This window comes from Methylobacterium aerolatum (genome assembly GCF_022179085.1).
Classification (GTDB): domain Bacteria; phylum Pseudomonadota; class Alphaproteobacteria; order Rhizobiales; family Beijerinckiaceae; genus Methylobacterium; species Methylobacterium aerolatum.
The window spans coordinates 1-54,399 of record NZ_BPQE01000005.1 but is presented as its reverse complement, the minus strand read 5'-3'; the positions used below and the strand labels follow the sequence as shown (position 1 = coordinate 54,399).

Annotated in this window: 60 protein-coding genes and 2 pseudogenes (1 of these 62 only partly in view); 28 read left to right on the top strand and 34 right to left on the bottom strand. The window is 69.5% G+C overall.

Annotated features, from left to right (window positions below; all coding sequences use genetic code 11):
- The 7 genes from MFF06_RS04230 to MFF06_RS04200 all read left to right on the top strand — a co-directional run.
- Nucleotides 1-550: the final stretch of a cytochrome c oxidase subunit I gene (locus MFF06_RS04230; RefSeq protein ID WP_238201764.1), read on the top strand. 1,127 nt of this gene lie to the left of the window's left edge; 550 of the gene's 1,677 nt are visible here — the last part of the coding sequence; its start codon lies off the left edge, out of view; the stop codon is at nt 548-550.
- Nucleotides 547-1,212: a cytochrome c oxidase subunit 3 gene (locus MFF06_RS04225; RefSeq protein ID WP_238201763.1), complete on the top strand. Its 666-nt coding sequence runs from the start codon at nt 547-549 to the stop codon at nt 1,210-1,212. Before MFF06_RS04230 ends, MFF06_RS04225 begins: the two co-directional genes overlap by 4 nt.
- A gap of 2 nt (nt 1,213-1,214) precedes the next feature.
- Entirely contained in the window at nt 1,215-1,526 is a 312-nt protein-coding gene (locus MFF06_RS04220) for an oxidase (RefSeq protein ID WP_238201762.1), read from the top strand.
- A gap of 74 nt (nt 1,527-1,600) precedes the next feature.
- Nucleotides 1,601-2,398 carry a class II glutamine amidotransferase gene (locus tag MFF06_RS04215; protein WP_238201761.1) on the top strand — a complete coding sequence of 266 codons (798 nt, stop codon included), beginning with the start codon at nt 1,601-1,603 and terminating at the stop codon, nt 2,396-2,398.
- A 152-nt stretch (nt 2,399-2,550) separates the two neighbouring features.
- Nucleotides 2,551-3,285 carry a NepR family anti-sigma factor gene (locus MFF06_RS04210; protein WP_238201760.1) on the top strand — a complete coding sequence of 245 codons (735 nt, stop codon included), beginning with the start codon at nt 2,551-2,553 and terminating at the stop codon, nt 3,283-3,285.
- Between the two features lie 232 nt (nt 3,286-3,517).
- Entirely contained in the window at nt 3,518-3,931 is a 414-nt protein-coding gene (locus MFF06_RS04205) for a DUF1236 domain-containing protein (protein WP_238201759.1), read from the top strand.
- Between the two features lie 94 nt (nt 3,932-4,025).
- A complete protein-coding gene (locus MFF06_RS04200; RefSeq protein ID WP_238201758.1) occupies nt 4,026-4,295 on the top strand; it encodes a hypothetical protein in 270 nt (89 codons plus the stop codon).
- A 231-nt stretch (nt 4,296-4,526) separates the two neighbouring features.
- On the opposite strand, the gene mscL is transcribed toward MFF06_RS04200, so the two are convergent.
- From mscL to MFF06_RS04175, 5 genes are all read right to left on the bottom strand, one after another.
- Entirely contained in the window at nt 4,527-4,955 is a 429-nt protein-coding gene (mscL, locus tag MFF06_RS04195; protein WP_238201757.1) for a large conductance mechanosensitive channel protein MscL, read from the bottom strand.
- A gap of 99 nt (nt 4,956-5,054) precedes the next feature.
- Complete coding sequence (locus MFF06_RS04190; protein WP_238201756.1) at nt 5,055-5,948, bottom strand: CDP-alcohol phosphatidyltransferase family protein; 894 nt, start codon at nt 5,946-5,948, stop codon at nt 5,055-5,057.
- A gap of 10 nt (nt 5,949-5,958) precedes the next feature.
- Nucleotides 5,959-6,714, bottom strand: a complete 756-nt coding sequence (locus MFF06_RS04185; RefSeq protein WP_283207246.1) for a phosphatidylserine decarboxylase — start codon at nt 6,712-6,714, stop codon at nt 5,959-5,961.
- A gap of 51 nt (nt 6,715-6,765) precedes the next feature.
- Nucleotides 6,766-7,044 carry a type II toxin-antitoxin system RelE/ParE family toxin gene (locus tag MFF06_RS04180; RefSeq protein WP_238201754.1) on the bottom strand — a complete coding sequence of 93 codons (279 nt, stop codon included), beginning with the start codon at nt 7,042-7,044 and terminating at the stop codon, nt 6,766-6,768.
- On the bottom strand, nt 7,041-7,268 hold the full coding sequence (locus tag MFF06_RS04175) for a hypothetical protein (RefSeq protein WP_238201753.1): 228 nt from the start codon (nt 7,266-7,268) through the stop codon (nt 7,041-7,043). Before MFF06_RS04175 ends, MFF06_RS04180 begins: the two co-directional genes overlap by 4 nt.
- 60 nt (nt 7,269-7,328) lie before the next feature.
- On the opposite strand from MFF06_RS04175, the gene MFF06_RS04170 reads away from it, so the two are divergent.
- A complete protein-coding gene (locus MFF06_RS04170) occupies nt 7,329-8,219 on the top strand; it encodes an NAD(P)-dependent oxidoreductase (RefSeq protein ID WP_238201752.1) in 891 nt (296 codons plus the stop codon).
- Between the two features lie 138 nt (nt 8,220-8,357).
- On the opposite strand, the gene MFF06_RS04165 is transcribed toward MFF06_RS04170, so the two are convergent.
- The 6 genes from MFF06_RS04165 to MFF06_RS04140 all read right to left on the bottom strand — a co-directional run bounded on the left by MFF06_RS04165 (nt 8,358) and on the right by MFF06_RS04140 (nt 16,418).
- Nucleotides 8,358-9,152, bottom strand: a complete 795-nt coding sequence (locus MFF06_RS04165) for an ABC transporter ATP-binding protein (RefSeq protein WP_238201751.1) — start codon at nt 9,150-9,152, stop codon at nt 8,358-8,360.
- A 6-nt stretch (nt 9,153-9,158) separates the two neighbouring features.
- Nucleotides 9,159-9,965: an ABC transporter permease gene (locus tag MFF06_RS04160; protein ID WP_238201750.1), complete on the bottom strand. Its 807-nt coding sequence runs from the start codon at nt 9,963-9,965 to the stop codon at nt 9,159-9,161.
- Between the two features lie 4 nt (nt 9,966-9,969).
- On the bottom strand, nt 9,970-10,944 hold the full coding sequence (locus MFF06_RS04155) for an ABC transporter substrate-binding protein (RefSeq protein WP_238201749.1): 975 nt from the start codon (nt 10,942-10,944) through the stop codon (nt 9,970-9,972).
- A 156-nt stretch (nt 10,945-11,100) separates the two neighbouring features.
- The gene (locus tag MFF06_RS04150) at nt 11,101-12,639 is read right to left on the bottom strand and encodes a hypothetical protein (RefSeq protein WP_238201748.1); all 1,539 of its coding nucleotides are present in this window, start codon (nt 12,637-12,639) and stop codon (nt 11,101-11,103) included.
- A gap of 11 nt (nt 12,640-12,650) precedes the next feature.
- On the bottom strand, nt 12,651-14,567 hold the full coding sequence (locus MFF06_RS04145) for an ABCB family ABC transporter ATP-binding protein/permease (protein ID WP_238201747.1): 1,917 nt from the start codon (nt 14,565-14,567) through the stop codon (nt 12,651-12,653).
- Nucleotides 14,568-14,750: 183 nt separating this feature from the next.
- Entirely contained in the window at nt 14,751-16,418 is a 1,668-nt protein-coding gene (locus MFF06_RS04140) for a LysM peptidoglycan-binding domain-containing protein (protein WP_238201746.1), read from the bottom strand.
- Nucleotides 16,419-16,609: 191 nt separating this feature from the next.
- On the opposite strand from MFF06_RS04140, the gene MFF06_RS04135 reads away from it, so the two are divergent.
- Both MFF06_RS04135 and MFF06_RS04130 read left to right on the top strand, forming a co-directional pair.
- Nucleotides 16,610-17,206, top strand: coding sequence for an LOG family protein (locus MFF06_RS04135; protein ID WP_238201745.1), 597 nt, complete (start codon nt 16,610-16,612; stop codon nt 17,204-17,206).
- 482 nt (nt 17,207-17,688) lie between these two features.
- Nucleotides 17,689-18,219, top strand: a complete 531-nt coding sequence (locus MFF06_RS04130) for an RnfABCDGE type electron transport complex subunit G (protein WP_238201744.1) — start codon at nt 17,689-17,691, stop codon at nt 18,217-18,219.
- A 17-nt stretch (nt 18,220-18,236) separates the two neighbouring features.
- Here MFF06_RS04130 and MFF06_RS04125 read toward each other — a convergent pair.
- The 4 genes and pseudogenes from MFF06_RS04125 to MFF06_RS04110 all read right to left on the bottom strand — a co-directional run.
- Nucleotides 18,237-19,231 (bottom strand): annotated as a pseudogene (locus MFF06_RS04125) (nickel/cobalt transporter); the annotation flags it as partial.
- Nucleotides 19,222-19,866, bottom strand: coding sequence for a DUF1007 family protein (locus MFF06_RS04120; protein ID WP_238201742.1), 645 nt, complete (start codon nt 19,864-19,866; stop codon nt 19,222-19,224). The pseudogene MFF06_RS04125 and the gene MFF06_RS04120, both read right to left, overlap by 10 nt.
- 267 nt (nt 19,867-20,133) lie before the next feature.
- Nucleotides 20,134-21,054: an amino acid ABC transporter substrate-binding protein gene (locus MFF06_RS04115; protein ID WP_238201741.1), complete on the bottom strand. Its 921-nt coding sequence runs from the start codon at nt 21,052-21,054 to the stop codon at nt 20,134-20,136.
- Nucleotides 21,055-21,217: 163 nt separating this feature from the next.
- A complete protein-coding gene (locus MFF06_RS04110; protein ID WP_238201740.1) occupies nt 21,218-22,498 on the bottom strand; it encodes a dicarboxylate/amino acid:cation symporter in 1,281 nt (426 codons plus the stop codon).
- A 269-nt stretch (nt 22,499-22,767) separates the two neighbouring features.
- On the opposite strand from MFF06_RS04110, the gene MFF06_RS04105 reads away from it, so the two are divergent.
- The 10 genes from MFF06_RS04105 (at nt 22,768) to MFF06_RS04060 (ending at nt 32,064) form a co-directional block, all read left to right on the top strand.
- Nucleotides 22,768-23,685, top strand: coding sequence for a branched-chain amino acid ABC transporter permease (locus tag MFF06_RS04105; protein ID WP_238201739.1), 918 nt, complete (start codon nt 22,768-22,770; stop codon nt 23,683-23,685).
- Nucleotides 23,686-23,708: 23 nt separating this feature from the next.
- A complete protein-coding gene (gene livM / locus MFF06_RS04100) occupies nt 23,709-25,109 on the top strand; it encodes a high-affinity branched-chain amino acid ABC transporter permease LivM (protein ID WP_238201840.1) in 1,401 nt (466 codons plus the stop codon).
- Nucleotides 25,109-25,969, top strand: coding sequence for an ABC transporter ATP-binding protein (locus MFF06_RS04095; RefSeq protein ID WP_238201738.1), 861 nt, complete (start codon nt 25,109-25,111; stop codon nt 25,967-25,969). The genes livM and MFF06_RS04095 overlap by 1 nt, the downstream gene beginning before the upstream one ends.
- Nucleotides 25,970-25,979: 10 nt before the next feature.
- Nucleotides 25,980-26,789: an ABC transporter ATP-binding protein gene (locus tag MFF06_RS04090; protein ID WP_238201737.1), complete on the top strand. Its 810-nt coding sequence runs from the start codon at nt 25,980-25,982 to the stop codon at nt 26,787-26,789.
- Entirely contained in the window at nt 26,782-27,147 is a 366-nt protein-coding gene (locus MFF06_RS04085; protein WP_238201736.1) for a DUF6867 family protein, read from the top strand. The genes MFF06_RS04090 and MFF06_RS04085 overlap by 8 nt, the downstream gene beginning before the upstream one ends.
- A 124-nt stretch (nt 27,148-27,271) precedes the next feature.
- Complete coding sequence (locus tag MFF06_RS04080; protein ID WP_238201735.1) at nt 27,272-28,393, top strand: branched-chain amino acid ABC transporter substrate-binding protein; 1,122 nt, start codon at nt 27,272-27,274, stop codon at nt 28,391-28,393.
- A 314-nt stretch (nt 28,394-28,707) separates the two neighbouring features.
- Nucleotides 28,708-29,631: an amino acid ABC transporter substrate-binding protein gene (locus MFF06_RS04075; protein WP_238201734.1), complete on the top strand. Its 924-nt coding sequence runs from the start codon at nt 28,708-28,710 to the stop codon at nt 29,629-29,631.
- 77 nt (nt 29,632-29,708) lie between these two features.
- A complete protein-coding gene (locus MFF06_RS04070; RefSeq protein WP_238201733.1) occupies nt 29,709-30,431 on the top strand; it encodes an amino acid ABC transporter permease in 723 nt (240 codons plus the stop codon).
- 64 nt (nt 30,432-30,495) lie between these two features.
- Nucleotides 30,496-31,188 carry an amino acid ABC transporter permease gene (locus tag MFF06_RS04065; protein ID WP_238201732.1) on the top strand — a complete coding sequence of 231 codons (693 nt, stop codon included), beginning with the start codon at nt 30,496-30,498 and terminating at the stop codon, nt 31,186-31,188.
- A gap of 147 nt (nt 31,189-31,335) precedes the next feature.
- On the top strand, nt 31,336-32,064 hold the full coding sequence (locus MFF06_RS04060; RefSeq protein ID WP_238201839.1) for an amino acid ABC transporter ATP-binding protein: 729 nt from the start codon (nt 31,336-31,338) through the stop codon (nt 32,062-32,064).
- 109 nt (nt 32,065-32,173) lie between these two features.
- Here MFF06_RS04060 and MFF06_RS04055 read toward each other — a convergent pair whose 3' ends face one another.
- The 8 genes from MFF06_RS04055 to MFF06_RS22645 all read right to left on the bottom strand — a co-directional run bounded on the left by MFF06_RS04055 (nt 32,174) and on the right by MFF06_RS22645 (nt 38,382).
- On the bottom strand, nt 32,174-32,596 hold the full coding sequence (locus tag MFF06_RS04055; protein ID WP_238201731.1) for a cupin domain-containing protein: 423 nt from the start codon (nt 32,594-32,596) through the stop codon (nt 32,174-32,176).
- 57 nt (nt 32,597-32,653) lie between these two features.
- A complete protein-coding gene (locus MFF06_RS04050) occupies nt 32,654-33,079 on the bottom strand; it encodes a DUF779 domain-containing protein (RefSeq protein WP_238201730.1) in 426 nt (141 codons plus the stop codon).
- 134 nt (nt 33,080-33,213) lie between these two features.
- Nucleotides 33,214-34,737 (bottom strand): aldehyde dehydrogenase, encoded by a 1,524-nt coding sequence (gene adh / locus MFF06_RS04045; RefSeq protein ID WP_238201729.1) that lies wholly within the window; start codon nt 34,735-34,737, stop codon nt 33,214-33,216.
- A gap of 162 nt (nt 34,738-34,899) precedes the next feature.
- Nucleotides 34,900-35,250: a DUF3325 domain-containing protein gene (locus MFF06_RS04040; protein ID WP_238201728.1), complete on the bottom strand. Its 351-nt coding sequence runs from the start codon at nt 35,248-35,250 to the stop codon at nt 34,900-34,902.
- Entirely contained in the window at nt 35,247-36,761 is a 1,515-nt protein-coding gene (locus MFF06_RS04035; RefSeq protein WP_238201727.1) for a PepSY-associated TM helix domain-containing protein, read from the bottom strand. The genes MFF06_RS04040 and MFF06_RS04035 overlap by 4 nt, the downstream gene beginning before the upstream one ends.
- Nucleotides 36,758-37,111 (bottom strand): iron transporter, encoded by a 354-nt coding sequence (locus tag MFF06_RS04030; protein ID WP_238201726.1) that lies wholly within the window; start codon nt 37,109-37,111, stop codon nt 36,758-36,760. The genes MFF06_RS04035 and MFF06_RS04030 overlap by 4 nt, the downstream gene beginning before the upstream one ends.
- A gap of 118 nt (nt 37,112-37,229) precedes the next feature.
- Nucleotides 37,230-37,508, bottom strand: coding sequence for a hypothetical protein (locus MFF06_RS04025; protein ID WP_238201725.1), 279 nt, complete (start codon nt 37,506-37,508; stop codon nt 37,230-37,232).
- Between the two features lie 100 nt (nt 37,509-37,608).
- Nucleotides 37,609-38,382, bottom strand: coding sequence for a cold-shock protein (locus MFF06_RS22645; protein ID WP_283207245.1), 774 nt, complete (start codon nt 38,380-38,382; stop codon nt 37,609-37,611).
- 273 nt (nt 38,383-38,655) lie between these two features.
- On the opposite strand from MFF06_RS22645, the gene MFF06_RS04010 reads away from it, so the two are divergent.
- The 4 genes from MFF06_RS04010 (at nt 38,656) to MFF06_RS03995 (ending at nt 42,270) form a co-directional block, all read left to right on the top strand.
- Nucleotides 38,656-39,126, top strand: a complete 471-nt coding sequence (locus MFF06_RS04010; protein ID WP_238201724.1) for a response regulator — start codon at nt 38,656-38,658, stop codon at nt 39,124-39,126.
- 178 nt (nt 39,127-39,304) lie between these two features.
- Nucleotides 39,305-40,384, top strand: coding sequence for a Ppx/GppA phosphatase family protein (locus MFF06_RS04005; protein WP_238201723.1), 1,080 nt, complete (start codon nt 39,305-39,307; stop codon nt 40,382-40,384).
- Between the two features lie 34 nt (nt 40,385-40,418).
- On the top strand, nt 40,419-41,135 hold the full coding sequence (locus MFF06_RS04000) for an RlmE family RNA methyltransferase (RefSeq protein ID WP_238201722.1): 717 nt from the start codon (nt 40,419-40,421) through the stop codon (nt 41,133-41,135).
- 544 nt (nt 41,136-41,679) lie between these two features.
- Nucleotides 41,680-42,270 (top strand): ComEA family DNA-binding protein, encoded by a 591-nt coding sequence (locus tag MFF06_RS03995; RefSeq protein ID WP_306421648.1) that lies wholly within the window; start codon nt 41,680-41,682, stop codon nt 42,268-42,270.
- Between the two features lie 69 nt (nt 42,271-42,339).
- Here MFF06_RS03995 and trpB read toward each other — a convergent pair whose 3' ends face one another.
- From trpB to MFF06_RS03950, 10 genes and pseudogenes are all read right to left on the bottom strand, one after another.
- Nucleotides 42,340-43,581 carry a tryptophan synthase subunit beta gene (gene trpB, locus MFF06_RS03990; protein WP_238201837.1) on the bottom strand — a complete coding sequence of 414 codons (1,242 nt, stop codon included), beginning with the start codon at nt 43,579-43,581 and terminating at the stop codon, nt 42,340-42,342.
- 391 nt (nt 43,582-43,972) lie between these two features.
- A complete protein-coding gene (locus MFF06_RS03985; protein WP_238201836.1) occupies nt 43,973-44,620 on the bottom strand; it encodes a phosphoribosylanthranilate isomerase in 648 nt (215 codons plus the stop codon).
- Between the two features lie 35 nt (nt 44,621-44,655).
- The gene (locus MFF06_RS03980) at nt 44,656-45,024 is read right to left on the bottom strand and encodes a LapA family protein (protein WP_238201720.1); all 369 of its coding nucleotides are present in this window, start codon (nt 45,022-45,024) and stop codon (nt 44,656-44,658) included.
- A 14-nt stretch (nt 45,025-45,038) separates the two neighbouring features.
- Nucleotides 45,039-45,347 (bottom strand): integration host factor subunit beta, encoded by a 309-nt coding sequence (locus tag MFF06_RS03975; RefSeq protein ID WP_238201719.1) that lies wholly within the window; start codon nt 45,345-45,347, stop codon nt 45,039-45,041.
- 55 nt (nt 45,348-45,402) lie between these two features.
- The gene (gene sppA, locus MFF06_RS03970) at nt 45,403-46,371 is read right to left on the bottom strand and encodes a signal peptide peptidase SppA (RefSeq protein ID WP_238201718.1); all 969 of its coding nucleotides are present in this window, start codon (nt 46,369-46,371) and stop codon (nt 45,403-45,405) included.
- Between the two features lie 243 nt (nt 46,372-46,614).
- On the bottom strand, nt 46,615-46,782 hold the full coding sequence (locus MFF06_RS22745; protein WP_306421646.1) for a helix-turn-helix transcriptional regulator: 168 nt from the start codon (nt 46,780-46,782) through the stop codon (nt 46,615-46,617).
- A 3-nt stretch (nt 46,783-46,785) separates the two neighbouring features.
- Complete coding sequence (locus tag MFF06_RS22740; RefSeq protein ID WP_306421650.1) at nt 46,786-46,944, bottom strand: helix-turn-helix transcriptional regulator; 159 nt, start codon at nt 46,942-46,944, stop codon at nt 46,786-46,788.
- 26 nt (nt 46,945-46,970) lie between these two features.
- A pseudogene (locus MFF06_RS03960) lies at nt 46,971-47,222 on the bottom strand (type II toxin-antitoxin system RelE/ParE family toxin); the annotation flags it as partial.
- Between the two features lie 157 nt (nt 47,223-47,379).
- Entirely contained in the window at nt 47,380-49,092 is a 1,713-nt protein-coding gene (rpsA, locus tag MFF06_RS03955) for a 30S ribosomal protein S1 (protein WP_238201717.1), read from the bottom strand.
- Between the two features lie 382 nt (nt 49,093-49,474).
- A complete protein-coding gene (locus MFF06_RS03950; RefSeq protein ID WP_238201835.1) occupies nt 49,475-50,323 on the bottom strand; it encodes a transglutaminase-like domain-containing protein in 849 nt (282 codons plus the stop codon).
- Between the two features lie 316 nt (nt 50,324-50,639).
- Here MFF06_RS03950 and serA point away from each other — a divergent pair, with 316 nt between their 5' ends.
- Entirely contained in the window at nt 50,640-51,890 is a 1,251-nt protein-coding gene (serA, locus tag MFF06_RS03945) for a phosphoglycerate dehydrogenase (RefSeq protein WP_238201716.1), read from the top strand.
- A gap of 156 nt (nt 51,891-52,046) precedes the next feature.
- On the top strand, nt 52,047-52,538 hold the full coding sequence (locus tag MFF06_RS03940) for a hypothetical protein (protein WP_238201715.1): 492 nt from the start codon (nt 52,047-52,049) through the stop codon (nt 52,536-52,538).
- A gap of 18 nt (nt 52,539-52,556) precedes the next feature.
- Here the strand turns inward: MFF06_RS03940 and MFF06_RS22640 are convergent, their stop codons facing one another.
- Nucleotides 52,557-52,691, bottom strand: coding sequence for a hypothetical protein (locus tag MFF06_RS22640; protein WP_283207244.1), 135 nt, complete (start codon nt 52,689-52,691; stop codon nt 52,557-52,559).
- Between the two features lie 245 nt (nt 52,692-52,936).
- Here MFF06_RS22640 and MFF06_RS03935 point away from each other — a divergent pair, with 245 nt between their 5' ends.
- Both MFF06_RS03935 and MFF06_RS03930 read left to right on the top strand, forming a co-directional pair.
- A complete protein-coding gene (locus MFF06_RS03935) occupies nt 52,937-53,152 on the top strand; it encodes a hypothetical protein (RefSeq protein ID WP_238201714.1) in 216 nt (71 codons plus the stop codon).
- Nucleotides 53,153-53,224: 72 nt separating this feature from the next.
- Nucleotides 53,225-54,175 (top strand): HEPN domain-containing protein, encoded by a 951-nt coding sequence (locus tag MFF06_RS03930; protein ID WP_238201713.1) that lies wholly within the window; start codon nt 53,225-53,227, stop codon nt 54,173-54,175.
- The last annotated feature ends 224 nt before the right edge of the window (nt 54,176-54,399 follow it).

Here is a 54,399-nt window from a genome sequence, read left to right as displayed (position 1 = left end):
CGTGCTCGGCGGCCTCACGGGGCTCTACCTCGCGACGCTCGCCATCAACCAGCACATCCACGCCACCTACTTCGTGGTGGCGCATTTCCACTACATCATGGTGGGCGGCACGGTGCTCGCCTTCCTCGGCGGCCTGCACTTCTGGTGGCCGAAATTCACCGGGCGGATGTACAGCGAGCCGTGGGGCCGCGTCTCGGCCGTGCTGATCTTCCTCGGCTTCAACGTCACCTTCTTCCCGCAGTTCATCCTCGGCTATCTCGGGATGCCCCGGCGCTATGCGACCTACCCGCCGGAATTCCAGCTCCTCAACGTGCTCTCCTCGGCGGGAGCGACGATCCTGGCGGCGGGCTACCTCTTCCCGATGCTCTACCTCGTCTACTCCCTGTGGTTCGGCCGCAAGGCGCCCGCCAACCCCTGGGACGCGCGGGGCCTCGAATGGGAGACCGCCTCCCCGCCGCCGACCCTGAACTTCGAGCGTCCGCCGGAGGTGCCGCGCATCCCCTACGACTACCCGATCCAGGCCACCGAGGCGAAGGACCAGCACCGGTGAGCGAGGGGCTCGCAGAGGGCGTCGGCGTCGCCCGCGCCCACCAGTTCGAGACGGTGGCGCAGCAGCGGCAAGCGGCGACGCTCGGCATCTGGGCGTGGCTCATCACCGAATTGCTGCTGTTCTCGGCCCTGTTCCTCGTGGCGCTGATCACCCGGATCGAGCACCCCGAGGCCACCGTCGCGGCGGCCCGGCACCTGAAGTTCTGGATCGGCGCCACCAACACCGTGGTGCTGCTCTGCTCCAGCCTCACCATGTCGATGGCGATCGAATTCTCGCGGATGGGCTGGCAGCGGGCGATGGTGCGCGCCCTGCTCGCCACCGCCGCCCTCGGCAGCCTGTTCCTCGTCCTGAAAGCTTACGAATACTACGCCGACTGGGAGGAGCATATGATGCCCTTCCTCGCGCACCGGCCCTTCGCCCTGGAGGAGACGCCCGCCGCGCGACTGTTCGTCAACCTGTACTACGTGGCCACGGGGCTCCACGCCCTGCACCTGTTCACGGGCATCGCGCTGCTGCTCGGCATGACGTGGATGGCGGCCAAGGCCGGCTTCCTCGCGCGGCACCAGAACTGGATCGAGGTCTACGGCCTGTACTGGCACTTCATCGACCTCGTCTGGATCCTGGCGTTCCCGATCCTCTACGTCGTCAACCGGGGGCCTTGAGAGTGAAAAGCCCCCTCGCCCGCCTGAGCCCCGGCGACCGCGCCCTGCTGTGGCGGCACCTGCGCACGCCGGTGCTGACCTTCCTGGCGCTGCTCGGCCTGCTCGGCGTGATCGTCGCCCTCGGGGCGACGCAGCCCTTCGCCCAGGCCTGGATCGTCGAGCTCGCCGTGGTCGCCCTGATGGTGGCCCTCATCCTCCTCGTCTCCATGGAGGTTCGGAGGGAGCCGCCCCTGATCCGGCTGTTCTCGGGGATCGGGTTCTTCTGGGTGTGCATCATGATCGGCATGACGCTGACCGATTATCTCGCTCGCTGACGCGAAATCGGTTGTTCGGCGCCCAAGAGGCGCTTACACGGCTCTCCTTCCCGCTCCAGCCTGCGCCCGATCCGATGTGCGAACTGCTCGGCATGAGCGCCAACGTGCCGACCGACATCCGCTTCTCCTTCGCCGGGCTCGCCCGCCGGGGCGGGGATACGGGCCCCCATGCCGACGGCTGGGGCATCAGCTTCTACGAGGGGCGGACCACCCGCAGCTTCCACGAGCCGGAGCCGAGCGCGCAATCGCAGCTCGCCCGGCTGCTGCGGGACATGCCCATCAAGAGCTGCATCGTCCTGGGGCATGTCCGCCGGGCGAACCGGGGGCGGGTGAGCCTGGAGAACACCCATCCCTTCTCCCGGGAATTGTGGGGCCGCCGCTGGACCTTCGCCCATAACGGCCAGCTGAAAGGCGTGAAGAAGCTGCCGCTCGGCGCCTTCACCCCGATCGGCACCACCGACAGCGAGCACGCCTTCTGCTGGATGCTCGGCCGCCTCCAGGGCCGGTTCCGCACCCTGCCCCGTCCGGCCACCCTCGACAGCGCGGTGGCCGCCCTCTGCGCCGACCTGCACGCGCTCGGCGTGTTCAACATGCTCATGTCCGACAGCCGGACGCTCTACGCCCATTGCGGCAAGCGGCTCTGTTACCTCACCCGCCGGGCGCCCTTCGGCAAGGCGACCCTGATCGACGAGGATTGGACCATCGACTTCGCCAGGGAGACCACCGAAAGCGACGTCGTCACCGTCATCGCGACGCAGCCCCTCACCCGCGACGAGTGCTGGACCAACCTCGAACGGGGCGATGTCCTCACCTTCCGCGAGGGCGAGGTGCGGCTGTTGAGGGGCGGCCACGCCTCCCCGGCTGCGACTTGACCGGAGGGTGCAAGGGAAGGCTCGATGCGCTACAACTATGATAATAGGTGCGCAAAGGGCTGGACGTTCACGCTGAAGCCGCCCGTCAAGCGCGCCCCTCGACCGCTCCGGACCGGCGGTCGGGTCACGACAAGCTGACGAGTGCGACGAGCATGACCCGCGACGACACCGCCGTCCTGCACGGACCGGACGACTCCTCGGACGGCCGCCCCAACCTGTCCTCGACGATCCGCACGCATCTCGGCGAACACCTGCGCACGGCCTACGACCGGCTCGGCGAGGACACGATGCCGGCGCGCTTCGCCGAGTTGATCGACAAGCTCGAGGCGGCGCTCCGCGCCCGGGGCGAGGCGATCGAGCCGGAGTTCCGCGACGGGCTGCTCGCCGCCGTTCCCTCGCTCCGGGCCTTCGCGCTCTCCCTGACCTCGAACCCCGCCCGCTCCGACGACCTCGTGCAGGACACCCTGCTCAAGGGCTGGCAGCACCGCGCCCGGTTCCAGCCGGGGACCAACCTCAATGCGTGGTTGTTCACGATCCTGCGCAACATCTTCTACTCGGATCACCGCAAGCGGGTGCGCGAGGTCGAGGATCAGGACGGCTCCTACGCCGCCCGCCTCGCCACGGCGCCGCATCAGGGCGACCGGCTCGATGTCGAGGACCTGCAGAGCGCGCTCGCCAAGCTCCCGCCGGACCAGCGCGAGGCGCTGGTGCTGGTGGGCGCCGAGGGCGTCTCCTACGAGGAGGCCGCGACGATCATGGGCTGCAAGGTCGGCACGGTGAAGAGCCGCGTCAGCCGCGCCCGCGGCCGCCTCGCCGAACTGCTGGGTTACGACGAGGAAGACCTCGCCTCCGACCGCTTCATCCAATCCGCGATGCCCGACGCGTAAGTCGAGGATTCCAAAGGACAAGTCCTTCGGTGGGGTTCAGGGGCAAAGCCCCTGGGTCTCGCAGGGCTCCGCCCCGCACCCGCCAAAGGACTCAGTCCTTTGGAAACCATGACGGGGTGTCGCGCGCAGTTCGCTGCGAATTTCGATGCATCCGAATCCGGGGATCGGGCGTTACCGGCCCGAGCTTCGCTGCGAGTATGCGGCGGAACGACACGGAATCGGAGACACCCGCATGACGTTCAAGACCCTTCTCGCCGCCTCGGCCCTCGCTCTCTCGCTGCCGCTGGCCGCCCAGGCCCAGGGCACCATCCCCGGCGCCGAGCGCGGCGCGGCGGCCGGTGCCGATGCGGCGGGCCCGATCGGCGGCATCGTCGGCGGCGCGATCGGCGCGGCCACCGGCACCGTCGGCGGCATCCTCGGCGTCGACATGGCCCCGCGCTTCCGCACCTACGTCCGCGAGCGGAACGTCCGCTCGTACGACTACGACGGCCGCGTCGTCGTCGGCTCGACCCTGCCGGCCTCGGGCGTGACCTACTACGACGTCCCGAGCGAGTACCGCGTGCAGCCGGGCTACCGCTACACCGTGGTGAACGACACCCCGGTGCTGGTCGATCGCGGCCACCGCATCGTCGAGGTGATCAACTAAGCCCTCCGGTCCCGGAGGGTCGGCCTCGGGGCCCCGGAGCGTCAGGGCTCCGGGGCCCTTTCGATTCGCGATGGAATGCGGAGACGACAGAGCCATGAGCGACGACCGGACCGATGGCGGGCCGGTCCTGCCCGAGCCGGTGCGGGACCACCTGGGCCAGCAATTGCGCGGATCCCTCCCCGTCGAGGACAAGCCGCGCTTCCTCGGTGACGAGCCCGCGATCCCGGAGACCTTCGAGCCCCAGCTCCGGCGGCTGGAGACCCGGCTGAAGACCCACGAGGAAGGCACGGTCGCCGTCGAGGAGGCCCTGGACCAGATCCTCGATGCCTTCGGCGTCAAACCGGACGAGCCGAAGGGCCCGTAGCCTCAGAGCTTGGCCGGAAAGTCGTCGCTTCCTCCGTCATTGCGAGCGCAGCGAAGCAATCCAGGGCAACGGGCCATATTCGAACATGGCGCATCCCTGGATTGCTTCGCTGCGCCCGCAAAGACGAGGAGGGCTTCGTAGGCCGCCAGGACCTTTCCGGCCAGACTCTCAGGATGAGGGGGGAGGAGTGGCGGCGGCAGCTCTTCGGCCAGGCTCTTAGGCCAGACTCGCTCAGACCTTCGGCTTCGCGGCCAGGATATCCCGGATCTCGCCCAGCAGCTTGACGTCGGCAGGCAGCTCGGCGACGGGCTCGGGCTTCTTCTCCTCGGCGTGTTGCAGGCGATTCATGGCGCGGATCACCATGAACAGCACAAAGGCGACGATGACGAAGTTCAGGGAGACGGTCAGAAACTGGCCGTAACCCAAGACGGCGCCTTGCTTCTTGGCCTCGGCGTAGGCGAGCCCCGTCTGCACTTTCGAGGAGAGGGGCAGGTAGTAGTTCGAGAAATCGAGCCCGCCCGTGATGGCGCCGATGGCGGGCATGAACAGGTCCTGCACCGCCGAGGTGACGATCGCCCCGAAGGCCGCGCCGATGATGACGCCGACCGCGAGATCGACGACGTTGCCCCTGAGGGCGAATTTCTTGAATTCCTCGAGCATCCCGGTCCCCCGCAACCTGGACCCCGCCGGGCCGATGCGGCGGGGATTCCCGCGCAAGATGTAACAAGCTTCGTGCCGCCGGAGACCGAGGGCGGCGGCCTATCCACCGTCCATCGCAGGGGCGGGCCGGTCGTCCGCCCGTCCGGGCTGGCCCGCCGCTGCTTCGGCGGGAGCCGTCTCGGCGAGGGCGGCCTCGCCCTTACCCTCGCTCTTGACGCGGCGGCGGTATTGCGCGGCGCCGATCGGGATGGTGATCAGGTAGCCGACGCTCACGGCCACCAGCGCCTCGAAAGGATAGCTGATGAGGATGCCGAAGGCGGCGACGCCCAGGAGGAAGATCGGCAGCACCCAGCCCCGCGGCACGCGCTTGCCCATGGTCTTGCCCGAGAAAGTCGGGACCGTGGACACCACGAGGAGCGCCACGGCCAGCACATAGGCCAGCACGGCGGGCGCGGCCCAGGCATCGAAGCCGAGGCCGAGGAAGTGCAGGTAGAGGGGCAGCATCGCCGTCAGCGCCCCCGCCGGGGCGGGCATGCCGACGAAGTAGTCCTTCTTCCACTCCGGCCGGGAGGGATCGTCGAGCATCGCGTTGAACCGCGCGAGGCGCAGGCCCATGGCGATGGCGAAGATCAGGGCGACGATCCACCCCAGCGACTTCAGGTGGAACAGAACGAAGCCGTAGAGGATCAGGGCCGGGGCGCAGCCGAAATTCACGAAGTCGGCGAGCGAGTCGAGTTCCGCCCCGAACCGCGAGGTGCCCTTGAGGAGCCTTGCCACCCGCCCGTCGATGCCGTCGAGGACGCCCGCCGCCACCACGGCGATCACCGCCGGCTCGAACTTGCCCTCGAAGGCGAGGCGGATCGCCGTCAGCCCGAGGCAGAGCGCCATCAGGGTGATCATGTTCGGCGCGATCATGCGGAACGGCACCGGCTTGAACCGGCGCGGGCGCGGCTCGTTGGGGTCCGGCGCGAAGGGCGGGAAGAGATCGTCCACGGCTGCCCCCTCAGGTCCGGCGGAAGCTGCGCTCGGGGCCGCCGCCGAGGTCGGCGAGCACCGTCTCGCCCGCCACGGCCTTCTGGCCGAGGCCGACCAGCACGCGGGACCCGGCGGGCAGGTAGACATCCACCCGCGAGCCGAAGCGGATCAGGCCGAACCGGTCGCCGACCGCCAGGGTGTCGCCCGCCGACACGAAGCCGACGATCCGCCGCGCCACCAGCCCGGCGATCTGCACCACGCCGATGCGCTTCGGCACGCCGCCGTGCAGCGTCTCGACCACGAGGCCGTTGCGCTCGTTGTCCTCGCTGGCCTTGTCGAGCTCGGCGTTGAGGAACAGCCCGGGCGTGTAGTGGATCTGCCCGATCTTGCCCGCCACCGGCATCCGGTTCACGTGGCAATCGAACACGTTCATGAACACCGAGACGCGCAGCGTCGGCACCAGCGGCAGATCGAGTTCCGGCGGCGGCAGGACGGTGGCGATCAGGTTGACGCGCCCGTCGGCCGGGGAAATCACGAGGCCGTCGCCCACCGGGACGACCCGCTCGGGATCGCGGAAGAAGTAGCAGACCCAGAGTGTCAGGATCAGGAAGATCCAGCCGAAGAACTGGGAAAAGTATCCGGCCAGGACGGTGAGCACGATGCCGATCAGGATGAAGGGGTAGCCCTCCTTGTGGATCGGCACCAGCGTCCGCCGGATGGTCTCGATGAGGTCGGTCATTCTGTGGGGGCTCGGGGGATCGGGTTTCTCCCCGGCGGATGGCAGTCCCTTAAGCCGCCGTCAACTTTCGGCGATGGGTCACGCGGCGATCGCCGGTCAGGACAGGGGGCGGCGGGAGGTGTGGCGAAACCGGCGCACCACGATGTCGTCCCGCTCCACCGAGTAATCGACAAGAGAGGGGAAACTCCCGAGTGGGAAGCGGCGGATGTGACGAACGCTCGTCGCCCGACCCATGAATGGGTGTTCGCGAAGATGGGCGAGGACCGCCCGGAGTCGTTCACTCATGTCGCGGGCCGCGGCAGGCGAGTCCTCAGCCAGATAGTCGAGCGCGGATGCGATCTGCCGCGCTGCCGTACGGGTGTAACGAACTCTCACAGCCCATGCTTGGTCCAGATGGCGCGGATCTCCTCGTCCGTCGCGAACTCGCCGCGGGCCACTTCGGCGTCCGACTCGGCGAGGTCCGCCTCCTCCTCAGGCGTCAGCCGATAGACCGGTTGATCCTCGCCCGCGAACACCAGCAGCATGCGGGCGGCATCGTCCTGCATCGCGTCGGGGAGCGCGCGGACGCGCGCGATGGCTCGTTCCAGTAGCTCGGTCATGGCGCCATTATGCATGAGGCGGGGTAGGACAGAAGCGATTCCCGCGGAGTTCAGCCATCCATGCCCAGCCCCCTCGCGATCCTCGGCCTCGGCGCCATGGGCGCCCCGATCGCCCGGCACCTCGCCGAGAAGGGACCGGAGACGGTGGTCGCGGTGGATGCCGACCCCGCCCGCCTCGCCGGGCTCGCGGGGCCGAGGCTCGCCGCCACCACCGAGCGTGGCCGGATCGCGGGGGCGGAGGTGCTGTTCCTGTGCCTGCCGGACGGGTCGGTGGTCGAGACGGCCCTGTTCGGGCCCGATGGCGTGGCGGAGCGCCTCGCGCCGGGCGCCCTCGTGGTCGATCTCAGCACGACCGCCCACGCGGACGCCCTGCGCATCGGCGCGAGGCTGGAGGCCGGCGGGCGCCGCTTCCTCGATGCGCCGATCTCGGGTGCGCCGGCCGGGGCCGAGGCGGGCACGCTCACGGTGATGTGCGGCGGCACGGACGAGGCGTTCGAGGCCGCGCGCCCCCTCCTCGACCGCTTCGGCGCGACGGTGCTGCACATGGGGCCGACGGGAGCGGGCCAGCTCACCAAGACGGTCAACAACGTGCTCTACGACATCCACATCGCGGCGCTGGCCGAGGTGCTGCCCATGGCCGTGGCGATGGGGCTCGATCCGGTCCAGTTGGGGCAGGTCGTCACCACCGGCACGAGCCGCTCCTACGCCTCGCAATACTTCGTGCCGCGCATCCTGAGGGCCGAGTTCGACGAAGGCTACCCGATGGGCAAGGCCTACAAGGACCTCGTCAGCGCCGCCGCCGTCGCGGCGGAGAACGGCTTCCCCCTCCCGGTCACGGCGGCGGCCACCGCCACCTACCAGACCGCGCTGCGCCAGGGCCATGGCGAGCAAGACAAGGGCGCGATGATCCTACCCTTCGAGGCGCTTTTGGGGGTGAAAGTGCGGGGCTGAGCGCTTGGGGCCTGGACGCCTCCGTCTTTGCGAGCGCAGTGAAGCAATCCAGGGATGCGCTCCATTCGGAAGCGTCGCGCAGCCCTGGGTCGCTTCGCTGCACTCGCGATGACGGTGAGAAGGGTGAGGGCCCGCCCCTCAATCCACCGCCGGCGCGTGCAACTCCGCGTCGGTGAAGCGGGCCTGTTCCTCCATAACGAGCTGCCCCAACTCCCGCTTGATGGCGTTGAACTCGGCGCTGGCGGGGTCGCGCGGGCGGGGCATGGGCACCGTCACGTCGCGCTTGATGCGGCCGGGACGGTAGGTCATCACGAGGATGCGGTCGGCGAGGTAGATCGCCTCCTCGATGGAGTGGGTGACGAAGACGATGGTCTTCCGGTCCTCGGCCCAGATCCGCAGCAACTCGTCCTGCAGGGTCCGCCGGGTCAGGGCGTCGAGGGCGCCGAAGGGCTCGTCCATCAGCATGACCGGCGGGTCGAGGGCGAGGATGCGGGCGATGGCCACCCGCTGCCGCATGCCGCCGGAGAGATCCTTCGGGTAGCGCTTCAGGAAGTCCGACAGGCCGAGCTTCTGCGTGATGCGCGCCACCGTCGCGTCCGCCTGGGCGCGGGACACGCCCTTCACGTCGAGGCCGAAGCGGACGTTGTCCTCCACGCTCATCCACGGGAACAGGGCGTATTCCTGGAACACCATGCCCCGGTCGGGGCCCGGCTCACGCACCGGCTGGCCGCCGACGGTGATCGCGCCCGTGGTGAGCGGGGTGAAGCCCGCCATGGCGTTGAGCAGGGTGGACTTGCCGCAGCCCGAGGGGCCGAGCAGGCACAGGAACTGCCCCTCCGGCACCGTGGCGGTGATGTCCTGGAGGGCGGGAACGCCCGAGGCTCCGCTGCCGAACACCTTGACGGCGTTCGAGACGACGATCTCTGCCGACATGATGTCCTACCGCTCCAGGCCGCGGTGCCACCGCAGCAGGTGGTCGTTCAGGCGGCTCATGGCGCCGTCGATGATCAGGCCGAGAACGCCGATGGTCAGCATCCCGCCGATGATCTTGTCCGACCACATGTATTCCCGCGCCTCCAGGATGCGGTAGCCGAGCCCGTCGGAGACCGCGATCATCTCGGCGACGATCACCACGATGAAGGCGGTGCCGATGCCGATCCGCATCCCGGCCAGCACGAAGGGGCTGGCGGCGGGCAGGATCACCCGGCGGAACAGCGTCCACTGCCCCGCGCCCAGGTTGCGGGCGGCGCGTATGTAGATCGAATCGACCTGCCGGACGCCCGCGATGGTGTTCACGAGGACCGGAAAGAAGGTCCCGAGCGCGATCAGGAACAGGGCCGGCGGGTTGCCGAGCCCGAACCAGACGATCGCGAGCGGAATGTAGGCGATGGGCGGGATCGGCCGCAGCACCTGCAGCAGCGGGTTGAACAGGGCGTAGAGCCTGTCGCTCGTGCCCAGCAGCAGACCGATCGGCACCGCGAGCCCGGCGCCGATGGCGAAGCCCGCGAGCACCCGGCCGAGGCTCGATACCGCGTCGTGCGGCATCTCTCCGGAGAGCAGCCACGACCAGTAGCTTCCCTCCTGCGGGTTGTAGGGAAGGGCCGGCTGCAACCCGGCCCACCACTTCACCGCCACCGACGAGGGCGGAGGCAGCACCACGGGGGAGACCACCCCGGTGCGGCTCATGACCTCCCAGAGGAGGAGGAGCGCCACCGGGACGAGGAGGCCGCGCAGGGTCGAGGCCATCGGCTCAGTTGACCTTCAACTCGGCCTTGGCCTTCTCCAAGAGATCGAGCTTGACCCACTCCGCATCCGATTTCGGCGGATTCTGCATCTTGCCCAGGCCGTATTTCACCATGTAGTCGGCCGTGGTCTGCATGTGCCCGGCCGGCATCACGTAGGTGTAGCTGGCATTGGCCATGCCGTCGCGGAAATCCTGGGACGACAACTGGCCCTTGAAGACCTGCTCGCGCACGTATTTCTCGGCGAGGGCGGGATCGTCGATGAAGGCCTTCGTCGCGGCCACGAAGAGGTTCAGGACCTTCTGCGCCACCTCCGGCCGCTCGGTGTACATCTTCTCGGTCATGACCAGCGGACGCACCGGCTTGCCGATCGGCGTATCGTAGGGCTTCACCAGCTCGACGCCCCAGCCGGCGCTGATGGCTTGCGTGGATTGCGGCTCCGATTGGCAGATCACGTCGACGTATTTCTGCGCGAGCGCTTGGTTCAGGTCGGCGTAGTTGTTGAAGTAGGTGAGCTGCACGTCCTTGCCGGGCCGCTCGGACCACGTCATCCCGTGCTTGTCGAGTTCGGCCAGCAGCATCAGGTCCTGCGTGCCGCCCCGGACCGTGGCGACCTTCAGGCCCTTGAGGTCGGCTGCGGTCTTGGCGGGCAGGTCCGGCCGCTTGAGGATGCGCACCCCGCCATCGGCGAAGCCCGCCACCACGAGGAGCTTCACGCCGTTGCCCCGGGCAGCCACAGCGCCGTCGCCGCCGGAGGCCGCGATGTCGATCTGGTCCACGGCCATGGCGGGATAGATGTCCGCACCCTTGGCGAACTGGCGCTCGTCGATCTTGAGGCCGAATTTCGGGGCGATCTCCTTCATGTAGGAGATGGCGCCGTAATGGGCGAATTTCAGGTTTCCGAGGCGGACGACGTCGTCTGCGCGGGCCGGCGCGGCGAGTGCCGCCGCGATGGCGCAAGCCGTCAGCAGATGTTTGATCACACGAGCTCTCCCCAGAACTGGACCTTGTTTCTCCGGCCTTCTTCGCGGGCCGTCCGTGTCAGGGGTATATCGCTTCGGCGGCCAAGTTAATCCCGCGGCGGGCGGTGGAGCACGCTTTCCCGGACAATCGGCGCGGGGTCCGTGACACGCTCCGGCCTAAGGCGACGCCGTGCCGATCGGCGCGCCGCCGCAATTCATATGCGCCGGGTTAGTGGAGACGACGCCGGCATTGCATCCCGGCGTCGTGCCCACGAAGAGCGGCGTGCCCCCGCCCCCCGGCCCGACGAACCCGATCGGCCGCGCGGTGCCGTTGAGATGGCGTGGATTCGTCGTGACGACGCCGGCGGAGCCCCTCGGGGACACGGTGACGTAGAGGGGCGTGGGGGTCTGCTCCGTTCGCTCACCGGAGGTTGCACCGATCGGCGCCGTGTCGCAGCGCCGGAAGTCCGATCTGACCGTCACGATGCCTGCGTTGCAGTTCGGCCGCGTCCCCACATAGAGGGGCACGCCGCTCCGGGCTTCGCGGGCAGGGTCCGCCTCCGGCTCCTGGCCGAAGGGAGCCGTTTCCCGGTTCGCCTCGACCGGCACTGCCTTCGCCCCCTTGTGCGGCGGGCCCGGCTGGCCGGTGAGAGCCGTGCGCAGGGCGCTCATGCCCGCGGTCACGTCCTCCAGGGTCCCGATCAAGGCGAAGCAGGTATAGGTGTAGGTGCCCGCCGGGATGGCGCCCTCGCGGAAGACGCAGTTCCACTTCACGGTGGCGTTGCCCTCGCCGGGCAGGTGCGAGAAGTCGAATCGGCCGTAGCCCACATTCTGCCCTTTCTGAGGAAGATCGGGGCTGTAGACGCCGAGCGCCCGCGATCCGTCGGGCGTCGACAGGATCACCGGCTTGGCCTGCTCGCCCATGCCGGGTTCCAGCGGCTGCAGATCGCCCGTGGCCGGATCGTAGGTCCAGAACCGGGAGAACGTCCCCGGCATGTAGGCGGTGGCGGCCTCGAAGGTCGCTTGGCTGTGGGCCGCGGCGGTCGTGAAGGCCGCATGGTAGGCGATGGCGTTGGGCACACCGCCCGCCCCCAGCGTGATGCGCTTGGCCAGCACGTCGTCGGAGCGCGGCGAGCCGTAGCTGCCGGGTCCCTTCGGGCAGTTCTCAGACCGCTCCCCCGGCCGCATCCAGTAGGCCATCACCGTCCGGGTCTCGAGGCGGCCCGGCGCGGTGCCGAGATGGGTCAGGAGGCTGGTGCTGGTGGGGCCCGCCCCGTCGGCGTTGCTGCCCGCCTCGGTCGGGTTCAGGCACTCGCCGAACCCGTCGTAGGAGGAGGCCGACTGCAACTCCCGCCCGTGGTCGTAGGCATTGATGAACTGCGTGCCGCCCCAGGTCAGGCTGTCCACGGCGCCCGCCGTCCGGCTGGAGACGCCCACGGTGATCGGCGAGCCGTTGAAGGTCGTACTGATCGAGGCCCGCCCCTCGGCTTCGGGCCACGCGATGTCGGGGGCATCCTCCGCCCGGGCGGGAATCGCGGCGAGGGCGAGGGCGGCGAGTGCCGGCAGGAGGGGGGCGAAGGGGCGCAGGAGGGCTCTCCATGGAATGAACGGGCCAGCCGAAGCGTCGCCCCTGTCGGCTGAAGATGGTCGACAATCGCCTTCGACCGCAAGGCGATCCCACCGAGGCCCCCCGGCGTCGCCGGGGAGAAGCGCCACGCGGTCCGGCCCTACTCCGCGGGCACCGCCTCGCCCCGTGCCGGCTGGGTCGACGGCGCGGCGGGGCCGTCCGCCGTCCGCGCCAGCACCTCCCGAGCCGCGTCCACCTCGCGCTGGCGGTTCCACAGGGCCGCGTAGATCCCGTCGCGCTCCAGCAACTCGGCATGGGTGCCGCGCTCGGCGATGACGCCCTTGTCGAGGACGAGGATCGCGTCGGCGTTGACGACGGTGGAGAGGCGGTGGGCGATGACCAGCGTCGTGCGCCCCTGGGCCACCCGGTCGAGGGCGCCCTGGATCTCGGCCTCGGTGAAGGAGTCGAGGGCCGAGGTCGCCTCGTCGAGGACGAGGATCGGCGGCCCCTTCAGGATCGTGCGGGCGATGGCGACGCGCTGCTTCTCCCCGCCCGAGAGCTTGAGGCCGCGCTCGCCGACGGGGGTGTCGTAACCCTCCGGCAGGCCGGAGACGAAGCGGTCGATCTGCGCCAGCCGCGCGGCCTCGCGCAGCTCCGACTCGTCGGCATCGGGGCGCCCGTAGCGGATGTTGTAGCCGATCGTGTCGTTGAACAGCACCGTGTCCTGCGGGACCATGCCGATGGCAGCCCGCAGGGATTCCTGCGTGACGGCCGAGATGTCCTGGCCGTCGATGGTGATGTGCCCGCCCTGCGGCTCGTAGAACCGGAACATCAGCCGCGAGAGGGTCGATTTGCCCGCCCCCGAGGGGCCGACGATCGCCACCGTCTGGCCCGGGAGCACCTCGAAGGAGACGCCGCGCAGGATCGGCCGGTCCGCGTTGTAGGCGAAGCGCACGTCCTCGAACCGCACGGTGCCGCCGGAGACGGCCAGCGGCTTCGCCCCCGGCCGGTCGGCGATCTCGGGGTTCTGCCCAAGAATGCGGAACATGTCGTCGATGTCGATGAGCGCCTGTTTGATCTCGCGGTAGATCATGCCCATGAAGTTCAGGGGCATGGAGAGCTGCACCAGCAGGGTGTTGGCCAGCACGAAGCCGCCGATGGTGGTGCGCCCGGCCAGGATGTCCCGGGCGGCGAGCCACATCACGGCGGTCATGCCCGCCGTGAAGATCGCCGCCTGCCCGGCGTTCAGGACGGCCAGCGACACGTAGGTCTGCGTCGAGGCCTTCTCGTACTGGGCCATGGAGACGTCGTAGCGGGCGGTCTCGCGGGTCTCGGCGCCGAAATACTTCACCGTCTCGTAGTTCAGGAGCGAATCGACCGCCTTGGTCTGGGCGTCGGTGTCGGAGGCGTTCATCCGGCGGCGGATCGCGATCCGCCACTCCGTCGCCTTGTAGGTGAAGCCGAGATAGGCCGCGACGGTGAGGAAGGCGGTCAGCGCGTAGAGCCAGTCGAACTCGTAGGCGAGGATCGCCAGCACCAGCACGAACTCGACGATGGTGGGCACGAGGTTCAGCACCAGCAGGCGCGACAACTCCTCGATTCCCGAGCGGCCCCGCTCCAGCACGCGGGTCAGGCCGCCGGTCTTGCGCTCCAGGTGGAAGCGCAGGGACAGGGCGTGCATGTGCGCGAAGGTCTGGAGGGCGAGGCGGCGCACCGCGTGCATCGCCACCCGGGCGAACAGCCCGTCGCGGACCTGGGTGAGGAGCGCCATGGCGATCCGCGACAGGCCGTAGAGGCCGATGAGCAACATCGGCGCAGCCACGAGCCCGGCGGGCACGCCGTGATCGCGCCCGCCCACCGCCGCCACGAGGGAATCCGTCGCCCACTTGAAGGTGAAGGGCGTGACCATCGTCACGCCCTTGGCCAGGATCAGCAGGCCGAAGGCGAGGAAGACCCGGCGCTGAAGATCCGGCCGCCCGTGGGGCCAGAGGTGCGGCCACAGGCGGCGGTAGGTGGCGATCAGGCCGGGACGCACAACCGGCGCCGTCCCGCTCGGGGACGCGGTATCATCGGACATGGGCTGGGATTCAGGAGGAACGACGGCCCCCATATAGGCGCAACGAGCCGCCCGCGCACTGCGCGCCGGTCATGGGTGTCCGGAGGGCGAGCCCTCCAGCGGGTCCGGGGCGGAGCCCTGCCAACCCCAGGGGCGCCGCCCCTGGACCCTGCCGAAGGACTTGGTCCTTTGGAACACCGTGTGTCAGCCCCGGCCCTCCATGGGGAGGACGAAGGTCTGGCCCGGATAGATCAGGTCGGGATCGCGGATCTGGTCCTGGTTGGCGTCGTAGATCACGGTGTAGCGCCGGCCGCGCCCGTAGGTCCGCTTGCTGATCTGCCACAGGCTGTCGCCGCGGGTGATCTTGGCCGTGGTGATGGCGGGAACGTAGACCGCGCCGGGGCGGTCGGCCTGCCCGTCGTCGTCGCGTCGGGGGGCGGTGGCGGCCATCTCGCCGGGCGTGGCGCCCGTCGCCCCGCCCGATCGGGCGACCGCCGTGTCGCCGCCGGGGCCGGTCCCGTTCGGCGGCTCCGCGGCGGTGCCGTTCGACGGGGGCGGCGCCGACTTGCCCGCCTGCGGCGCGGTCGCGCCGGCCTGAGGCGGTGCCTTGGCCGTCCGCGCCGGGTCGGCCGGGGTGTTGGCGGCCTGCCGCGTGTCGCCCGGCCCGGCGACCGGCTCCGGCATCACGAAGGCCACCTCGGCCCGATGCGCGACCTTGCCGGTGCCCGGATCGACCTCCTCGACACGCACCTTGTACCGCCCCGGCGAGATGCCCCGGCCGATGGTGAAGGTCACATGCCCGTCGGCCCCGACCTTGGCCGGGGTGATCAGCGTGTCGTTGAGGTAGAGGCGCACCTGGGTGCCGGCGATCCCGACGCCCGAGATGTAGAGGCGCCCGGTGGGCTCCGCATCGACGCTGACGATCCGCAGGGGCGCGACCTGCGCCTGCGCCGTCTGGGCTTGGGGGGGCTGGGCCTGGGATGTCAGGGCTTGGGAGTCCTCGGGCTGCCCCGTTCCAGGCCGCCCGGCCGCCGTCCGGGCACCGTCCGGCTTGGCGGCCTCGGTCGCGCCGGGCGCCGCCGGAGCCTGCGCCATGGCGCCCGGCTGGGACAGCACCACGGTCGGCGCGTCGGGGCTCGTCAGCGCCACGAGGGGCTGCGTGTCTCCCTTGGGCGAAATCGAGATCGCGACGCTCTGCGTGGACCGGGTTTCCGTTCCGTCCGCGCTCTTCGAGCGCAGGACGATCTCGCTCGATCCCTTCGGCAGGGGCGGTGGCACGATGGCGAACTGCCCCGTCGGGTCGGCGAGGGCGCGGGCGACGGGCTGCCCGTCGACCAGCATCTCGACCACGGTGTTCGGCTTGCCTCGCCCGGCCACCACGGCGTCGCCGTTCGGCTCCACGCGGACGATGTCGAACCGGAGCGTATCCGCCGGCGCCGTCTTGTCCGGCGTGGCGGCGGAGCGGGCCGCCTGATCGCCCGGAGCGGCCGGCGTCGAGCCTTGCGCCGTCGAGCCTTGCGCTGCCTGCTCCTGCGCTGCCTGCTCCTGCGATGCCTGCCCTTGCGCGGCCTGTCCCGGCGCCGGCGGCCTCGGCGAGGCCCCGTCGGGCGCCGCGGCGGATGAGTCCCGGTCCCCGGTGCCCGGCGGCACGGCGGGGATGTCGGCCAGGGTCGAGGGCTTGGCGGCGCCCGGGGGTGAATCCGGCCCGCCGGTCAGCCCGCGCAGCGGCAGGCCGCCGTCCCAGAAAAGGGCGGCGACGATCCCGAGGCCCGCCAGCAAGCCGGCGAGTGCCAGGACGATTCCGTGCCGCACCCTCCGCGTCGTCACCACGCTCACCTCCTCGCACCGCCCCGGCGTCGAGGAGCGGGCCACGCGAAACTCGCTCGCCGACGGGGCTGAAACCCGTCGACGGCCACGCCCATAATACCGTACATGGGGCTGACACCAAGCCGCCCCGCCGCAGAGGCCGGAGAATCCTGCGGAAACTCAGCACTTTGGCGCGAAAACCGCCAGTTGTGGGATCACCCGGGGCGGCACGGAAGACGGGCAAAGGAGAGGGCCGCATGGCCTCTGTGAGGACGGTCTGTGTCTTTTGCGGCTCCGGGTTCGGCAAGGACCCCGCCTTCCGCGAGGCCGCGCAGGCGCTCGGCACCGCCCTGGCGCAGGCCGGCATGGCTCTGGTCTATGGCGGCGGCGATGTCGGACTGATGGGCACCGTCGCCCGGGCGGCGCTGGAGGCGGGCGGGCACGTCACCGGCATCATCCCGGATTTCCTCCAGGCCCGCGAGAACATGCTGGAGGCGGTCCACGAGACGATCGTGGTGCCCGACATGCACACCCGCAAGCGCCTTATGTTCGAGCGCTCCGACGCCTTCGTGACCCTGCCGGGCGGGATCGGGACCCTGGAGGAACTCGTCGAGCAGCTCACCTGGGCGCAGCTCGGGCGGCACAAGAAGCCGGTGGTCCTCGTGTCGGTGGCCGAATTCTGGGCGCCCCTCCTCTCCCTGTTCGATCACATGCGCGCCCACGGCTTCATCCGCGAGGGGCTCGATCTCAGCTACCTCGTCGCGCAGGAGGCCTCCGCCGTCGTGCCGATGCTCCAGGCCACCGGCCACGAGCGCGACGACCGCGCCGAGACCCTCATCACCCAGCGGATGTAAGCGCCGGGCCGGCGGGGGCGTCGCCGCCTTCCGTCGCACGATTGCCGTCTCCCCTCGTTCCCGAACGCCCCGCCGCCGGTGCGAGCACCGTCGGAACAATCCGGGGTCGACGCTCTGTCTGTGAATATCCGGCCGCCCTCGGGCCGGAGCCGGTCGAGGGGGCTACGCAGCTCCGACTTTGCGAGCGGAAGCGAAGCGATCCAGGACAGCGGGACGTCTCAAGCCTCGGTGCTTCCCTGCATTGCTTCGCGTTGCTCGCAATGACGAAGACGCATGGTGGAGTTGCGGTTTCCGGCAGTCGATCCGAGGGCGATGGATCGTCTTTTTTCAACTATAGATAGATAATTATTGAACTTACAACCTATATCTATGTATTTGTCTGAAAATTCGGGTCATGGACCGACGCAGATAGCCCGAAAATCTTGACTCGCCGGCCTGCGGGGATCCTTTCTGCCGCCGCACTGGGTCCGGACGCATTCCCGATGAGGCACGGCTTCTCGCTTATTCCCCTCGCGCTGGTCGCGGCGTTGGGCGCGGCGCCCGCCGCGGCGGAGACCTACCTGACCGTGGCGCAGGCGCAGGCGATCCTGTGTCCGGGGGCGGTCCTCACGCCCGTCACCGTCACCCTGACCGACGAGCAGGCCGCCGCCATCGAGGCCGATTCCGGGGTCGGCGTCCGCAGCCGCCAAGTCCGGGCCTTCAAGGTGTCGAGCGGCGGGTGGATGGTCGTCGACGAGGTGCCCGGCGAGCACGCGGCCCTGCCGATCGCCGTCGCCTTCGACCGGCGCGGCGCGGTGCGTGGCGTCGAGATCCTCGAGGACCGGGAGCACGACGGCGACGGCGTGCGCGATCCGGCGTGGCGGGCGCAGTTCGTCGGCAAGCGGCGGGGTGCCCCCCTGCGGCTCGGCGGGGATATCCGGCCCATCGCCGGGGCGCTCGTCTCCTGTCGGCGCATCGCCGACGGCGTAAGGCGGCTGCTCTCGACCCATGCGATCGCGTTGAGCGCGGGCTGAAGGGGCTCCGTCCGGCGCCCTCCGAGACCTCTTACTTCACGCCGGCCAGCATCGTGACGCCGAGGACGAGGACGAAGGCGGCGGCGACGAGTTCGAGGCCCCCCATCGCCAGGGTGCCCGCCCGCCCGCGCCCGCCCGCGAGGGCCAGGGCGATGCGCTTGGCGAATACGGCGAGGGCGGCGAGGGCCGTGGTGGTGAGGGCGGTGCCCGCCGCCATGGCCAGCACGGCGAGGATACCCGCCGGGGCCACGCCCTGCGACAGGGCGAAGACCAGCACCAGTACCGCCCCGGCGCAGGGCCGCGAGCCCGCTGCGAGGACGATGCCCACGCCTTCGCGCCATGTGCGGACCCCCGCGGCGGCGCGGGCATCGGGGACGTGGGCGCAGTCCGGCCCGCAACCGGCGGGCGTGCCGCCCGCGAGCTGGCCCGCCTTGCGCCATGTGAGTGCCAGCCCGGCCACCGCCACGAGGGCGAAGCTCGCCGTCTCGATGAGGGTGCCCGCCCGGGTCATCGTGGCAGCGGTGGCGTTGAGGAGCAGGCTGCCGATCCCGACGAGGGCCATGGCGACGAGGGCCTGGAGCAGGGCCGCGCAGGCGCCGAGCGCGCAGCCCCGGCGGAAGGCCCGCTCCCCGGCCATGATGTAGCCTGCGATCACCGCCTTGCCGTGGCCCGGCCCGGCGGCGTGGAACACGCCGTAAGCGAAGGCGAGGCCGATCAGCGGCGTCCAGTCCCCGCCGCCCTTGAGGGCGGAGACGGCCGCGTTCATCGCCCGGGAAAAGCTCGCCTGCAGTGACAGGATCAGCCCGCCGAGCCCGGTGGCGGCGGGGGCCGCCTCGCGGAAGCCGATGCCGAAGGGGGAGCGCGGCGGCGGCGCGGCGAGGCCCGGCGCCACGAGCCACGCCAGCAGGCCGACGAGGACCGAGGCGAGGGCGATCGCCCCCGCCATGAGCGCGAGGCGCCGCGTCAGCCGGGAGGCCGGGGCGGCGGCGGAGATCCCGGCGCCTACGGACATGCCACGATCACCCGGTTTGCGAATTGCTCGCCGTAGTTGGAGGCGGCGGTGAGCGCCTCGAAGAAGGCCTCGCTCATGCCGGTCTTGCCCCCGGCCGCGTCGGCGACCTTCGCCCCGTCGCCCTTGGGCCGCGTGACGGTGGCGGTGCAGCCCTGGGGCGCCCCGGCGAGGGTGACGGCGTCGGCCCCCTCCGCGAAGGCGAAGGACACGAAGTAGGTCGGATCGTAGACCTCCATCGCCGCCACGCCCCGGCCGGGGGCCGCCGGGGTCTTGAGAGGCAGGAGGAAGCTCAGGGTGAGGGCGTTGCCCTCCATCCGCATCCCCGGCTCCTTCGGCTCCGCGAAGGCCTGTTCCTTGCCGGCGACCTTCAGCTTGGTGAAGTAGCCGAACTCGGCGAGGTTCTCGGTGTTCGTCGCCGCCAGCGGGGCGAGTTCCGCGGGGGTGAGCTTGCCGTCCTTGTCCGCGTCGAGCCCCTGCGTGACGAAGGACGAATATTCCGGGTCGAAGGACCAGGAATGGCGCACGCCCGTGACCTTGCCCTCGGCATAGACGAGTTGCGCCCGTGCCGTGACCCAGACGTGGGGGTGGGCGTGCGCGGCGGTCGCGGCGCCGAGGGCGGCGACCGTGACAATCATACCGAGAAGCCGCGTGCGTCCACCCCTCCCCCTCATCCCGAGACGGCCTCCGCCGCGCTCCGGCGCCTCAGGAAGAGGTCGTGGGGGGAAGACGAGGCGGCTTGCCGGCCAGACACTGAGGACGGGGCGGAGGGCTGCGCGAAGGGCTGCGGCGGTCGGCATGGTCGGCACGCTCGCGGCGAAGGGTGAGCGAAGGGTGAACGCGGACCTTCTCGGCGCACCTTGGGGCGAAAGCGAGGCGCGCGGGGCGGTCCACTGCCCTGTCGATCACTGCCCGGCGTCGAGGCCGAGGAGCTGGAAGCTCACCCGCAGGTCGTCGGACATGGGCACGTCGAGGCGCTCGCCGTTCGGCAGGCGCTTGAGGAACCAGCGCTCGTAGGTCCAGCGCAGCTCGCGGCTCTCGGCGAGGCGGGCAAAGGTGTCCGAGACGAGGGAGGCCAGGGCCGGGTCGTCCCGACGGAACATGATCCCGTAGGGCTCGTAGGAGAGTTTGTCCGGCAGCACGGTGAAGGAGGACCCGTCGGCGGGGTCGCTGGCGATCAGGCCGTAGAGCAGGATGTCGTCGAGGGCGAAGGCGTCGGCCTTACCCGCCTTCACCATCGCGTAGGAGGCGGCGTGGTCGGGGGCCGTCACCACCTGCGCGTCGATCTTCAGGCGGGCGAGGAGGTCGCGCACAATCCGGTCGTTGGTGGTCCCGGCGGTGACCACGACGGTGCGCCCGCCGAGGTCGCGATAGGAGGTCACGGCCGCGCCGCGCCGGACGAGAAGCTTCGTCGCGCTCACGAAGTCGATGGGGGAGAAGGCGACCTGCCGCCTCCGCTCGGCATTGGCGGTGGTGGAGCCGCATTCGAGATCGACCCGGCCGGAGGTGACGGCCTGGATGCGGGTCTCGGAGGTGACGGGCTCGTAGCGCACCTTGAGGGGCCGCCCGACCGCCTTCTGCATGTCGTCGACGATCTCGCCGCACAGGTCGATGGCGTAGCCCACCACCCGGGGCGTGCCGTCCGTCCGCTTGCCCTCGACGAAGGAGAACGGGATCGAGCTCTCCCGATAGCCGATCACGATCTCGCCGCGCTCGGCGGCGCTTTTGAGCGTTCCCGTCAGGACCTCCACCGCGAGGGCGGGCCGGGCCGCGACCAAGACGAGGGCCAGGGTGAGGATGACCCGGGAGGCGATCCGCAGCGACATTTGAACCACACTCCCTGGCGCGTTGCCGCGATGAAATTCCAAGAACGGGCGCTCCCATCCGCGGCCTCATCCTGAGGTTCCGAAGCCCTCCTCCAAGGCCGCTTCGCGACACCTCGGGATGAGGGCCGAGGGCGGGACAGGGGTCTGCTCGGCCGCCCTCGCCCTACTCCGCCGGCGCGGCCGCGCCGTCGACATGGTCGAGCCGCTGGTCGGAGGCGGCGAGCTGGCCCTCCCACTTGGCGACGGCGACGGTGGCGATGCTGTTGCCGAGCACGTTGGTCGCCGAGCGGCCCATGTCGAGGAACTGGTCGATGCCGATGATGAGCAGGAGCCCCGCCTCGGGGATGTTGAACTGCGTCAGCGTCGCCGAGATCACCACCAGCGAGGCGCGGGGCACGCCGGCCATGCCCTTCGACGTGACCATCAGCAGGAGCAGCATGGTCAACTGCTGCGCCCAGGTCAGGGGGATGTTGTAGGCCTGCGCGATGAACATCACCGCGAAGGTGCAGTACATCATCGAGCCGTCGAGGTTGAACGAGTAGCCCATCGGCAGCACGAACGAGGTGATCTTGTTCGGCACGCCGAATCTCTCGAGGTTCGAGAGCAGCTTCGGATAGGCCGCCTCGCTCGACGCGGTCGAGAAGGCGAGGACGAAGGGCTCCTTGATGAGGTTCACGAGGCGGCTGATCCCCCCCGTGCCGACCAGCAGCGCGCCGACGCCCATCAGCAGCACCCACAGGCAGAGCAGGCCGAAGTAGAACATCAGCATGAACTTGCCGTAGGTGACGAGCACGCCGATGCCCTGGGTCGTGATGGTGGCCGCGATCGCCGCGAAGACGGCCACGGGGGCGAACATCATCACGTAGCCGGTGATCTTGAGCATCACGTCGGCCAAGCCCTCGATCCCCTTGGCCAGGAAGTGCCCCTTCTCGCCGAGCGCGGCCAGCGCCACGCCGAAGAAGATCGAGAACACCACGATCTGCAGGATCTCATTGTTGGCCATCGCCTCCACCGCGCTCTTGGGCACGAGGTGCGTGACGAACTCCTTGAGGGAGAGGGAGGCCGCCTTCAGGCCGGTGCCCGCCCCGGCCTCCGGCAGGGGCAAGTTCAGGTTGTGGCCCGGCTGGAGCAGGTTCACCAGCACGAGGCCGAGCAGCAGCGAGCAGAACGAGGCGCCCACGAACCACAGGAGCGCCTTGCCGCCGACCCGGCCGACGGCGGCGGTGTCGCCCATGTGGGCGATGCCGACGACGAGCGTCGAGAACACCAGCGGCGCGATGATCATCTTGATGAGGCGGAGGAAGATGTCCGACACCAGGGCGATGTAGCCGGCGATCTCCTTGGCGGTCTGCGGGTCCGGCCAGGTGATGCTGCAGGCGTAGCCGACCGCGATTCCCAGAATCATCCCCAGGAAGATGAATGTAGTCAGCCGCGATCCGGACATCCGTATCTCCCCCGTCTTCGTCCCGGCTCGCCAGGAATCGCCTTCCGGTCAGTGATGCAGGATCAGTGCCCGGCGCAAGTCCGGCCTCGGGCATCCGGCTGGCATGACAACACTTTTGTGTCACGCGGGTCCGGTCTGGCGGTAGCGCGGCGGCCGAGCCTGCGGTACGGGATTTGCGAACCGGCGGGCTGGCCGGGAGACCGGTCCGCCGCCCTGGAAGGCGGTTCGCAGGTCACCCGGCGCCCCCGAGGCCTCAAGCGGATGGATGCATGGACGTTTTCCTGCAGCAGCTCATCAACGGCCTGACGCTCGGTTCGATCTACGGCCTCATCGCCATCGGCTACACGATGGTGTTCGGCATCATCGGCATGGTGAATTTCGCCCACGGCGACGTGTTCATGGTGTCGTGCTTCATCGCGATGATCGTCTTCGTGATGCTCACGACCGTGCTCGGCCTCTCCTCCATCGCCCTCGCCTTCCTCGTGGTCCTCGTGGTGTCGATGATCCTGACGGCCCTGTGGGGCTGGGCCATCGAGCGGGTGGCCTACCGGCCCCTCCGGGGCTCCTTCCGGCTGGCGCCGCTCATCTCGGCCATCGGCGTCTCGATCTTCCTGTCGAACTTCGTGCAGGTGGTGCAGGGCGCCCGCAACAAGTCCATGCCCCCGGTGCTGTCGGGGGGCATCACCCTCGTCGAGAGCGACAGCTACAGCGTCGTCCTGTCCTACAAGCAGTGCCTGATCATGGGCGTGACGGCGGTGCTGCTCACGGGCTTCTGGTACCTCGTCCAGCGCACGCCCTTCGGCCGCGCCCAGCGGGCCTGCGAACAGGACCGGAAGATGGCCGCCCTGCTGGGGATCGACGTCGATCGGACGATCTCCCTGACCTTCGTGCTCGGCGCCGCCCTCGCGGCCGTCGCGGGGGTGCTCTACATCATGTATTACGGCGTCGTGTCCTTCTCGGACGGGTTCGTGCCGGGTGTGAAGGCCTTCACGGCGGCGGTGCTCGGCGGCATCGGCTCCCTGCCGGGGGCGGTGCTGGGCGGGCTGATCATCGGCCTGATCGAGGTGTTCTGGTCCGCCTATTTCTCCATCGAATACAAGGATGTGGCCGCCTTCTCGATCCTGGCGATCGTCCTGATCTTCATGCCCTCCGGCATCCTGGGCCGTCCCGAGGTCGAGAAGGTCTGATGGCCCGCACCGCCTCCGACGCCATGCCCGCCGCCGCCCTCCCCGGCACCGCCGCGCCGGCCGGCGCCCTGGGGGGCATCCTCCGGGACGCTGCCCTCTACGCGCTGGTCGCCTTCGGGCTCTGCGTGCCCCTCGTCGCCTACCGGACCGATCCCGGCCCGGAGGGTCTCGTCCTCGTGCCCCGCTGGGGCCTCGTGGCGATCCTGTGCGGGGCGATCTTCGTCCTGCGCCTCCTCCAGCGCCTCCTGCTGCTGCGGCGGGACGCCCGCCGGGCACTCACCGCCTCCCCCGCCCAGGCGACGGAGGCGGTGGCGGGCGAGCCCGATGCCGGCCAGAAGACCTCGAAGGTCGGCCTCAAGGTCTTCGTGGCCGTCGCCCTGACCCTGCCGGTCCTGGCGACGCTCGCCACCGGCGACCTCGCCTCCTCCCGCTACTGGATCGACCTCGGGATCCTGATCCTCACCTACGTGATGCTCGGCTGGGGGCTGAACATCGTCGTCGGCCTCGCCGGCCTCCTCGATCTCGGCTACGTCGCCTTCTACGCGGTCGGCGCCTATTCCTACGCCCTGCTCGCGACGACCTTCGGCCTGTCCTTCTGGATCTGCCTGCCGCTGGCGGGCCTGTTCGCGGGCCTGTGGGGGATGCTGCTCGGCTTCCCCGTGCTGCGCCTGCGGGGCGATTACCTCGCCATCGTGACGCTGGCCTTCGGCGAGATCATCCGCCTCGTCCTCATCAACTGGACGGACGTGACCGGGGGCGCCGCGGGGGTCTCCTCGATCCCCCGGGCGACCTTCTTCGGCATTCCCTTCACGGCTGACGAGGACGGGTTCGCGGCCAAGCTCGGCATCGAGTTCAACACGATGCACCGGGTGGTCTTCCTGTACTACCTGATCCTCGTGCTGGCGCTGATCACCAACTTCGTCACCATGCGCCTGCGGCGCCTGCCCATCGGCCGGGCCTGGGAGGCCCTGCGCGAGGACGAGATCGCCTGCCGGTCCCTCGGGATCGACACCACCGCCACCAAGCTCACGGCCTTCGCGCTCGGCGCGGCCTTCGGCGGCTTCGCGGGGTCGTTCTTCGCCGTACGGCAGGGCTTCATCTCCCCCGAGAGCTTCACCTTTCTGGAGAGCGCGATCATCCTGGCCATCGTGGTGCTCGGCGGCATGGGCAGCCAGTTCGGCGTCGCCATCGCCGCCGTGGCGATGGTCGGCGGCCCGGAATTGCTGCGCAACCTCGGCTTCCTCAGCGCCGTCTTCGGCGAGGGCTTCGACCCGAGCGAGTACCGCCTGCTGCTGTTCGGCCTTGCCATGGTGGCGATGATGGTCTGGCGGCCCCGCGGCCTGATCTCGGTGCGGATGCCCTCGGTGTCGCTGGGCGAGCGCCGGGCGATCTCCGGGGCCCATGTGAGCGAGGGGCACGGCTGATGGTGGCCCCCGTCCTCACCGTCGAGCACCTGACCATGCGGTTCGGCGGCCTGACCGCCGTCTCGGACCTCTCCTTCGAGGCCCGCACGGGCGACATCACCGCGCTGATCGGCCCGAACGGTGCCGGCAAGACCACGGTGTTCAACTGCATCACCGGTTTCTACAAGCCCACCGAGGGGCGGCTGACGCTGGCCCATGCCGACGGTTCCACGCACCTGCTGGAGCGGCTGCCCAACCATCAGGTGAACCGCACCGCGCGGGTGGCGCGGACCTTCCAGAACATCCGCCTGTTTCCCGGCATGACGGTGCTGGAGAACCTGCTGGTCGCCCAGCACAAGACGCTGATGCGGGCCTCCGGCTACACGGTGCTGGGCCTGCTCGGCCTGAAGTCCTTCCGGGACGCGGAGGCGGCGGCGATCGAGAAGGCCAAGGGCTGGCTGGAACGGATCGACCTGACGGCGCGGGCCGACGAGCCGGCGGGCGGCCTGCCCTACGGCGCCCAGCGGCGCCTGGAGATCGCCCGGGCCATGTGCACCGATCCGGTGCTCCTTTGCCTCGACGAGCCCGCCGCCGGCCTCAACCCCCGGGAATCGGCCGACCTGAACGCGCTGCTGCGCCACATCCGCGACGCGGAGGCCACCTCGGTGCTGCTGATCGAGCACGACATGTCGGTGGTGATGGAGATCTCCGACCACATCGTCGTCCTCGACTACGGCAAGAAGATCGCCGACGGCACGCCGGAGGAGATCCGCACCAACCCGAGCGTCATCGCCGCCTATCTCGGCGTCGAGGACGAGGAGGTCGAGGCGGTGGAGGCCGAGGTCGGCCTCGCCCTCCCCCATCAGGAGCACACGGCGTGAGGGCGAACCGTTGAGCGTCGCGGGCATCAACGTGCTCGTGGACGAGACCCGGGCGATCCAGGCGGGGGGCAAGCCGCCGCTGCTGTCGGTGCGCGGGGTTTCGACCTATTACGGCAGCGTCGCCGCCCTGAAGGGCGTCGACCTCGACGTCGGCGAAGGCGAGATCGTGACCCTGATCGGGGCGAACGGCGCAGGCAAGTCGACCCTGATGATGACGGTGTTCGGCGCCCCCCGCGCCCGCGACGGCAGCATCACCTACGAGGGCCGCGACATCACACGGCTGCCGACCCATGCCATCGCGCGGCTCGGCATCGCCCAGTCGCCGGAGGGCCGACGGGTCTTCCCCCGCATGACCGTGTTCGAGAACCTCCAGATGGGCGCCTCCCTCCACGGGGAGCGCCATTTCGCCGAAGATCTGGAGAAGGTCTGCGCCCTCTTCCCCCGGGTGAAGGAGCGGCTGCATCAGCGCGCGGGCACCATGTCGGGGGGCGAGCAGCAGATGCTGGCCATCGCCCGCGCCCTGATGAGCCGCCCGAAGCTGCTCCTCCTCGACGAGCCCTCCCTCGGCCTCGCGCCGCTGGTCGTGAAGGGCATCTTCGACGCGATCCGCCGCCTCAACCGCGAGGACGGGATGACGATCTTCCTCGTGGAGCAGAACGCCTACCACGCCCTGAAGCTCGCCCATCGCGGCTACGTGCTGGTGAACGGGCGCATCACCATGAGCGGGACCGGGCGCCAGCTCCTCGACGATCCGGCGGTGAAGGCCGCCTATCTCGAGGGCGGCGGCCACGGTGCGGCACCGGGAGGCGCCCATGGGTGAGGGCTTGTTGGGCGAGGGCTTCCTCTACGAGGAAGGCTCGGTCTGGCTGTTCCTGCTCGTCACCGTCGCCATGGGCGGCTGGGCCGGATGGATGGCCGCCCGGGGCATCGCCAAGGGCTGGCGGCCCTACTGGCACTGCGTGCCGGCGCTCCTCCTCGTGGCGGCGGCGGTGCGCTTCATCCACTTCGCCCTCTTCGGCGGGACGCTGCTCTCACCGCAATTCTACGCCGTCGATGCCCTCGTGGTGCTCGTGATCGGATCGATCGGCTTCCGCGCGGTACGGACCCGTCAGATGACGACTCAGTACCGCTGGCTCTATGAGAAATCCTCGCCCCTGTCGTGGAGGGAGCGCCGCTGATCCGGCGCGCCCGGCGGCCGGGTCGGCGGCCGGGCAGGCACGGGGACGGGCGCCGGTTCGGGCCGGCGCCGACGTGAGATCTCGGTTCGCCCGGGGATCCGGGTGCAAGCAGGAGACACAAGCGATGCGATCGGTACTCGTGGCGGGCGTTGCCCTCGGACTTCTGGCCTCTGGCCCGGCCTTCGCCGAGGTGAAGATCGGCGTCGGCGCGCCGATCACCGGCGGCAGCGCCGCCTTCGGCGCCCAGCTCAAGAACGGCGTCGCCCAGGCCGTGGAGGACATGAACAAGGCCGGCGGCATCCTCGGGCAGAAGGTCGAGTTCGCGGTGGGCGACGACGCCTCGGATCCGAAGCAAGGCGTGTCCGTCGCCAACAAGTTCTCGTCCGACAAGGCGAATTTCGTGGTCGGCCACTTCAACTCCGGCGTGTCGATCCCGGCCTCCGACGTCTACGCGGAATCGAACATCGTCGAGATCACGCCGGCCTCGACCAACGTGAAGTTCACCGAGCGGGGCCTGTGGAACACCTTCCGCACCTGCGGCCGCGACGACCAGCAGGGCGCGGTGGCGGGCCACTACCTCGCCGCGCACTTCAAGGGGAAGAAGGTCGCCTTCGTCCACGACAAGACCCCCTACGGCAAGGGGCTGGCCGACGAGACGCTGAAGGCCTTCAAGGCCAAGGGCGGCAAGGAGGCCCTGTATGAGGGCATCAACCCCGGCGAGAAGGACTACTCGGCTCTCGTCTCGAAGTTGAAGCAGAGCGGCGTCGATATCGTGTATTTCGGCGGCTACTACACCGAGGGCGGCCTCATCATCCGCCAGATGCGCGACCAGGGGCTGAAGGCGCCTCTGATGGGCGGCGACGGCCTCGTGGACAAGGAGCTCGTCGCCATCGCCGGCCCCGGCGCCGAGGGCACGCTGACCACCTTCCCGCCGGACGCCCGGAAGAACCCGGCCGCCAAGGACGTGGTGGCGGCCTTCAAGGCCAAGGGGATCGACCCCGAGGCCTACACCCTCTACGCCTATGCGGCGGCGCAGATCCTCAAGGAGGCGGCCGAGGGCGCCAAGACCCTCGACGGCAAGAAGGTCGCCGCCTTCATGCACCAGGGCAAGCCCTTCAACACGGTGATCGGCCCCATCTCCTTCGACAAGAAGGGCGACATCACCCGGCCCGACTACGTGATCTACCAGTGGAAGAAGGGCGCCGACGGCCAGATCGGCTACGCCGGCAACGAACTGACGCAGTAAGTCGCGGCGAGCCGGGAATAACGCCGCCGTCCTGCCGCGATGCGGGGCGGCGGTTTGCGTTGCAGAAGTGCGCTGTTCGTCAGCTATGCCTGTGGGGAAGCGGAGCCGTCCCGGTGTACAAGCATCGAAAACATGCAACATGCTGTTCGTGCAGGCACTGAGCCCCACGTCCAAGCGTCGCAACGCATGGCGGTGACGCGTCCGACCGTCCGGCTCGTCCGGCATCAACGTTGCAATGGCGTCGTCCGAGCGGACGGGCCACACCCGATCCCGCCTGCCGACATCGCTCGGCCCGTTTCAGGAGTTTCGTACTGATGCAGTTCGATTACGCTCGTCGCGGCGTCGCCGCGGCGCTTGGTCTGAGCCTCGCCCTCGCCCCCCTCGCGGCGACGGCCGAAGACCTGACCGGAACCCTCAAGAAGGTGAAGGACACCGGCGCCATCACCATCGGCTACCGCGACTCCTCCGTGCCGTTCTCCTATCTCGGCGGCGACGAGAAGCCGATCGGCTACGCCATGGACATCTGCTACAAGATCGCCGACGCGGTGAAGGCGAAGCTCGGCCTGCCGAAGCTCGAGGTGAAGCTCAACCCGGTGACCTCCGCCACGCGCATCCCGCTGATGGCCAACGGCACCATCGACCTCGAGTGCGGCTCCACGACGAACAACGCCGACCGGCAGAAGCAGGTCTCCTTCACCAACAGCCACTTCCTCACCGCCACCCGGTTCGTGTCGAAGAAGGCCAATAACCTGCACACGATCGAGGATCTGAAGGGCAAGACCGTCGTCTCGACCTCGGGCACGACCAACATCCGCCAGATCAACGAGGTGAACACCGAGAAGAAGCTCGGCCTCACCATCCTGCCGGCCAAGGACCACGCCGAGGCGTTCCTGATGGTCGAGACCGGCCGCGCCGTCGCCTTCGTGATGGACGACGTGCTCCTCGCCTCCCTCGTCGCCTCCTCCAAGGAGCCGGGCGCCTACGAGATCTCGAAGGAAGCCCTGTCGAAGCCTGAGCCCTACGGCATCATGCTCCGCAAGGACGACGCGCCGTTCAAGGCCGTCGCGGACGAGGCCACCGCCAAGCTCTACACCAGCCCCGAGGGCAAGGCGCTCTACGACAAGTGGTTCACGCAGCCCATCCCGCCGCGCAACATCAACCTCAATCTGCCGATGAGCGACGAGATGAAGAAGCAGTTCACGAAGCCGATCGACAGCCCCGATCCGGCTGCCTACTGATCGCGTGATACGATGACGGAGTCCCGCGGCTCGACCCGCGGGACTCCACGACAAACGACGGCGGGCGTGGGCTGGCGATGAACTACAACTGGAACTGGAGCATCTTCTTCGACCAGTCCCCCGAGGGGACCGGCACCTACGCGGACATGCTCCTGTCCGGCCTGCAATGGACCATCGTCACCGCCCTCTGCGCCTGGGTGATCGCGTTCTTCCTTGGCTCGCTGGTCGGCGTGCTGCGGACCCTGCCGAGCAAGACGGCGAACGCCATCGGCACGACCTATGTGGAGATCTTCCGCAACGTGCCGCTGCTTGTGCAGATGTTCCTCTGGTACTTCGTGCTGCCGGAGGTGCTGCCCCGTCAGCTCGGGGACGCGGTAAAGCAGATGCCGGACGCGCCCTTCTACACGGCGGTGGTGTGCCTCGGCTTCTTCACGGCCTCCCGCGTGGCCGAGCAGGTCCGCGCCGGCATCCAGGCCCTCCCCCGCGGGCAGCGGATGGCGGGCACGGCCATGGGCTTCACCACCTACCAGACCTACCGCTACGTGCTGCTGCCGAACGCCTACCGCATCATCCTGCCGCCGCTGACCTCCGAGTTCCTGAACAACCTCAAGAACACGTCCGTGGCGCTCACCATCGGCCTGCTGGAACTCACCGGCCGGGCGCGCTCGATGCAGGAATTTTCCTTCCAGGTTTTCGAGGCCTTCACGGCGGCGACGATCCTTTACGTCCTCATCAACCTCGTGGTCGTCGTCGCGGCGACGTTCCTCGAACGCGCCGTGGCGATCCCCGGCCAGCGCTGAGCGCGACCAGAACCCGATTCCGCTGCCACCGGCCGCCCCCCGCGGCGACACTGCGCAGGCCGAGATGCTCTCGAACTTCGATTTCTCCGTCATCCTCAAGTCCCTGCCCTACCTATTCGGGCAGGGCATGGTCTTCACCCTCTCCCTCACCGCCATGGCGGCGGCGGGGGGCGTGGTGATCGGGACGCTGCTGGCGATGGCCCGCCTGTCGGGGATTCCCGGCGTCTGGCACCTCGCCAAGGGCTACGTGGAGCTGTGCCGCTCCCTGCCCCTCGTGCTGGTGATCTTCTGGTTCTACTTCCTGGTGCCGTATATCGGCGCCTACGTGACCGGCTCGTCGACGCCGATCCAGGTCGGCGCCTTCCCCTCGGCGCTCATCACCTTCACGGCCTTCGAGGCGGCCTACTTCGCCGAGATCATGCGCGCGGGCATCCAGTCGATCCCGAAGGGCCAGACCGCCGCCGCTTCGGCGCTCGGCATGAACTACTGGCAGACCATGAGCAACGTGGTCCTGCCCCAGGCCTTCCGCAACATGCTGCCCCTCCTGCTGACGCAGACCATCGTGCTCTTCCAGGACACGTCGCTTGTCTACGTGCTCTCCCTCACCGACTTCATGGGCGCGGCCTCGAAGGTCGCCCAGCGCGACGGGCGCCTCGTCGAGATGTATATCTTCGCGGCGATCGTCTACTTCGCGATCTGCTTCTCCGCGTCCTTCCTCGTGCGCCGCCTGCAGCGCCGCGTCGCCATCATCCGCTGATCAGGGGATTCCGTCATGACCTCCTCCCCGATGCCCGCCCCGACCGCCGGTCAGCCCGCCGTCGATGCCGACCACGCTCCGAAGGATGCGGGCCTCCAGCCCGGTTCCCTCGTCTCCGGCCTGCCCAAGGCCGCCCCCGGCGAGACGATGATCGCCATCGACGCCATCAGCAAATGGTACGGCGAGTTCCAGGTTCTCACGAACTGCACCACCAAGGTCGCCAAGGGCGAGGTGGTGGTGGTCTGCGGCCCCTCGGGCTCGGGCAAGTCGACCCTCATCAAGTGCGTCAACGCCCTGGAGCCCTTCCAGAAGGGGCAGATCACGGTGGCGGGCACCAAGGTGCTCGACAAGTCCACCAACCTGCCGAAGCTCCGCTCGCGGGTGGGCATGGTGTTCCAGCACTTCGAGCTGTTCCCGCACCTGACGATCACCGAGAACCTCACCATCGCCCAGCGCAAGGTGCTGAAGCGCGATGGGGAGGACGCCAAGAAGCGCGGCCTCGACCTGCTGGCCCGTGTCGGCCTCGGCGCCCACGCGCACAAGTATCCGGGACAGCTCTCCGGGGGCCAGCAGCAGCGCGTGGCGATCGCCCGGGCGCTCGCCATGAACCCGGTGGTGATGCTGTTCGACGAGCCGACCTCCGCCCTCGACCCCGAGATGGTCGGCGAGGTGCTGGACGTGATGGTCGAACTCGCCAAGGAGGGCATGACCATGATGGTCGTGACCCACGAGATGGGCTTCGCCCGCAAGGTCGCCGACCGGGTGATCTTCATGGACCGGGGCGAGATCGTCGAGGACGCGACGAAGGACGAGTTCTTCGGCAGCCCCCGCTCCGAGCGCGCCCAGACCTTCCTGTCGAAGATCCTGCAACACTAGGTTGGGGCGGCCAGAGGGCTTGCCCTCTGGCGGGTGCGGGGCGGCGCCCTGCGAAGACCCAGGGGCCTTGCCCCTGGACCCCACTCAAGGACCCGTCCTTGGGAATCCGTTACTTGGCTTGCGACCAGTCGACCCCCGGCTCCAGCTCCGGCAAGAGGACGACGCTTTCCTGCTCGTTTGGGTCGGTGCGGGCGATGACGGCGATCACCGGTTCCGTCGCGCTCCGGTTGTAGGGCAGGTGCGGCACGCCCGCCGCGATGTAGACGAACTCTCCGGCCCCGGCGATGGCGTGGTGCTCCAGCCGCTCGCCCCAGAAGCAGCCGGACACGCCCTTCAAGACGTGGATCGCCGTCTCGTGCGCCTCGTGCTTGTGGGCATGCGCCCGCTCGCCGGGGGCGATCTCCAGCAACTGCATGTGCAGCGCCTGGGAGCCCACCGCCTCGGCCGAGATCGCCGGCCGGTAGAGGTGGCCCTGCTTGCCCCGGAACGGTGCGCTCTCCCGCACCACCATGAGACCCGGCTTGTCGGTCATCTCCGCATCCTTGTCGTCATTGCTTCGCTCCGCTCGCAATGACGGCGGCGCTTCAGTCTACAATTGGCACGCACCGCCGAGCGCATCGTTCTCGGCCTGGGTGAACAGCCGCGAGCGGATGTGGAAGCGCTTCTCGCGCCCGTTCTCCAGGGAGAACATGCCGCCCCGGCCGGGCACCACGTCGAGCATGATGTGGGTGTGCTTCCAGACCTCGAATTGCGAGCGCGAGATGTAGAAATCCGCGCCGCCGACCTGGCCGAGATGCACGTCGCCGTCGCCGACGATGAAATCGCCCTTCGGGTAGCACATCGGCGAGGAGCCATCGCAGCAGCCGCCGGATTGGTGGAACATCACCGGCCCATACTCTGCCTTCAGTTCCTCGATCAGCGCGAGCGCGGCGGGCGTGGCGGTGACGCGCAGCGGCGTTCCGTCGGCGCCGGTCTGCTCGGCGGTGGTGGCCTCGATGGTCTCCGTCGCGCTCATCTGCTCCTCCCGCGGATCTTCTTGGTATGTGCGCTCGCCCCGGCGGAAGTCCACGGGGGGCGGCGCGAATCAAAGAGGCCCCGGCCAACGCAATGGCCGGGGCCCAAGGCGGTCTCGGGGAGACTCGGCGAGGCTCAGAAGAACCCGAGCTTCTTGGCCGAGTAGCTAACCAGCATGTTCTTGGTCTGCTGGTAATGGTCGAGCATCATCTTGTGGGTCTCGCGGCCGATGCCGGACTGCTTGTAGCCGCCGAAGGCCGCGTGGGCCGGGTAGGCGTGGTAGCAGTTCGTCCAGACGCGGCCGGCCTGGATCGCCCGGCCGAAGCGGTAGGCGCGGGTCCCGTCGCGGGTCCAGACGCCGGCGCCGAGGCCGTAGAGCGTGTCGTTGGCGATGGAGAGGGCCTCGGCGTCGTCCTTGAAGGTCGTGACCGACAGGACCGGGCCGAAGATCTCCTCTTGGAAGATGCGCATCTTGTTGTGGCCGCGGAACACCGTCGGCTTCATGTAGAAGCCTTCGGCGAACTCGCCGTCCTTCACGGCGCGCTCACCGCCGGTGAGGCACTCCGCGCCCTCCTGCTTGCCAATATCGACGTAGGAGAGGATCTTCTCCAGCTGCTCGCTCGACGCCTGGGCGCCGATCATCGTGGCCGGGTCGAGGGGCGAGCCCTGCACGATGGCCTCGACGCGCTTGATCGCCCGCTCCATGAACCGGTCGTAGATCGATTCGTGCACGAGGGCGCGGCTCGGGCAGGTGCAGACCTCGCCCTGGTTGAGGGCGAACATCGTGAAGCCCTCCAGCGCCTTGTCGAAGAAGTCGTCGTCCTCGTTCGCCACGTCGCTGAAGAAGATGTTGGGCGACTTGCCGCCCAGCTCCAGGGTCACCGGGATCAGGTTCTGGGAGGCGTACTGCATGATGAGGCGGCCGGTGGTCGTCTCACCCGTGAAGGCGATCTTGGCGATGCGCGGGCTGGAGGCGAGGGGCTTGCCGGCCTCGAGGCCGAAGCCGTTCACGACGTTGAGCACGCCCGGCGGCAGCAGGTCGCCGATGATCTCCATCAGCACCAGCACGGAGGCCGGGGTCTGCTCGGCGGGCTTCAGCACGACGCAGTTGCCGGCGGCGAGCGCCGGGGCGAGCTTCCACACCGCCATCAGGATGGGGAAGTTCCACGGGATGATCTGGCCCACGACGCCGAGGGGCTCGTGGAAATGGTAGGCGACGGTGTCGTGGTCGATCTCGGAGATCGAGCCTTCCTGCGACCGGACGCAGCCGGCGAAGTAGCGGAAGTGGTCGATGGCGAGGGGAATGTCGGCGTGGGTCGTCTCGCGGATCGGCTTACCGTTGTCCCAGGTCTCGGCGAGGGCGAGGAGATCGAGGTTCTCCTCCATCCGGTCGGCCATCTTGTTCAGGATGCGGGCGCGCTCGGCCGGGGCGGTACGGCCCCAGGCCTCCTTGGCGGCGTGGGCGGCGTCCAGCGCCTTCTCCACGTCGGAGGCGTCGGAGCGGGGAACCTCGCACACCACCTTGCCGGTGATCGGCGAGGTGTTTTCGAAGTAGCGGCCGGCATTCGGGGCCGTCCACTGACCGCCGATGAAGTTCTCGTAGCGCGACGAGAACGGCGACTTCGTGCGGCTGTCGCCGAAGAATTCGGGCTTGTTCATGGGCTTTCTCCCTGGATCGGCCCGGCCTTGTTGACCGCGGCTCGTTCGGCTCGGCTCCGGGCGCAGCCAAAGCCAGATGGCCTGCTGAAGCAAGATGGACTTTTGGCCGATGCGTCCGAGGCGGAGACTACGCCTCTCCCGCGCGCTTGGCGATGGGGAGGTTCAGTGCGCCGCCAGCGCAAGGGGCAGGAGTGCGGCGGCGAGCGGCAGGGCGGCGACGGCCGCGCCCCTCAGCCAGTGGGGGCGGAAGGTGAGGCAGGCGGCCACGCCCAGCGCGGCGGCGGTGACGGCGCCCATCGCCTGCACCGGACCGAAATTCCAGCCCGCGAGGGCGATGGCGGCGTAGAGCGACAGGGCGAGGCCCGCCCAGCCGCCGACGCGCAGGGACAACGCCCTGCCCCGGGGCACCGGGCCGAGGAGAACGGTGCGGTGGTGCCTGTCGAGGCTCAGCGCCAGGGCGGCGAGGCTCGCGAAGGCGAGCGCCACGCAGACGGCGAGGCCCGCGGCGTTCATGCCCCCACCGCCTGCGCCGACTCCCGCCGGGACAGGCGGGCGGAGGGGCGGCTCGCCGTCCGGGCGGCGAGGATCAGGAGGACCGCGGCCGCCAGCATCGCCCCGTCGAAGGGCACGAATCGCGCCTCGCCCACCAAGATCAGGTCGGCCGGGACCACGGCCAGGAAGAGAGCCGCCGCGACGCCCAGCGTCGCCGGCCACGCCTGCCTACGGGGAGCGAGAAGGCCGAGCAGCGCGACGAGGGCCCAGACGCCGAAGAAGGCCCCCACCTCCCAGTTCGCCCGCCCGCCGAGGGAGAGGGGCAGCAGGCGATTCGCGAGGAAGAAGGCGGCCATGGCCGCCGGCAGGCCGGCGATGGTCCCGATGTTGAGGATGCGGACCACGCGAAGCCCCAACCCCTCCGGGGCCGCGTTCTTCGGTGCCCGCGCCACCGTCCAGAGCACGAGGCCGGAGGCGACCGTCGCCGCGCCCATCAGGCCGCACAGAAAGAACAGGATGCGCAAGGCGGGGGCCGCGAAATGCGCCTCGTGCAGGCCGAGCATCACCGCCGCGGTGCGGGTCGCCCCGCCCGCCTCCCCGACCCGGGCCCATTCGGCCCCGGTGACGGCGTCGTAGGCGATCTGCGGATGCAGGTGGGCGAGGCCGTGGGGTTCCTCGAAGACGGCGCTGACAGTGGCGGCGGCGTCGCCGGGCGCGGAGACCAGCAGGGTCTCGGGCAACTCCCCGCCCGCCTGCTCGGCCCGGGTCACGAACGCGCCGAGGGGCAGACCGGCGCCGGGCTTGCCCGCGGGCGGCCTGTATTTCGTCATCATGCCCGCCTCCTCCGAGTAGAGGGGGAGGTTGCCGTGGTAGGCTGTCTCGACGCCCCAGGGCATCAGCATCGTGCCGAGGGTGACGAGGCCCGTATAGGTGATCATCAGGTGGAACGGCAGGGCGAGCACGCCGACGAGGTTGTGCCCGTCGAGCCATGCCCGCTGCCGCGACCTGTCCGGGCGGAAGGTGAAGAAGTCCGCGAAGATCCGCCGATGGGTGACGATGCCTGAGATCAGCGCGATCAGCAGCACCATGGCGCAGGCGCCCACGATCCAGCGGCCCCAGAGGGAGGGCAGGCCGAGCTCGAAGTGGAAGCGGTAGAGGAAGTCGCCGCCCATCGTGCCGCGCGCCTTGGTCGGCTCACCCGTCACCGGATCGAGGAGCGCGTGGTGGAACGGCCCGTCGAAGGTCTTCCACCAGTAGACCTCGGTCAGCGGCGTCTCCGCCTTGGGCAGCGTGACCATCCATCCCCCCGGCTGGTCCATTTGCCGGGCGAGGAAGGTGCCCGCCACCGTGGCCGCCTGCGCCGCGTCGATGGGCGTCTCGGCCAGCTCGGGGCGCATCCAGCGGGAGATGTCGTCCTTGTAGTAGCTCGCGGTGCCCGTGATGAAGACTGCGAATAGCACCCAGCCGACGACGAGGCCCGCCCAGGTGTGCAGCCACGCCATGGCGGGGCGGAAGCGCTTGGGCTCGCTCATGTGGGATTCCCCGGGGAGAAGCCGCCCGCCAGCCAGAGGCCGGCCGCGAGCAGGACCGCGCAGGCGGCGAGCCCGGCGGTGGCGCGGGTGAGGGAGGCTGCGGCGAAGACGAAGACCACCGCGCCGGCCATCACCGCGAAGCTCGCCAGGGTCGCGGCGGAGACCGCCTCGGCCCGCGGCAGCGGAAGGACCAGGGCGGCGAGGGCCGTGGCGAGGCCGGCCACGGCGTAGCCCCCGAGGGCCGCCAGCAGGACCCGCCCGGCGATGGCCAACCCGTCGCGCCAACGCGTGGCGCCCCCGCGGGAGGAGGGTTCGGGCGGGACGCCGGTGGAGCGCGTGTCGCTGGCCATGGCGTCGGGTAGCAGCGGGCGGCCGCCCCCCGCAATCGCTATCTTTCGGAACGATTCCAACTCACCGCCAAGCACTTGGCGGATGTCGGGAAGGTCACGCGGCGGTGGGTGGCGGCGCTCACCGGCCGGGCGCGGCTCGCCCGGTTCCTGACCGGCGCAGGGCTGAGGCCGCCGCGGAGGCGCTCGGCGGCAGGCCGTCGCCGGAGGTGTCGGCGGCGAGGGGGAGCGCCGCCGATGCGGGGGCCTTCGCCATGCCCTTCGACTCCTCGTGTCCCCAGCCGTAGCCGGCATTCACGCCGGCATAGAAGCCGGTGAAGGTCTCGGCCTGGGCGGTGACCGGGGGGAGCAGGAGGCTGCCCACCAGCGGCACGACACGCAGTGTTAGGAGGCGGACCATGGGGACCCGGCTGTACACAAGCAAACGGCGGCCCCTGAGGGCCGCCGTTCGAAGGTCGGAGAGGATCGCGGCGGCAAGAAGGCGCCGCGATTCAGGGGGCTCAGCCGTCGACGTTGATGGACGAGGCCTCGCGGCCCTTCATACCCTCGACGACGCCGAGCGTGACCTGCTGGCCCTCGGCCAGGGAGTCGAGCCCAGCGCGGGCGAGCGCCGAACGGTGGACGAACACGTCCTTGCCGCCGTCGTTCACGGAGACGAAGCCGAAGCCCTTCGCCGGGTCGTACCACTTCACGGTGCCGACCATCTCGGTGGACGGGCCGGCCGGGGGACGCCCGCCGCCGCCGCCGCCGCCGAAGCGGTCGCCGCCGCCGAAGCGATCCCCGCCACCGAAGCCGCCGGTGCGCGGACGGAACTCGCGACGCGGGGCCGGAGCCTCGGCCGTCGAGGTGTCGACGCTCGTCACGCTCGTGACCTGCGGGCCCTTCTGGCCCTGGGCGGTCGTGACCGTCAGCTTGGTGCCGGGCATCAGGTCGTCGTGACCTGCCGCCTCGACCGCGCGGATGTGGAGGAAGGCATCGCCGCCGCCGTCACCGAGTTCGACGAAGCCGAAGCCCTTCTCCTTGTTGAACCACTTTACCGTGGCATCACGCTCAGGACCGGAGGGGGCCGGAGCCGCGCCGCGCGCCGGGCCGCGGTCGAAGCCGCCACCACCGCCGCCGCCGTAGCCGCCACCACCACCACCGTATCCACCACCGCCGCCGCCGCCGTAGCCGCCGCCGCCGTATCCACCCGAGGGAGCCTGATCAGGCCAGCTCGGTCCACCCTCATCGAAGCCGCGCTTCTGCGGCCCTCTGAAATCACGACCACGTCCCATTAGAAGCTCGCAAAAACCGTCCGCCGCCTGTATTTTCAATACAACGTCGATCATCCCGGAGGAGCGACGTTCCGCACCGTGCATTACCCGTGGTCGCGGTAACCAAGAATAACGCCTCAGTCCTGACGCAATCGGGCCTTGACCGCAAGGTCCTTTTAGGCCCAAACGGCGCGGTTTCGTCACTTTCCGCAGTGCGTCATCGCGCGGCGCGTGAGTGGCGTTAGCAAAATGCAAAGTGGGGTCGGGTAACGTCGCGACTGGACGACGCACCCGATGATCGCGACACCCACCTTCCCCGACCTCTCCGCCCTCGTCGTCGACGAGAGCCTCTACATCCGCCGGATCGTGCGGGACATGCTGATGCGCGTGGGCATCAAGCGCGTCCTGGAGGCGCCGGACGGGGCGGAGGCCCTCGGCGTCCTGGCCGAATCGAAGCCGGACATCGCGATCATCGACTGGGATCTGTCGATTCTCTCCGGCGAGGAGTTCATCCGCCTCGCCCGCACGCCGTCCACCTCTCCCTGCCCCACCCTGCCGATCATCCTGATGCTGGCCCAGCCGCGCCGGAACGTGGTCGATCGCGCCGTCGGGCTCGGCGTCAACGAGATCATCGCCAAGCCCTTCTCGCCCAAGACCCTGTGGTCGCGCCTGGACGAGATCATCAACCGGCCCCGCCCCTATTCCCAAGTGAAGAGCCTGCTGCGGCCGATCCCCCGCGCCGCCGGGCTGAAGGCCTTCGCGTGAGGCGCCCCCGAGGCGCGGATCGCCCTCCCGCGAGGAGAAAAGCGCGGGCCGCGCCGGGAGATGGGGGCGATCGGCCGTCCCGGGGCGGATCAGCCGTTGCAACTCCTGCCCGACCCTGTAGGCTTCAGGGCAAGTGAGGCCGGGTCGCCCGGCCGATGAGGGATCGACGGCCGGGCCGATGAGGGACGAGACCGCCGCGGCCGCGCCGGCCCGTTCCGTGAACGGCCTGGGGCCGCTCCATACGCCGACCCTCTACGCGGGGCGCGAGCGCCGGCAGAGCTATGCGGCCCTCGACCTCGGCACCAACAACTGCCGCCTGCTGATCGCGGAGCCGACCTATGGCGGCTTCCGGGTGATCGATGCGTTCTCGCGCATCGTGCGCCTCGGGGAGGGCCTGGGCACCTCGGATCGCCTGAGCGAGGCCGCCATCGAGCGCACCGTCGAGGCCCTGCGAATCTGCCGGGCCAAGATGCAGGCCCGCCGGGTCCGCCGGGCCAAGGTAATCGCCACCGAGGCCTGCCGGCTGGCGGTGAACGGGGCGGATTTCGTCGAGCGCGTCCGCCAGACGGTCGGCCTCGACCTCGAGATCGTGGACCGCCAGACGGAGGCCTACCTCGCCGTCACCGGCTGCGCCGCCCTCGCCGACCCGCGGGCCGAATCGGTCGTGATCTTCGACATCGGCGGAGGATCGACCGAGATCGCGTGGCTCGACGGCGCGGCCACCAACCCCTCCACCGACCCGACCCTGCGGATCCGCGCCTGGGATTCCCTGCCCGTGGGCGTCGTCACCCTCGCCGAGCGCCATGGCGGGGCCGAGGTCACGCGGCGGATGTTCGAGGGGATGGTCGAGGAGGTGGCGGAGAAGCTCGCGGGCTTCGCCCTGCGGGCGGCGGCGGCTTCGACGGCCCAGCATTTCCACCTCCTCGGCACCTCGGGCACCGTCACCACCATCGCGGCCATGCACCTGCGCCTCGCCCGCTACGAGCGGCGCCGGGTGGACGGGCTCTGGATGAGCGATGCGGAGGTCGCCACCGCCATCGACGACCTGCTCGACACGCGGCTGGAACAGCGGGCGGAGAACCCGTGCATCGGCCGGGACAGGGCCGACCTCGTGCTCGCTGGCTGCGCCATCCTGGAGGCGATCCGCCGGGCCTTTCCGGCCGAGCGCCTGCGGATCGCCGACCGGGGCCTGCGCGAGGGGCTTCTCGTCAACATGATGCGCGAGGATGAGGTATGGTCGCGCAAGCCGGTGCGCTGAGCGCGCGCCCGCCACGGAGCCGACGAAGGGGTTCATGACTGACAGGCGCGGAGGTTTGGGCTCCACCGGGGGCGTGCGCGGCGATCTCAAGCAGCGGGTGAAGACCGCGCGCAAGCGCACCGTCTCGCAGACCCGCTGGCTCGAACGGCAACTCAACGACCCCTACGTGGCGCGGGCCAAACGGGAGGGCTACCGCTCCCGCGCGGCCTTCAAGCTCATCGAGATCGACGAGCGGTTCAAGCTCCTGAAGCCTGGCCAGCGGATCGTGGATCTCGGCGCGGCACCGGGCGGCTGGTCGCAGGTGGCGGCGAAGGTCGTCGGGCCGACGGGCAAGGTGGTCGGCATCGATCTCCTGCCCATCGAGCCGATGGCCGGGGTCGAGTTCATCACCCTCGACTTCCTGGACGACGATGCGCCCCGGCAACTCACCGACCTCCTCGGCGGCCCGGCCGACTTCGTGATGTCCGACATGGCCGCCAATACCACCGGCCATAAGAAGACCGATCACCTGCGGATCATCGGCCTCGCGGAGACCGCCGCCGAGTTCGCCCGCGAGGTGCTGGCGCCGGGCGGGGCCTACCTCGCCAAGGTGCTCCAGGGCGGCACCGAGGGCGAGCTGCTCGCCAACCTGAAGCGCGACTTCGCGGTGGTCCGGCATGTGAAGCCCTCCGCGAGCCGGGCCGATTCCAGCGAACTCTACGTGCTGGCCACCGGCTATCGCGGCGCGCCCGGCCGGGGGGTGGAACCCTAAAGCCGGAGCAGACCAAGTCGGCTCACGCATCTCCGCCTTTGCGAGCGACAGCGAAGCCATCCAGGGTAGCGGGACGTCTCCGAACGGTGTGCCTCGCCGGATTGCGATGCTCCGCCTGTGAGGACGACCAGGGATCCATCGACGGGCGCGGCTCACCCCGATCGACGACGGCTCTAGGCCGGTTCCTGTCCGCCCTCGCCCACCCCGCCTCGGCATCCGTGCGGGCGGAACGACGCCGCCATGGCGAAGGATCGTGGCTCGCGCCGGGCGCGAGATGCCCGGCAGGCGAGCCCATCGGCCGCGCATGCGACATGCCGGGTTGATGGGGGATAGGATCGGGCGGGGCGGCCGCGCCTGTTTGCCCGTGAAAGAAAATGCGTTAAGCTTAAGCCGCCCTTTGATCTCGTGATCGCAGGGTGATCGTTTTCATTGATCAAACCGCATGTCCCCGCGCCGAACAGGCTTCCTCTAGGCGGGAAATGCCCTAGCAACTGTCTATATCGGTCGGCGCGTGCTCAGCGGACCTGCCATTCTTCGCGCATCGGTGTTGCTGCTCATCGCCGGTGCTCTCGCCGCCCTGGTGCAGTACTGGCTGCCCTCCACCCCCGCCGTGCCGCCGACCGGCGGATCCGGTGCGGCGGCGGTCGAGCCGGGCGCACCCCCCGTGCGCCAGATCCTGCCCATGCCCGAGACGGCGCGTCCGGCGCCGCCACCGGAGGCGCCCCCTCCCGGGGTCCCGGCCACGGCGCAGCCTGCGGTGCCGCCTGCGGCCCAGGCGACCCCTCCCGCCCTGCGGCCGGGCGCTGTAGCGGCCTCGCCGAGGACCGCGAGCCCGCCGGCCGATGCGCCGCCCCTGCGGCTACCCTCCGATGCCACAGCCGCGACGCCCGCTCCGGTGCCCCAGGCCGACGCCGAGGTGGCGGAGGCCCGCGCCACGGAAGGGCCGGCCGCCATCGCGCTGATCGACCTCAACACCGCCTCGGTGGCCGACCTCAACCGCCTGCGCGGCGGCGGCAATATCGGCCGGGCCATCGTGGCCAAGCGGCCCTACGCGGCGGTGAGCGACCTGCTGACCAAGCGCGTGCTGAGCCGCTCGGTCTTCGAGCGCATCCGCGAGCAGGTCACGGTGCACTGAGGATCGGGGATCCCAAAGGACTTGTCCTTTGGCGGGGTCCAGAGGGCTCGCCCTCTGGACCCTCTCGACTTAGATCGTCGTGCCGAAGATCTCTGCGACCTGCGGGATGTCCTTGTCGCCGCGGCCACAAAGATTGAGAACCATCAGATGCTCGGCGGGGCGCTGCGGCGCGAGCTCCAGCACCTTCGAAAGCGCATGGGCCGGCTCCAGGGCCGGGATGATCCCCTCAAGCGTCGAGCAGAGCTTGAACGCACCGAGGGCTTCCTGATCCGTGGCCGACAGATAGGTGACCCGCCCCATCTCGTGCAGCCACGCATGCTCAGGGCCGATGCCGGGATAGTCGAGGCCTGCCGAGATCGAGTGGGCGTCGGCGATCTGCCCGTCGCCGTCCATGAGGAGATAGGTGCGGTTGCCGTGAAGCACGCCCGGCTTGCCGCCGGTCAGCGAGGCCGCATGCAGGCCGCTCTGGACGCCGTGGCCCGCCGCTTCGACGCCGAAGATCTCGACCTCGCGGTCGTCGAGGAACGGGTGGAACAGGCCCATCGCGTTCGAGCCACCGCCGATGCAGGCGATGAGCGAGTCCGGCAGGCGACCCTCCTGCGCGATCATCTGCTCGCGAGTTTCCTTGCCGATCACAGACTGGAAGTCGCGGACCATGGCCGGATACGGGTGCGGACCGGCGACCGTACCGATGCAGTAGAACGTGTCCGCGACGTTGGTGACCCAGTCGCGCAGGGCCTCGTTCATCGCGTCCTTGAGGGTCTTGGTGCCGGACTCGACCGGCACGACCTCGGCGCCGAGCATCTTCATGCGGAAGACGTTCGGCGCCTGCCGGGCGACGTCGACGGCGCCCATGTAGACCACGCATTTCAGGCCGAAGCGGGCGCAGAGGGTCGCCGTGGCGACGCCGTGCTGGCCGGCACCGGTCTCGGCGATGATCCGCGGCTTGCCCATGCGGCGGGCGAGCAGGATCTGGCCGAGCACGTTGTTCACCTTGTGCGAGCCGGTGTGGTTCAGCTCGTCGCGCTTGAAATAGACCTTCGCCCCCCGGCCGGCCGGGGCCTTCGCCCGCAGATGCTCGGTGAGCCGCTCGGCGAAGTAGAGGGGGCTCGGGCGGCCGATGTAGTGGGTGCCATAGCTCTCCATCTCGGCCTTGAAGACCGGATCCTTCTTGGCCGCCTCGTAGGCCGTCTCCAGGTCGAGAATCAGGGGCATCAGCGTCTCGGCCACGAAGCGGCCACCGAAGATGCCGAAGCGCCCGCGCTCGTCGGGCCCGGTGCGGAAGGAATTCGGGACGGGGGCGATGGTCACGGGCTTGTCCTTCGCGGTGCTGTCGATCTTGCCGGTTGTCTCGGGATTTGGGTTGCCTAGACCCATGCGCGCGGGACCGCAATGCCGGGACGGCCGGGTCCCTTCGCGGCATGTTGCCAACGCCGAAGGCCGTGAGGTGAGACTTGTCCTGTTCGTGAAGGAGTATTCCCTCACTCGGTCTGAGGATCGGGATAAGACGCGGTCATTGCTTCCAATCCCACCCTCGACCACATCCTGAGGTGCTGCGGAGCAGCCTCGAAGGAGGGTTCCAGAGATCGCGGAGCCCGCTGGAACCCTCCTTCGAGGCCCGCCGAGGCGGGCACCTCAGGATGAGGTCGAGGATTGGACGAATGGTGCAGAGATCTCCACCTACGGGAGGAGGGAAACAGCACTATCTCGGTGTCGTGCCCCGCGCCGCCGCGACGAAGGCGGCGATCCGGTCCGGATCCTTCACGCCCGGCGCGCTCTCGACGCCCGAGGAGACGTCCACCGCCGTAAGCCCGGTGCGGGCGATGGCCTCGGCGACGTTGCCCGGCGCGAGGCCACCCGAGAGCATGGTGTCAGCGGGCAGCGCCGCTCCCGCCAGGATGTCCCACTCGAAGCTCACCCCGTTGCCGCCCGGCAGGACTGCGCCGGGGGGCGCCTTCGCGTCGAGGAGCAGGCGGTCGGCATGGCCGGCATAGGCCGCGATCGCTGCGAGGTCGTCCCGCCCGGCGATGCCCAGTGCCTTCATCACCGGCCGTCCCGTGGCCGCGCGGATCGCCGCGACCCGCCCGGGCGTCTCGCGCCCGTGCAGCTGGATCAGGTCCGGCCCGATGGCCTCGACGGCGGCGGCGACGGCCTCGTCGTCGGCATCGACCAGCAGCACCACACGCCCGGCCCGGCCCTTCGCCTGCGCGGACAGGCGGCGGGCCTCCTCCAGCGCGACGTGGCGGGGGCTGCGGGCGAAGCGGACGAAGCCCACCCAGTCCGCCCCCGCCGCGAGGGCGGCGTCCAGGGTGCCGGGCGTGGTCAGGCCGCAGATCTTGATCTCGGGCATCGGCACAGGGCGCGGTTGTCCGCGCCGCTCATGGTTCAGCGCGGTGCGGGCAGCGCCGTGCGGACGGGGATCGAGGTGCCGGGATAGGTCTGGCCCGGCGCGTCGGGCGAGTAGGGACGCAACCGGTCGAGCTCGCGCTCGTAGCGGGACGCCTCCCGGCGGTGATGGCGGGCGCTCGCCCGGGTGCGCCCCTGGCCGAGCCACGTGAAGACGCCGCCGACCACGATGCCCAGCGCCACGGCCCCGAACAGGATCGCGTAGAGCGGCAGGTTCACGCTGAAGACGGGGGCCTCGACGTTGAACGGATCGAAGGACAGCGTCACGAGGTTGCGGTTCGCGACGGCCAACAGGATCACCACCGCCGCCACCGGCAGCAGGATAAGGCTCTTCAGGAACCGGATCATTCTCGCACCTCCGCCTATTGCGCCGCGACGCCTTCGCCGATCTTGGCATCGTTGAGACGCAGCCGCATCTCCTTGCCCGTCTTGAACACGGGGATGGCCTTTTCGGAGACGGCAACGGCCGCGCCCGTCCGGGGGTTGCGTCCCTTCCGCGCTTCCCTGCGCTTCACCGAGAAGGCGCCGAAGCCGCGCAGCTCGACCCGGTCGCCCCGGGCGAGCGCGTCCGCGATCGTGTCGAGGATCGCGTTGACCAGGATCTCCACATCCCGCTGGTAGAGATGCGGGTTCTGCTCGGCGATCTTGAGAACGAGCTCCGACTTGATCATGGCGTGTCGTCTTCCCGGTGATTCGGCGAATGGGTGGGCGGCGGGGCGGCGGCGCTCAGGGCTCCGGCCGCCACAGGACGAGGAGACCGCCCTGCGCACCGGCCTGGGCTTCCTGGCCCAGGGCCCTCAGGTGCCTCGCGAATCCCTCCAGGCCGAGCAGATCCGCCCCGGTTCCGGCCGCCGACCAGAGGGAGAAGTCGCTCTCCGAGCGCGGCTTCCAGTCGGTGACGGGCAGGTCCTTCGGCACGCCCTTGGCCGTCTCCAGCCACGCCACGGCCTGCCGCTCGCCGCCGAGCTCGTCCACCAGCTTGAGGGGGATGCTCTGGCGGCCGCTGAACACACGCCCGTCCGAGACGGTGGCGAGCTGCTGCGGGTCCATGCCGCGGCGCTCCGCGACCAAGCCCTTGAACCACGCGTAGGTGTCGCCGACCACGGCGGCGAGCGCCGCCCGCGCCTCGGGCGACGTCGGCGTGAAGCCCGAGGGCTCCGCCTTCAGCGGCGACGACTTCACCGATTCGACCTTCACCCCGACCTTGTCGAGGAGACCCGACACGTCGGGATACTGGAACAGCACGCCGATCGAGCCGACGAGGCTGGTTTCGCGGGCGACGATATGGTCGGCGGCGATGGCCGTGATGTAAGCGCCCGAGGCCGCGGTCCCGTCCACGAAGGCGACGAGGGGCTTCTTCTCGGCCAGCGCCCGCAGGTTACGGAAGATCTCCTCCGAGCCGGTGGTGGTGCCGCCGGGGGAGTTGATCGAGACCACGACGCCCTTCACGGCGTCGGATTCACCCACCCGCTTCATCAGCTTGGCGGTGGCTTCGCTGCCCGCGATGAAGCCCGAGACGGAGATGCGCGCAATCTGCGGCCGCACGGCGAAGCCGCCGCCCGTTGCCCCGGCGCGCACGCGGTACCCGATGGCCGCCACGGCGACGATGAGCCCGGCGATGCCCAAAATGCGCCACAGGCTCAAGCGGCGGCGCAGGCGGCGCCGGTCGATCAGCAGTTCGGCGTCGGCGGCCATGGCACCGTCTTCCCTTGCATCCCCGGCCGCGCGGCGCGCCCGGCCCTCCTGCCAGGCCGGCGCCCCGACGGCATCCCCTCCCCTGAACGGGGCGCTGCCGCATCGCGCAAGTCCTTGGCGTCCCTTTGTATCCCGGCGGGACGCGCCCGCGGGAGGCCGTGTTCTAGTGCATTTTTCGGCGGCGTGGATACGGGGCGCGGCGACAAATTTCACGCGGGCGTCGTCCGCCGCCCTCGCCCGCGATCAGGCCGCGTCGTGCGCCGGACCGGGTGAGAGGGTCGGTATCGCAGCCAGCTCCTCGGCCATGGCCTGCTCCATCCTGCGCAGGTCGTGGGCGCGCTGGAGGTTCAGCCAGAACTCCGCGGCGTTGCCGAACAGCTTGCCGAGCCGCAGCGCCATCGCCACCGTCACCGGCTAGCGCTCGGCGATGAGGTCATGGAGCGTCTGGCGCGAGACGCCGAGCTTCTGGGCGATCTCGGTCTTGGTGAGGCCGGTGGCGGGGAGCAGATCCTCGCGAAGGATCTCTCCGGGATGGGTCGGCGCGAGGCCGAGAAGGAGGGGATTGGTTGCCATCGGTGGTGATCCTCCGGATCGACGTCGATCGCGTCGTTCCCGTCCCAGCCGAACGTGACACGAGAGTTGCCACTCGCATTCACCGCGAAAGTTCCACGCCGTTCGCCCTTCAACTCATGGAACCTGTATCCGGGAAGATTGAGATCCTGCGGCTCGCGCGCGGCCTCAAGCTGCGCAAGCACGCGGCGAAGATGCCCGGGATTGGGGACGCTGAGTTTGCGGCTGTCGCCCATGGTCGCGAACTCACGGAGCGGCCTGCCGCGGACCACGCGGATCATGCACCGGACATGATCCCCGCCCCACCATGTGTCAATCGACGCCTTACAGTCATATCCCGTTGATGGCAAAAGGAAAAGGCCGCCCGGGATCGCTCCCGAACGGCCTTCTCAGTCTCACGGTCACCGCCCGGCGGACCGGGCGGTGCTCAATCGAGGATCACTCGTCCTCGGGCTTCGCCTTCTTGAAGGCGGCGCCGAGGATGTCGCCGAGGGAGGCACCCGAATCGGCGGAGCCGAACTGGGCCATGGCCTCCTTCTCCTCGGCCACTTCCAGGGCCTTGATCGAGACCTGGACGCGGCGGGCCTTGCGGTCGAACTGCACCACGCGGGCATCGACCTTCTCGCCGGCGGCGAAGCGCTCGGGGCGCTGGTCGGCACGGTCGCGGGCGAGTTCGGCCCGGCGGATGAAGGTCTGCATGTCGGTGTCGGCGAGCCGCACCTCCAGGCCGGAATCCTTCACCTCGAGGATCTCGCAGGTCACGATCTGACCCTTCTTGACTTCGCCGGCCTCGGCGAAGGGATCACCCGCGAGCTGCTTGATGCCGAGCGAGATCCGCTCCTTCTCGACGTCCACGTCGAGAACCTGGGCGCGGACCATGTCGCCCTTCTTGAACTCGTCGATGACCTGCTCGCCGGGACGGTTCCAGTCGAGATCCGACAGGTGGACCATGCCGTCGACATCGCCCTCGAGGCCGATGAACAGGCCGAACTCGGTCTTGTTCTTGACCTCGCCCTCGACCTCGGAGCCCACCGGATGCTTCTCGGCGAAGCCCTCCCACGGGTTCTGCAGGGTCTGCTTGAGGCCGAGCGAGATGCGGCGCTTGACCTGATCGACTTCCAGGATCTGCACCTCGACCTCCTGGGAGGTGGAGACGATCTTGCCCGGATGGACGTTCTTCTTGGTCCAGCTCATCTCGGAGACGTGGATCAGACCCTCGATCCCCGGCTCCAGCTCCACGAAGGCGCCGTAATCGGTGATGTTGGTCACGCGGCCCTTGAGCTTGGCGCCCTCGGGGTATCGGGCGGCGATGCCCTCCCACGGATCGGCCAGCAGCTGCTTGATGCCGAGCGAGATGCGGTGCGTCTCGTGGTTGATCTTGATGATCTTGACCTTGACCGTCTGGCCGATGGTGACGACCTCGGACGGGTGGTTCACGCGGCGCCACGCCATGTCGGTGACGTGCAGCAGGCCGTCGATGCCGCCGAGGTCCACGAACGCACCGTATTCGGTGATGTTCTTGACCACGCCGTCGATGACCTGACCTTCCTCAAGGTTGGCCACCAGCTCGCTGCGCTGCTCGGCGCGGCTCTCTTCGAGCACGGTCCGGCGCGAGACGACGATGTTGCCGCGGCGGCGATCCATCTTGAGGATCTGGAAGGGCTGCGGCGTGCCGAGCAGCGGGGAGACGTCGCGCACCGGGCGAATGTCCACCTGCGAGCGCGGCAGGAACGCCACGGCGCCGTCGAGGTCGACGGTGTAGCCGCCCTTGACCTGGTTGAAGATCGTGCCGGTGACGCGCTCGTTGGCCTCGAAGGCCTTCTCGAGCTTGACCCAGCTCTCCTCGCGGCGAGCCTTCTCGCGCGAGATGACGGCCTCGCCCAGCGCGTTCTCGATCCGGTCGACGTAGACCTCGACCTCGTCGCCGACGTTCAGCTCGCCTTCGCGGCCGGGGCCGGTGAATTCCTTGAGCGCGACACGGCCTTCGGTCTTGGCGCCGATGTCGATGACGGCCACGTCCTTCTCGATCGCGACGACGCGACCCTTGACGACGGAGCCTTCGGTGATCTCGTGTTGGAGGAAGCTCTCCTCCAGAAGCGCGGCGAAATCATCGCGGTACTGATCCCGCGCCACGGCTGTCCCTGCGGTCATTCTCTCTCCTGACGGTCCCGCCCTCGGGGCAGACCGGGTGCGTCGGCGGCTCGCGTTGCGAACGCCCCCTGCCGCCGCAGCCTCCCTGCCGGGAGGCGACCGTCCCCGCACGGAGACCGGTTTGCCGACGCGTCGATACGGATGACGAGGGCGGCCCGGCCGACTCGCTTTGGGACGCTGCCGCACAGGCAGGCATCACGGCGGACGACGAGGCGCGTGTCACATACTCTATCAGGGATGGCTGTTCAACAGAGGCCCGGCGCGAGCGGCGATCGACGTCGTCTCAAGCGACAGGGAGGCGACCCAGGAATGCGCCGCATCAGGAACGATCCCGCTGCCCTGGATTGCTTCGCTGCGCTCGCAAAGACGGCGCAGAGGCGGCCTACGCCGCCTGCGCGAAGCTCCCCGCCTCCTGCGTCACCTCGTCGGTGTGGACGTCGAACTGCACGAGGATCGCCGTGCCGAAGCTCGTGGTCAGCGCGCAATCGGTGGCGTCCCGGCCGCGGGCCATGACGATTCGGCCGATGCGGGGCTGGTTGTGCCGGGCGTCGAACGTGTACCAGCGCGGGCCCTCCGGCCCTTCGAGGAAGACCTCGAACCACGCCGAGAAATCCATCGGCGCCGGGTCCTTCGGCACGCCGATGTCCCCGAGGTAGCCGGTGGCGTAGCGCGCCGGGATGTTCATGCAGCGGCAGAGGGTGATGGCGAGGTGCGCGAAGTCGCGGCACACGCCGACCTGCTGGCCGTGGCCGTCATGGGCGCTGCGGGTGGCGTCGGCCTGCTGGTAGTCGAAGCGCAGCCGCCGGTGGGCGTAGTCCACGATCGCCTGGACGCGGTTCCAGCCCGGCGCCACGCCGCCGAACAGGTTCCACGCCGTGGCCGAGAGCTTGTCCGTGTCGCAGTAGCGGGAGCCGAGGAGGTAGACGAGCACGTCGTCGGGCAGGTCCTGGACCGGGATCTCCCGTGCCTCCGGCGCCACGTCGTCGGGCAAGCCGGAATCGGCGATGGTGAAGTCCGCCGACAGGGTGATCCGGCCGCCCGGCGCCACGATGCGCGTGCACACGTTCCCGAAGCCGTCGACATGCTGGCGCGCCGCGACCGGCGGATCGAAGGTGATGACCTCCGGGGTCACCAGATCCGCCCGGCGCTCCGGGCGGACGTTGAGCAGCAGGTTCATCGGCGTCGGGCCGACAGTATCGAAGGTGATCGTGAAGCCGGTGCGGATCTGCATGTCGAGGCCACTGAACACAGAAGGCGTCGCCCGGCACCATCCGGCCGGGCGAACATAGGGATGAACGGCTGCTCAACCTCACGACCGCCGCCCGGTTCCGCTTCGATGCGGCGAAGACGCGCAGACGACTGCACAAATAGGTGGCAAGACAGGCGGCGGGTCCACCCGGCCGCGGAATCCGGCGGGCCGGCGCGGCGACGGCGGCGAGCCCGGCCGGCACGGACATGCAGGGCTGTCCTGTCACGGTTGATGTTGCGTCGCGAAGGGCGGGTGCTATCGCTGCGCCCTTCGATTGTCCGTCCCCTGAACCCAGCCGATGATCCCCGACAAGCTCTCGCTCCCCAAGGACAAGATCCGCGTGCTCCTGCTGGAGGGGATCAACGACAGCGCCGTCGCCCTGATGCAGGCGGCGGGCTACACCAACCTCGTCCGGTTGCCGAAGGCCCTCGACCGGGAGGCGCTGCACGAGGCGCTCCAGGGCGTGCACATGGTCGGCATCCGCTCGCGCACGCAGATGGATGCGGCGGCCTTCGAGGCGGCCGACCGGCTGCTGGCCGTGGGCTGCTTCTCGGTGGGCACCAACCAGGTCGATCTGGAGGCCGCCCGCCACCGGGGCATCCCGGTCTTCAACGCGCCCTTCTCCAACACCCGCTCGGTGGCCGAGCTGACGATCGGCGAGATCGTCATGCTCCTGCGCCGGATCGTCCCGCGCTCCGTCGGCGCCCATGCCGGCCAGTGGGACAAGTCGGCGGTCGGCTCCCGCGAGGTCCGGGGCAAGACGCTCGGCATCGTCGGCTACGGCAACATCGGCACGCAGCTCTCGACGCTCGCCGAGGCGATGGGCATGCGGGTGCTGTTCTACGATCACACCGACAAGCTGCGCCACGGCAACACCGAGCCGACCGAGACGCTGGCCGACCTTCTGGGCCAGTGCGACGTGGTCTCCCTCCACGTCCCCGAGACGGACTCGACGGCCAACATGATCGGCGAGGCGGAGATCCGGACCATGAAGCCCGGCAGCTTCCTCATCAACAACGCCCGCGGCACGGTGGTGGACCTCGACGCCCTCGCCGCGGCCCTGCGCGACGGCCACATCGCCGGCGCGGCGGTGGACGTCTTCCCGAAGGAGCCCGGCTCCAATTCCGAGGCGTTCCAGAGCCCGCTGCAGGGCTTCGACAACGTGATCCTCACGCCGCATGTCGGCGGCTCCACCGAGGAGGCGCAGGAGCGCATCGGCGCCGAGGTCGCCCGCAAGCTGGTGGACTACTCCGATATCGGTTCCACGGTCGGCGCGGTGAACTTCCCGCAGGTCCAGTTGCCCGCGCGGGCGACCGGCACCCGTTTCATCCACGTCCAGCGCAACCTGCCCGGCATGCTGGGGCGCCTCAACGAGGTCTTCGCCCGCAGCCACGTCAACATCGCCGCCCAGTTCTACCAGACGGACGGCGAGGTCGGGTACGTGGTCCTCGAAACGGATGCGAGCGACGCCGACGCCGAGACCCTGCTCACCGAGATCCGCGCCATCCCCGGCACGATCCGCGCCCGGCTTCTCTACGAGCGGCGCTGACTGCCGAGGATCCCCCAGGACGAGTCCGTGGAACGGCAGGGCGCCGCCCTGCCCCCGCCAGAGGGCTCGCCCTCCGGACACCCGTCATCATAAACACTTGCAAGTGAAGCGTGGGCGCGGTTCAAGTCACCACTCGAAGGTGCATGGGAGTCGGCAGTGGCGAAGCGTGGTTGGACGACGAGGCAGTCGCGCGGGGCTCTCGCCGTCGCCCTGACCCTGCTCGGAACGGGGTTCAGCGTCTCGACCGCCTCCGCGGGGTGCGTCCGGCAGATCATCAACCGCTCGGCCTACGTGCTGACGGCCCGCCGCGACGGCGGCCCGGCGGTGACGATCCCGCCGGGGCAGGCCGTGGAAGTCCGCCTGTCGCATCCCGGCCAGCTCGATTTCGCCGCCTATTGCGGCATGCCGGGGCCGGACGGGTCGCTCCGGCCGATCACGTCGGCGAGCTTCGCCTACGAGGCGGTGATCGACCGCTGCTTCGTCCGCTTCGGCAGCCAGGTGTTTCTCCCGCAGCTCGGACGCGGCTTCTTCGGCACGCAGGGCACGGCGCCCTTCACCCTGAACAACCCGCGCCAGGGCGACGTGGTGCTCGGCCCCTTCGCGACGGATGCCTGCCCCGTGCCGCCGGTGCTGAGCCGGGGCTACTGAGCCGGAGCCGGTGCCGCCCTACAGGTAGTGGCGGAACACCACCGGCCCGCCGACGGGCTGCTCGGCCGGTTTGATCGGGGCGGCGAAGGCGACGAGCCTTCCGAAGGCCGTGGCCAGGAGGCCGGCGAGGGTCTGGGACGGGCGCTTGCGCATGGACGCCTCCGGTGCGGCCGGAGGGTCGGAACGAACCCCGCCGCCGTCTTCACCGTGACAGCCGGGCGAGGCGGAAGCTGTGCCGGAGCGCACATGCGGCGGCACCCCCCTGTCAACCGGGCCGACCTGACAGGGCGGAGGCGTCTCCGCCCCGCTCGCACCCTTTCGCGGGCCGATGCTCCCTCTTATGGTGAGGCTGCCGAAGCGGGGCCGCGGCAGGCCCGGCGTGCAACGAGGACGCGCGTATGCTCACCCACACCGGCAGCACGATCCTGCGGGGCGATCTCGGGGTCGAAGAGACGGTCGAGTCCGACAACATCGTCCGCTGGGACGGCGAGCGGCTCTATGTCGAGCAGGACGTCTACCACAACGGCCAGTTGATCCACCGGAAGTACCGCCGCACGGTCACCGAGCCCGTCGCCCGCGCCCTGTGGGAGATCATCAACCGGGCGAAGCAGTAAGGGCGCTCGTCAGGGCGGCGGAACGCTGATAGCCACGGACCGTGGCCCTTGAGGGCTCCGGCAGCCCGCGTGATGAAGACGAGCCTCGATCACCTCCCTCGCCTGCGGCAGCGGCAACTCGACTACGTCGTGCGCGTGCTGCTGGAGGAGTTCGAGAAGAGGACCGAGCGGGGCACGCAGGTCTGGACGCGCGGCGGGCGCGTCCTCAAGATCGTCCTGTTCGGGTCTTTCGCCCGGGGCGACTGGGTGGACTCGCCACAGACCAACTACCTGTCGGATTTCGACATCCTCGTCGTGGTCAACCACCCGCAATTGACCGACAAGGCCGAGTATTGGGAGGAGGCCGACGACCGGTTTTCCCGGCGGCGGTTGACGGACATTCTCTTTCCCGAGGTCGGCTTCATCCTCCACACCTACGCCGATGTGAACGACCAGATCGCCCGGGGGCGTCCGTTCTTCCTCAACATCGTGCGTGAGGGAATCGCGCTGTACGAGGCCAAGGGTTTTCCCCTCGCTGCGCCGGGCGAGATGCCGCCGGATCTGATCCGCGAGGAGACCATCGGCAATTTCCAGGAGTGGCTTCCTTATGCCGAAGGCGGGTTGAACTTGGCCAAGATGGCCTTGACGTTCGGCAACTGGCGGGACGCGGCCTTCATGGCGCATCAGGTGGCGGAGCGCGCCTATACCTGCGTGCTGTTGACACTGACGCTGTATTCCCCGGCCTCGCACAACATTCGAAACCTGCGCAACAAGGCGGAGGGGCTGGCACCGGAACTACGGGCCGTCTGGCCGCCGAACCACGGCCTCACCCGCCGCTGCTTTGAGTTGCTCTACCAAGCCTACATCAAGGCGCGCTACTCGAAGCACTACAGGATTACCGACGAGGAGTTGGCCTACAGCCTCGCCCGGCTGGAGGTGCTTCTGGCCACGGTGCGAATGGTCTGCGAGCGACACCTCACCGCAATGGGCATCGACCCCACCGCGCTGCCGCCTCCCGACGCGGAGGACGGCCACACGAACTGACGTGAGGCGGTGGCCTCCGAGGCTCTTCGGCAGACACCCGCTTTTGCTGGCGGAGCAATCCAAAGCCGTTTCGGTCTAACCCGGGTTGGCTGTGCGCGACGCGCTCTCCTCCCCGCAAGGGGGAGGACGCCCGCGCCTTCCCTCGAACCCCTGTGATCCGAGCCAAGCCCAAACCGCTCCAGGGACGTGCCATGTCCTGGGATGTCCCGCCGCCCTGGATTGCT

Excerpts from the sequence above, each read along its gene's own strand:
- MFF06_RS04215 (WP_238201761.1), top strand. The coding sequence starts at position 1,601 with ATGTGCGAACTGCTCGGCATGAGCGCCAACGTGCCGACCGACATCCGC.
- MFF06_RS04210 (WP_238201760.1), top strand. The coding sequence starts at position 2,551 with ATGACCCGCGACGACACCGCCGTCCTGCACGGACCGGACGACTCCTCG.
- MFF06_RS04205 (WP_238201759.1), top strand. The coding sequence starts at position 3,518 with ATGACGTTCAAGACCCTTCTCGCCGCCTCGGCCCTCGCTCTCTCGCTG.
- MFF06_RS04200 (WP_238201758.1), top strand. The coding sequence starts at position 4,026 with ATGAGCGACGACCGGACCGATGGCGGGCCGGTCCTGCCCGAGCCGGTG.
- mscL (WP_238201757.1), bottom strand. The coding sequence starts at position 4,955 with ATGCTCGAGGAATTCAAGAAATTCGCCCTCAGGGGCAACGTCGTCGAT.
- MFF06_RS04175 (WP_238201753.1), bottom strand. The coding sequence starts at position 7,268 with ATGACCGAGCTACTGGAACGAGCCATCGCGCGCGTCCGCGCGCTCCCC.
- MFF06_RS04170 (WP_238201752.1), top strand. The coding sequence starts at position 7,329 with ATGCCCAGCCCCCTCGCGATCCTCGGCCTCGGCGCCATGGGCGCCCCG.
- MFF06_RS04165 (WP_238201751.1), bottom strand. The coding sequence starts at position 9,152 with ATGTCGGCAGAGATCGTCGTCTCGAACGCCGTCAAGGTGTTCGGCAGC.
- MFF06_RS04160 (WP_238201750.1), bottom strand. The coding sequence starts at position 9,965 with ATGGCCTCGACCCTGCGCGGCCTCCTCGTCCCGGTGGCGCTCCTCCTC.
- MFF06_RS04145 (WP_238201747.1), bottom strand. The coding sequence starts at position 14,567 with ATGTCCGATGATACCGCGTCCCCGAGCGGGACGGCGCCGGTTGTGCGT.
- MFF06_RS04135 (WP_238201745.1), top strand. The coding sequence starts at position 16,610 with ATGGCCTCTGTGAGGACGGTCTGTGTCTTTTGCGGCTCCGGGTTCGGC.
- MFF06_RS04130 (WP_238201744.1), top strand. The coding sequence starts at position 17,689 with ATGAGGCACGGCTTCTCGCTTATTCCCCTCGCGCTGGTCGCGGCGTTG.
- MFF06_RS04120 (WP_238201742.1), bottom strand. The coding sequence starts at position 19,866 with ATGATTGTCACGGTCGCCGCCCTCGGCGCCGCGACCGCCGCGCACGCC.
- MFF06_RS04115 (WP_238201741.1), bottom strand. The coding sequence starts at position 21,054 with ATGTCGCTGCGGATCGCCTCCCGGGTCATCCTCACCCTGGCCCTCGTC.
- MFF06_RS04110 (WP_238201740.1), bottom strand. The coding sequence starts at position 22,498 with ATGTCCGGATCGCGGCTGACTACATTCATCTTCCTGGGGATGATTCTG.
- MFF06_RS04105 (WP_238201739.1), top strand. The coding sequence starts at position 22,768 with ATGGACGTTTTCCTGCAGCAGCTCATCAACGGCCTGACGCTCGGTTCG.
- livM (WP_238201840.1), top strand. The coding sequence starts at position 23,709 with ATGCCCGCCGCCGCCCTCCCCGGCACCGCCGCGCCGGCCGGCGCCCTG.
- MFF06_RS04095 (WP_238201738.1), top strand. The coding sequence starts at position 25,109 with ATGGTGGCCCCCGTCCTCACCGTCGAGCACCTGACCATGCGGTTCGGC.
- MFF06_RS04085 (WP_238201736.1), top strand. The coding sequence starts at position 26,782 with ATGGGTGAGGGCTTGTTGGGCGAGGGCTTCCTCTACGAGGAAGGCTCG.
- MFF06_RS04080 (WP_238201735.1), top strand. The coding sequence starts at position 27,272 with ATGCGATCGGTACTCGTGGCGGGCGTTGCCCTCGGACTTCTGGCCTCT.
- MFF06_RS04075 (WP_238201734.1), top strand. The coding sequence starts at position 28,708 with ATGCAGTTCGATTACGCTCGTCGCGGCGTCGCCGCGGCGCTTGGTCTG.
- MFF06_RS04070 (WP_238201733.1), top strand. The coding sequence starts at position 29,709 with ATGAACTACAACTGGAACTGGAGCATCTTCTTCGACCAGTCCCCCGAG.
- MFF06_RS04065 (WP_238201732.1), top strand. The coding sequence starts at position 30,496 with ATGCTCTCGAACTTCGATTTCTCCGTCATCCTCAAGTCCCTGCCCTAC.
- MFF06_RS04060 (WP_238201839.1), top strand. The coding sequence starts at position 31,336 with ATGATCGCCATCGACGCCATCAGCAAATGGTACGGCGAGTTCCAGGTT.
- MFF06_RS04055 (WP_238201731.1), bottom strand. The coding sequence starts at position 32,596 with ATGACCGACAAGCCGGGTCTCATGGTGGTGCGGGAGAGCGCACCGTTC.
- MFF06_RS04050 (WP_238201730.1), bottom strand. The coding sequence starts at position 33,079 with ATGAGCGCGACGGAGACCATCGAGGCCACCACCGCCGAGCAGACCGGC.
- adh (WP_238201729.1), bottom strand. The coding sequence starts at position 34,737 with ATGAACAAGCCCGAATTCTTCGGCGACAGCCGCACGAAGTCGCCGTTC.
- MFF06_RS04040 (WP_238201728.1), bottom strand. The coding sequence starts at position 35,250 with ATGAACGCCGCGGGCCTCGCCGTCTGCGTGGCGCTCGCCTTCGCGAGC.
- MFF06_RS04035 (WP_238201727.1), bottom strand. The coding sequence starts at position 36,761 with ATGAGCGAGCCCAAGCGCTTCCGCCCCGCCATGGCGTGGCTGCACACC.
- MFF06_RS04030 (WP_238201726.1), bottom strand. The coding sequence starts at position 37,111 with ATGGCCAGCGACACGCGCTCCACCGGCGTCCCGCCCGAACCCTCCTCC.
- MFF06_RS04025 (WP_238201725.1), bottom strand. The coding sequence starts at position 37,508 with ATGGTCCGCCTCCTAACACTGCGTGTCGTGCCGCTGGTGGGCAGCCTC.
- MFF06_RS22645 (WP_283207245.1), bottom strand. The coding sequence starts at position 38,382 with ATGGGACGTGGTCGTGATTTCAGAGGGCCGCAGAAGCGCGGCTTCGAT.
- MFF06_RS04010 (WP_238201724.1), top strand. The coding sequence starts at position 38,656 with ATGATCGCGACACCCACCTTCCCCGACCTCTCCGCCCTCGTCGTCGAC.
- MFF06_RS04005 (WP_238201723.1), top strand. The coding sequence starts at position 39,305 with ATGAGGGACGAGACCGCCGCGGCCGCGCCGGCCCGTTCCGTGAACGGC.
- MFF06_RS04000 (WP_238201722.1), top strand. The coding sequence starts at position 40,419 with ATGACTGACAGGCGCGGAGGTTTGGGCTCCACCGGGGGCGTGCGCGGC.
- MFF06_RS03985 (WP_238201836.1), bottom strand. The coding sequence starts at position 44,620 with ATGCCCGAGATCAAGATCTGCGGCCTGACCACGCCCGGCACCCTGGAC.
- MFF06_RS03980 (WP_238201720.1), bottom strand. The coding sequence starts at position 45,024 with ATGATCCGGTTCCTGAAGAGCCTTATCCTGCTGCCGGTGGCGGCGGTG.
- MFF06_RS03975 (WP_238201719.1), bottom strand. The coding sequence starts at position 45,347 with ATGATCAAGTCGGAGCTCGTTCTCAAGATCGCCGAGCAGAACCCGCAT.
- sppA (WP_238201718.1), bottom strand. The coding sequence starts at position 46,371 with ATGGCCGCCGACGCCGAACTGCTGATCGACCGGCGCCGCCTGCGCCGC.
- MFF06_RS22740 (WP_306421650.1), bottom strand. The coding sequence starts at position 46,944 with ATGGCAACCAATCCCCTCCTTCTCGGCCTCGCGCCGACCCATCCCGGA.
- rpsA (WP_238201717.1), bottom strand. The coding sequence starts at position 49,092 with ATGACCGCAGGGACAGCCGTGGCGCGGGATCAGTACCGCGATGATTTC.
- MFF06_RS03950 (WP_238201835.1), bottom strand. The coding sequence starts at position 50,323 with ATGCAGATCCGCACCGGCTTCACGATCACCTTCGATACTGTCGGCCCG.
- serA (WP_238201716.1), top strand. The coding sequence starts at position 50,640 with ATGATCCCCGACAAGCTCTCGCTCCCCAAGGACAAGATCCGCGTGCTC.
- MFF06_RS22640 (WP_283207244.1), bottom strand. The coding sequence starts at position 52,691 with ATGCGCAAGCGCCCGTCCCAGACCCTCGCCGGCCTCCTGGCCACGGCC.
- MFF06_RS03935 (WP_238201714.1), top strand. The coding sequence starts at position 52,937 with ATGCTCACCCACACCGGCAGCACGATCCTGCGGGGCGATCTCGGGGTC.
- MFF06_RS03930 (WP_238201713.1), top strand. The coding sequence starts at position 53,225 with ATGAAGACGAGCCTCGATCACCTCCCTCGCCTGCGGCAGCGGCAACTC.